59 protein-coding genes and 2 tRNA genes (1 of these 61 running past the window's edge) are annotated in these 54,260 nt (G+C 72.1%); 28 read left to right on the top strand and 33 right to left on the bottom strand.

The window, feature by feature from the left end; all coding sequences use genetic code 11:
- Positions 1 to 201, top strand: the end of a protein-coding gene (locus tag ACYVP9_RS00305; protein WP_460602690.1) for a DeoR/GlpR family DNA-binding transcription regulator. It extends 552 nt beyond the left edge of the window; only the last 201 of its 753 coding nucleotides appear in the window; its start codon lies beyond the left edge, outside the window; the stop codon is at positions 199 to 201.
- Here the strand turns inward: ACYVP9_RS00305 and ACYVP9_RS00300 are convergent.
- The 4 genes from ACYVP9_RS00300 to metG form a co-directional block, all read right to left on the bottom strand.
- Complete coding sequence (locus ACYVP9_RS00300; RefSeq protein WP_460602689.1) at positions 198 to 1,340, bottom strand: aggregation-promoting factor C-terminal-like domain-containing protein; 1,143 nt, start codon at positions 1,338 to 1,340, stop codon at positions 198 to 200. The two genes, ACYVP9_RS00305 and ACYVP9_RS00300, sit on opposite strands and share 4 nt — an antisense overlap.
- Positions 1,341 to 1,456: 116 nt before the next feature.
- Complete coding sequence (locus ACYVP9_RS00295) at positions 1,457 to 2,599, bottom strand: ubiquitin-like domain-containing protein (RefSeq protein ID WP_460602688.1); 1,143 nt, start codon at positions 2,597 to 2,599, stop codon at positions 1,457 to 1,459.
- 337 nt (positions 2,600 to 2,936) lie between these two features.
- Positions 2,937 to 3,791: a TatD family hydrolase gene (locus ACYVP9_RS00290; protein ID WP_460602687.1), complete on the bottom strand. Its 855-nt coding sequence runs from the start codon at positions 3,789 to 3,791 to the stop codon at positions 2,937 to 2,939.
- Positions 3,775 to 5,610, bottom strand: coding sequence for a methionine--tRNA ligase (metG, locus tag ACYVP9_RS00285; RefSeq protein ID WP_460602686.1), 1,836 nt, complete (start codon positions 5,608 to 5,610; stop codon positions 3,775 to 3,777). Before metG ends, ACYVP9_RS00290 begins: the two co-directional genes overlap by 17 nt.
- 75 nt (positions 5,611 to 5,685) lie before the next feature.
- Here metG and ACYVP9_RS00280 point away from each other — a divergent pair, with 75 nt between their 5' ends.
- Genes ACYVP9_RS00280 through ACYVP9_RS00270 form a run of 3 tightly spaced genes read left to right on the top strand, consistent with a single transcriptional unit; the run spans position 5,686 to position 7,663 of the window.
- On the top strand, positions 5,686 to 6,282 hold the full coding sequence (locus tag ACYVP9_RS00280) for a hypothetical protein (RefSeq protein ID WP_460602685.1): 597 nt from the start codon (positions 5,686 to 5,688) through the stop codon (positions 6,280 to 6,282).
- Complete coding sequence (locus ACYVP9_RS00275) at positions 6,279 to 7,034, top strand: DUF2510 domain-containing protein (RefSeq protein ID WP_460602684.1); 756 nt, start codon at positions 6,279 to 6,281, stop codon at positions 7,032 to 7,034. Before ACYVP9_RS00280 ends, ACYVP9_RS00275 begins: the two co-directional genes overlap by 4 nt.
- Complete coding sequence (locus ACYVP9_RS00270; RefSeq protein WP_460602683.1) at positions 7,031 to 7,663, top strand: hypothetical protein; 633 nt, start codon at positions 7,031 to 7,033, stop codon at positions 7,661 to 7,663. Before ACYVP9_RS00275 ends, ACYVP9_RS00270 begins: the two co-directional genes overlap by 4 nt.
- A gap of 18 nt (positions 7,664 to 7,681) precedes the next feature.
- Here the strand turns inward: ACYVP9_RS00270 and rsmI are convergent, their stop codons facing one another.
- Positions 7,682 to 8,542 (bottom strand): 16S rRNA (cytidine(1402)-2'-O)-methyltransferase, encoded by an 861-nt coding sequence (gene rsmI, locus ACYVP9_RS00265; protein WP_460602682.1) that lies wholly within the window; start codon positions 8,540 to 8,542, stop codon positions 7,682 to 7,684.
- Between the two features lie 31 nt (positions 8,543 to 8,573).
- Between rsmI and ACYVP9_RS00260 the strand changes: the two genes are divergently transcribed.
- From ACYVP9_RS00260 to ACYVP9_RS00250, 3 genes are all read left to right on the top strand, one after another.
- Complete coding sequence (locus tag ACYVP9_RS00260) at positions 8,574 to 10,205, top strand: dolichyl-phosphate-mannose--protein mannosyltransferase (protein WP_460602681.1); 1,632 nt, start codon at positions 8,574 to 8,576, stop codon at positions 10,203 to 10,205.
- Positions 10,206 to 10,275: 70 nt separating this feature from the next.
- Entirely contained in the window at positions 10,276 to 11,484 is a 1,209-nt protein-coding gene (locus tag ACYVP9_RS00255) for a hypothetical protein (RefSeq protein ID WP_460602680.1), read from the top strand.
- A gap of 107 nt (positions 11,485 to 11,591) precedes the next feature.
- Positions 11,592 to 13,118: an acyl-CoA synthetase family protein gene (locus tag ACYVP9_RS00250; RefSeq protein ID WP_460602679.1), complete on the top strand. Its 1,527-nt coding sequence runs from the start codon at positions 11,592 to 11,594 to the stop codon at positions 13,116 to 13,118.
- Here the strand turns inward: ACYVP9_RS00250 and ACYVP9_RS00245 are convergent.
- On the bottom strand, positions 13,069 to 13,797 hold the full coding sequence (locus ACYVP9_RS00245) for a phosphatase PAP2 family protein (protein ID WP_460602678.1): 729 nt from the start codon (positions 13,795 to 13,797) through the stop codon (positions 13,069 to 13,071). The genes ACYVP9_RS00250 and ACYVP9_RS00245 overlap by 50 nt on opposite strands.
- A gap of 120 nt (positions 13,798 to 13,917) precedes the next feature.
- On the opposite strand from ACYVP9_RS00245, the gene ACYVP9_RS00240 reads away from it, so the two are divergent.
- The 4 genes from ACYVP9_RS00240 to ACYVP9_RS00225 are packed head-to-tail and all read left to right on the top strand — an operon-like array spanning position 13,918 to position 17,493.
- Positions 13,918 to 14,832 (top strand): ABC transporter substrate-binding protein, encoded by a 915-nt coding sequence (locus ACYVP9_RS00240; RefSeq protein ID WP_460602677.1) that lies wholly within the window; start codon positions 13,918 to 13,920, stop codon positions 14,830 to 14,832.
- Between the two features lie 7 nt (positions 14,833 to 14,839).
- Positions 14,840 to 15,727 (top strand): amino acid ABC transporter permease, encoded by an 888-nt coding sequence (locus ACYVP9_RS00235; RefSeq protein ID WP_460602676.1) that lies wholly within the window; start codon positions 14,840 to 14,842, stop codon positions 15,725 to 15,727.
- Positions 15,724 to 16,512 (top strand): amino acid ABC transporter ATP-binding protein, encoded by a 789-nt coding sequence (locus ACYVP9_RS00230; protein ID WP_460602675.1) that lies wholly within the window; start codon positions 15,724 to 15,726, stop codon positions 16,510 to 16,512. The genes ACYVP9_RS00235 and ACYVP9_RS00230 overlap by 4 nt, the downstream gene beginning before the upstream one ends.
- Before the next feature lie 18 nt (positions 16,513 to 16,530).
- A complete protein-coding gene (locus ACYVP9_RS00225; protein WP_460602673.1) occupies positions 16,531 to 17,493 on the top strand; it encodes a pirin family protein in 963 nt (320 codons plus the stop codon).
- Between the two features lie 95 nt (positions 17,494 to 17,588).
- On the opposite strand, the gene ACYVP9_RS00220 is transcribed toward ACYVP9_RS00225, so the two are convergent.
- The 5 genes from ACYVP9_RS00220 to ACYVP9_RS00200 all read right to left on the bottom strand — a co-directional run bounded on the left by ACYVP9_RS00220 (position 17,589) and on the right by ACYVP9_RS00200 (position 21,417).
- A tRNA-Ala gene (locus tag ACYVP9_RS00220) sits at positions 17,589 to 17,665 on the bottom strand.
- A 48-nt stretch (positions 17,666 to 17,713) separates the two neighbouring features.
- A complete protein-coding gene (gene sepX, locus ACYVP9_RS00215) occupies positions 17,714 to 18,397 on the bottom strand; it encodes a divisome protein SepX/GlpR (protein ID WP_460602671.1) in 684 nt (227 codons plus the stop codon).
- A 156-nt stretch (positions 18,398 to 18,553) separates the two neighbouring features.
- Complete coding sequence (locus tag ACYVP9_RS00210) at positions 18,554 to 19,186, bottom strand: GNAT family N-acetyltransferase (RefSeq protein WP_460602669.1); 633 nt, start codon at positions 19,184 to 19,186, stop codon at positions 18,554 to 18,556.
- 52 nt (positions 19,187 to 19,238) lie between these two features.
- Complete coding sequence (gene glp, locus ACYVP9_RS00205) at positions 19,239 to 20,498, bottom strand: molybdotransferase-like divisome protein Glp (RefSeq protein WP_460602667.1); 1,260 nt, start codon at positions 20,496 to 20,498, stop codon at positions 19,239 to 19,241.
- A gap of 22 nt (positions 20,499 to 20,520) precedes the next feature.
- The gene (locus ACYVP9_RS00200; RefSeq protein ID WP_460602666.1) at positions 20,521 to 21,417 is read right to left on the bottom strand and encodes a UTP--glucose-1-phosphate uridylyltransferase; all 897 of its coding nucleotides are present in this window, start codon (positions 21,415 to 21,417) and stop codon (positions 20,521 to 20,523) included.
- A gap of 31 nt (positions 21,418 to 21,448) precedes the next feature.
- On the opposite strand from ACYVP9_RS00200, the gene ACYVP9_RS00195 reads away from it, so the two are divergent.
- On the top strand, positions 21,449 to 22,030 hold the full coding sequence (locus ACYVP9_RS00195; protein ID WP_460602665.1) for a 5-formyltetrahydrofolate cyclo-ligase: 582 nt from the start codon (positions 21,449 to 21,451) through the stop codon (positions 22,028 to 22,030).
- 71 nt (positions 22,031 to 22,101) lie between these two features.
- On the top strand, positions 22,102 to 22,479 hold the full coding sequence (locus ACYVP9_RS00190; RefSeq protein ID WP_460602664.1) for an FmdB family zinc ribbon protein: 378 nt from the start codon (positions 22,102 to 22,104) through the stop codon (positions 22,477 to 22,479).
- A 6-nt stretch (positions 22,480 to 22,485) separates the two neighbouring features.
- Here ACYVP9_RS00190 and ACYVP9_RS00185 read toward each other — a convergent pair whose 3' ends face one another.
- Positions 22,486 to 23,169, bottom strand: coding sequence for an FMN-binding negative transcriptional regulator (locus ACYVP9_RS00185; RefSeq protein WP_460602663.1), 684 nt, complete (start codon positions 23,167 to 23,169; stop codon positions 22,486 to 22,488).
- A 115-nt stretch (positions 23,170 to 23,284) separates the two neighbouring features.
- Between ACYVP9_RS00185 and ACYVP9_RS00180 the strand changes: the two genes are divergently transcribed.
- Entirely contained in the window at positions 23,285 to 23,956 is a 672-nt protein-coding gene (locus ACYVP9_RS00180; protein WP_460602662.1) for a CpaB family protein, read from the top strand.
- Between the two features lie 56 nt (positions 23,957 to 24,012).
- Positions 24,013 to 24,447, top strand: coding sequence for an MscL family protein (gene mscL, locus ACYVP9_RS00175; RefSeq protein WP_460602661.1), 435 nt, complete (start codon positions 24,013 to 24,015; stop codon positions 24,445 to 24,447).
- Positions 24,448 to 24,453: 6 nt separating this feature from the next.
- Here the strand turns inward: mscL and ACYVP9_RS00170 are convergent, their stop codons facing one another.
- Genes ACYVP9_RS00170 through moaC form a run of 4 tightly spaced genes read right to left on the bottom strand, consistent with a single transcriptional unit; the run spans position 24,454 to position 25,997 of the window.
- Positions 24,454 to 24,630, bottom strand: a complete 177-nt coding sequence (locus tag ACYVP9_RS00170) for a hypothetical protein (protein WP_460602660.1) — start codon at positions 24,628 to 24,630, stop codon at positions 24,454 to 24,456.
- Complete coding sequence (locus tag ACYVP9_RS00165) at positions 24,627 to 25,070, bottom strand: molybdenum cofactor biosynthesis protein MoaE (RefSeq protein WP_460602659.1); 444 nt, start codon at positions 25,068 to 25,070, stop codon at positions 24,627 to 24,629. Before ACYVP9_RS00165 ends, ACYVP9_RS00170 begins: the two co-directional genes overlap by 4 nt.
- 4 nt (positions 25,071 to 25,074) lie before the next feature.
- Positions 25,075 to 25,563 (bottom strand): MogA/MoaB family molybdenum cofactor biosynthesis protein, encoded by a 489-nt coding sequence (locus tag ACYVP9_RS00160; protein ID WP_460602658.1) that lies wholly within the window; start codon positions 25,561 to 25,563, stop codon positions 25,075 to 25,077.
- Positions 25,560 to 25,997 (bottom strand): cyclic pyranopterin monophosphate synthase MoaC, encoded by a 438-nt coding sequence (gene moaC / locus ACYVP9_RS00155; RefSeq protein WP_460604253.1) that lies wholly within the window; start codon positions 25,995 to 25,997, stop codon positions 25,560 to 25,562. The genes ACYVP9_RS00160 and moaC overlap by 4 nt, the downstream gene beginning before the upstream one ends.
- Positions 25,998 to 26,110: 113 nt before the next feature.
- Between moaC and ACYVP9_RS00150 the strand changes: the two genes are divergently transcribed.
- On the top strand, positions 26,111 to 27,736 hold the full coding sequence (locus ACYVP9_RS00150; RefSeq protein ID WP_460602657.1) for a CocE/NonD family hydrolase: 1,626 nt from the start codon (positions 26,111 to 26,113) through the stop codon (positions 27,734 to 27,736).
- Between the two features lie 28 nt (positions 27,737 to 27,764).
- Positions 27,765 to 27,837: transfer RNA gene (locus ACYVP9_RS00145), tRNA-Arg, on the top strand.
- 165 nt (positions 27,838 to 28,002) lie between these two features.
- Here the strand turns inward: ACYVP9_RS00145 and ACYVP9_RS00140 are convergent.
- Complete coding sequence (locus ACYVP9_RS00140; protein ID WP_460602656.1) at positions 28,003 to 28,665, bottom strand: histidine phosphatase family protein; 663 nt, start codon at positions 28,663 to 28,665, stop codon at positions 28,003 to 28,005.
- Between the two features lie 292 nt (positions 28,666 to 28,957).
- Here ACYVP9_RS00140 and ACYVP9_RS00135 point away from each other — a divergent pair, with 292 nt between their 5' ends.
- The 6 genes from ACYVP9_RS00135 to ACYVP9_RS00110 all read left to right on the top strand — a co-directional run bounded on the left by ACYVP9_RS00135 (position 28,958) and on the right by ACYVP9_RS00110 (position 35,076).
- Entirely contained in the window at positions 28,958 to 30,028 is a 1,071-nt protein-coding gene (locus ACYVP9_RS00135; protein ID WP_460602655.1) for a TauD/TfdA family dioxygenase, read from the top strand.
- Between the two features lie 4 nt (positions 30,029 to 30,032).
- On the top strand, positions 30,033 to 30,950 hold the full coding sequence (locus ACYVP9_RS00130) for a ribokinase (RefSeq protein WP_460602654.1): 918 nt from the start codon (positions 30,033 to 30,035) through the stop codon (positions 30,948 to 30,950).
- Between the two features lie 195 nt (positions 30,951 to 31,145).
- A complete protein-coding gene (locus tag ACYVP9_RS00125; RefSeq protein ID WP_460602653.1) occupies positions 31,146 to 32,177 on the top strand; it encodes a zinc-binding dehydrogenase in 1,032 nt (343 codons plus the stop codon).
- Complete coding sequence (locus ACYVP9_RS00120; RefSeq protein WP_460602652.1) at positions 32,174 to 33,199, top strand: methyltransferase family protein; 1,026 nt, start codon at positions 32,174 to 32,176, stop codon at positions 33,197 to 33,199. Before ACYVP9_RS00125 ends, ACYVP9_RS00120 begins: the two co-directional genes overlap by 4 nt.
- Complete coding sequence (locus tag ACYVP9_RS00115; RefSeq protein WP_460602651.1) at positions 33,196 to 34,584, top strand: amidohydrolase family protein; 1,389 nt, start codon at positions 33,196 to 33,198, stop codon at positions 34,582 to 34,584. The genes ACYVP9_RS00120 and ACYVP9_RS00115 overlap by 4 nt, the downstream gene beginning before the upstream one ends.
- Positions 34,585 to 34,608: 24 nt before the next feature.
- Positions 34,609 to 35,076 (top strand): VOC family protein, encoded by a 468-nt coding sequence (locus tag ACYVP9_RS00110; protein ID WP_460602650.1) that lies wholly within the window; start codon positions 34,609 to 34,611, stop codon positions 35,074 to 35,076.
- A 39-nt stretch (positions 35,077 to 35,115) separates the two neighbouring features.
- On the opposite strand, the gene ACYVP9_RS00105 is transcribed toward ACYVP9_RS00110, so the two are convergent.
- The 5 genes from ACYVP9_RS00105 to ACYVP9_RS00085 are packed head-to-tail and all read right to left on the bottom strand — an operon-like array spanning position 35,116 to position 40,398.
- Positions 35,116 to 36,099 carry a TauD/TfdA family dioxygenase gene (locus tag ACYVP9_RS00105; protein ID WP_460602649.1) on the bottom strand — a complete coding sequence of 328 codons (984 nt, stop codon included), beginning with the start codon at positions 36,097 to 36,099 and terminating at the stop codon, positions 35,116 to 35,118.
- Positions 36,096 to 37,334, bottom strand: coding sequence for a hypothetical protein (locus ACYVP9_RS00100; RefSeq protein WP_460602648.1), 1,239 nt, complete (start codon positions 37,332 to 37,334; stop codon positions 36,096 to 36,098). The genes ACYVP9_RS00105 and ACYVP9_RS00100 overlap by 4 nt, the downstream gene beginning before the upstream one ends.
- Complete coding sequence (locus ACYVP9_RS00095; RefSeq protein WP_460602647.1) at positions 37,298 to 38,512, bottom strand: Dabb family protein; 1,215 nt, start codon at positions 38,510 to 38,512, stop codon at positions 37,298 to 37,300. Before ACYVP9_RS00095 ends, ACYVP9_RS00100 begins: the two co-directional genes overlap by 37 nt.
- Before the next feature lie 12 nt (positions 38,513 to 38,524).
- Positions 38,525 to 39,055 carry an aromatic-ring-hydroxylating dioxygenase subunit beta gene (locus ACYVP9_RS00090; protein ID WP_460602646.1) on the bottom strand — a complete coding sequence of 177 codons (531 nt, stop codon included), beginning with the start codon at positions 39,053 to 39,055 and terminating at the stop codon, positions 38,525 to 38,527.
- Positions 39,052 to 40,398, bottom strand: a complete 1,347-nt coding sequence (locus tag ACYVP9_RS00085) for an aromatic ring-hydroxylating oxygenase subunit alpha (protein WP_460602645.1) — start codon at positions 40,396 to 40,398, stop codon at positions 39,052 to 39,054. Before ACYVP9_RS00085 ends, ACYVP9_RS00090 begins: the two co-directional genes overlap by 4 nt.
- Positions 40,399 to 40,673: 275 nt before the next feature.
- On the opposite strand from ACYVP9_RS00085, the gene ACYVP9_RS00080 reads away from it, so the two are divergent.
- The 4 genes from ACYVP9_RS00080 (at position 40,674) to ACYVP9_RS00065 (ending at position 43,686) form a co-directional block, all read left to right on the top strand.
- Positions 40,674 to 41,462: an IclR family transcriptional regulator gene (locus ACYVP9_RS00080; RefSeq protein WP_460602644.1), complete on the top strand. Its 789-nt coding sequence runs from the start codon at positions 40,674 to 40,676 to the stop codon at positions 41,460 to 41,462.
- 174 nt (positions 41,463 to 41,636) lie between these two features.
- Entirely contained in the window at positions 41,637 to 42,074 is a 438-nt protein-coding gene (locus tag ACYVP9_RS00075) for a VOC family protein (protein WP_460602643.1), read from the top strand.
- A gap of 75 nt (positions 42,075 to 42,149) precedes the next feature.
- On the top strand, positions 42,150 to 42,917 hold the full coding sequence (locus ACYVP9_RS00070; protein ID WP_460602642.1) for a DinB family protein: 768 nt from the start codon (positions 42,150 to 42,152) through the stop codon (positions 42,915 to 42,917).
- A 10-nt stretch (positions 42,918 to 42,927) separates the two neighbouring features.
- Positions 42,928 to 43,686 (top strand): vWA domain-containing protein, encoded by a 759-nt coding sequence (locus ACYVP9_RS00065; RefSeq protein WP_460602641.1) that lies wholly within the window; start codon positions 42,928 to 42,930, stop codon positions 43,684 to 43,686.
- Positions 43,687 to 43,849: 163 nt separating this feature from the next.
- On the opposite strand, the gene ACYVP9_RS00060 is transcribed toward ACYVP9_RS00065, so the two are convergent.
- The 6 genes from ACYVP9_RS00060 to ACYVP9_RS00035 form a co-directional block, all read right to left on the bottom strand.
- Positions 43,850 to 44,212, bottom strand: coding sequence for a cupin domain-containing protein (locus ACYVP9_RS00060; protein WP_460602640.1), 363 nt, complete (start codon positions 44,210 to 44,212; stop codon positions 43,850 to 43,852).
- The gene (locus ACYVP9_RS00055) at positions 44,209 to 44,958 is read right to left on the bottom strand and encodes an HpcH/HpaI aldolase family protein (protein WP_460602639.1); all 750 of its coding nucleotides are present in this window, start codon (positions 44,956 to 44,958) and stop codon (positions 44,209 to 44,211) included. The genes ACYVP9_RS00060 and ACYVP9_RS00055 overlap by 4 nt, the downstream gene beginning before the upstream one ends.
- Positions 44,959 to 44,967: 9 nt before the next feature.
- Entirely contained in the window at positions 44,968 to 46,122 is a 1,155-nt protein-coding gene (locus ACYVP9_RS00050; protein WP_460602638.1) for an amidohydrolase family protein, read from the bottom strand.
- A 49-nt stretch (positions 46,123 to 46,171) separates the two neighbouring features.
- Complete coding sequence (locus ACYVP9_RS00045; protein WP_460602637.1) at positions 46,172 to 47,041, bottom strand: fumarylacetoacetate hydrolase family protein; 870 nt, start codon at positions 47,039 to 47,041, stop codon at positions 46,172 to 46,174.
- 79 nt (positions 47,042 to 47,120) lie between these two features.
- Positions 47,121 to 47,501 carry a nuclear transport factor 2 family protein gene (locus ACYVP9_RS00040; protein ID WP_460604252.1) on the bottom strand — a complete coding sequence of 127 codons (381 nt, stop codon included), beginning with the start codon at positions 47,499 to 47,501 and terminating at the stop codon, positions 47,121 to 47,123.
- Positions 47,498 to 47,929, bottom strand: coding sequence for a VOC family protein (locus ACYVP9_RS00035; protein WP_460604251.1), 432 nt, complete (start codon positions 47,927 to 47,929; stop codon positions 47,498 to 47,500). Before ACYVP9_RS00035 ends, ACYVP9_RS00040 begins: the two co-directional genes overlap by 4 nt.
- 136 nt (positions 47,930 to 48,065) lie before the next feature.
- Between ACYVP9_RS00035 and ACYVP9_RS00030 the strand changes: the two genes are divergently transcribed.
- Positions 48,066 to 49,100, top strand: a complete 1,035-nt coding sequence (locus ACYVP9_RS00030; protein ID WP_460602636.1) for an aldo-keto reductase family protein — start codon at positions 48,066 to 48,068, stop codon at positions 49,098 to 49,100.
- Here ACYVP9_RS00030 and ACYVP9_RS00025 read toward each other — a convergent pair.
- The 5 genes from ACYVP9_RS00025 to ACYVP9_RS00005 are packed head-to-tail and all read right to left on the bottom strand — an operon-like array spanning position 49,036 to position 54,236.
- Complete coding sequence (locus tag ACYVP9_RS00025) at positions 49,036 to 50,409, bottom strand: amidase (RefSeq protein ID WP_460602635.1); 1,374 nt, start codon at positions 50,407 to 50,409, stop codon at positions 49,036 to 49,038. The two genes, ACYVP9_RS00030 and ACYVP9_RS00025, sit on opposite strands and share 65 nt — an antisense overlap.
- On the bottom strand, positions 50,406 to 50,564 hold the full coding sequence (locus ACYVP9_RS00020; RefSeq protein WP_460602634.1) for a hypothetical protein: 159 nt from the start codon (positions 50,562 to 50,564) through the stop codon (positions 50,406 to 50,408). The genes ACYVP9_RS00025 and ACYVP9_RS00020 overlap by 4 nt, the downstream gene beginning before the upstream one ends.
- Complete coding sequence (locus ACYVP9_RS00015) at positions 50,561 to 51,475, bottom strand: ABC transporter permease (RefSeq protein WP_460602633.1); 915 nt, start codon at positions 51,473 to 51,475, stop codon at positions 50,561 to 50,563. The genes ACYVP9_RS00020 and ACYVP9_RS00015 overlap by 4 nt, the downstream gene beginning before the upstream one ends.
- Positions 51,472 to 52,686, bottom strand: coding sequence for an ABC transporter permease (locus tag ACYVP9_RS00010; RefSeq protein ID WP_460602632.1), 1,215 nt, complete (start codon positions 52,684 to 52,686; stop codon positions 51,472 to 51,474). The genes ACYVP9_RS00015 and ACYVP9_RS00010 overlap by 4 nt, the downstream gene beginning before the upstream one ends.
- On the bottom strand, positions 52,683 to 54,236 hold the full coding sequence (locus ACYVP9_RS00005) for an ABC transporter ATP-binding protein (RefSeq protein WP_460602631.1): 1,554 nt from the start codon (positions 54,234 to 54,236) through the stop codon (positions 52,683 to 52,685). The genes ACYVP9_RS00010 and ACYVP9_RS00005 overlap by 4 nt, the downstream gene beginning before the upstream one ends.
- Between the last annotated feature and the right edge of the window lie 24 nt (positions 54,237 to 54,260).

Raw genomic sequence — 54,260 nt, 5'->3', positions numbered from 1 at the left:
GCGGACGAGGCCGCCATGAAGCGGCTGCTCGCGTCACGGGCCGCCGACACCTACGTGCTGGCCAGCGTCGAGAAGGTCGGCGCCGTCTCGCGGCACCGGGTGCTGCCGCTCGACGCCGTCACGGGCATCGTCACCGACGCACCCGAGGCGGCGACGGCGTCCCTGACCGACGCCGGAGCGAAAGTGCTCAATGCGACCTAGTAGTAATTGTGGGCCTGCCAGAAGGACCAGGCGCCGCACGGGGTGCTGTAGCGGTCCTTGATGTAGCCGAGGCCCCACATGATCTGGGTGCGGGCGTCGCTCTGCCACGCCGGGCCCGCGCTGGCCATCTTGTTGCCGGGCAGCGACTGCGGGATGCCGTAGGCGCCGCTGCTCGGGTTGGTGGCGCTGGTGTTCCAGCCGCTCTCGCGGTTCCACATCTGCACGAGGCAGCCGAACTCGCTGTCGTCGAAGCCGAAGCGCGGCAGCAGCTGACGGGCGATCGCCTGTGCCCCGGCGGGGCCGGTGGGTTCCTTGGTGCCGATCAGCACGACGCGATCGCGAGCGGGGACGACGATCTTCACGCCGGTGCGGGTCCGTCCGACCGGTTTGCCGTCGACGTAGACGACGGAGTAGGTGACCTGGGCGCGGCCCTTGCGGCCGGGCTTGAGCACCTGCGTGGTGCCCTGGTAGACGGCGCCGCTGCGGCGCTTGGTCGTGTCGTAGCCGACGGTCTCGGTGCGGACGGCGGTGCGGGTCGAGACCCGCTTGAGCACGACGGTGAGCCCGTCCTCGGTCTCCTCGGCCGCCGGCACCGACAGCCGGTCGTTCGCGTCGTAGGAGACGCCGAGCTGCTGCAGCATGTCGCCGACGGTCGGCTCGGTCGTGCTGACCTTCTCGCGCTCGCCGTCGTGCACGACGGTGACGGTGCGCGGCGTGCGCACGTCGATCGAGGTCGGCGTGCCGACGGGCAGGCGCTTGGACCGTGACACGGAGACGAAGTCCGACTGCGAGTAGCCGAGTTGGGCGAGCGCGTCGCTGACCGTGGGGGCGGTGGTCCACACCTTGACGGTGCGGCCGTCGACGCGCAGCACGAGCTGCTTGCCGCGGTTGAGCACGACCTTCATGCCGTCCTTGACGGCGGTGTCGGCGGTGGGCGCCACGATGTCGTGCGAGCCGGTCTCGAAGCCCTCGTCCGAGAGCAGGTCGCCGACGTCGGACGCGCTGGTGCTGACCTGCCGCGCCTTGCCGTCGACCAGCAGCGTGACGTCCTTGCCGGTGGCGTTCCAGATGACGACGGGCGCGGCCACGAGGCCGGACAGGACAGCGCCGTAGAGGCCGTACTTGAGACTGCGGAGCACTGGGTGGATCTCCTCGGATCAACTGTGGAACAGGCGTGCGGCGGGCGCGTCGAGGTAGGACGCGCGCAGCACACGGACGGCGCCGGTCGGTGGACCGGCGCCGCCAGGTGGTCGTACTAGAGCTGCGCGCCGCAGACGGGCCAGGGGCTGGAGCCGCGGGCGTTGTAGAGGCGGGTGCCGATCGCGATCTGCTGCTCGCGGGTGGCGAGGTCGGCGCGCTCGGCGTACTGCCCGCCACCGTTGGACAGCCAGGTGCTGTAGTCGAACTGCAGGCCGCCGTAGAAGCCGTTGCCGGTGTTGATGTGCCAGTTGCCGCCGGCCTCGCACTGCGCCAGGGCGTCCCAGTTCAGACCGCTGCTGTCGGCGGGCGGGGTGGCGCCGCTGTTGCCGCCGCCCGATGCCGGCTGCGGCTTCGGCTGCGGACGGGCCTTGGTGCCGACCTTGACGACCTGCGTGCGCGGGTCGCGCGTGACGTCACGTCCGACGACCTTCTTGCTGACGAGCTTGCCGTCGATCCAGACGAAGGCGTAGGTGACCTTGCGGGCACCCTCCTGGCCCGGGCGCACGACCTTGCTGTTGCCCCGGTACATCTTCGGGTCGTTCACCTGGCGGGTCGCGTAGTCGATCGTCTTCGTACGGACGATCGTCTTGGTGGTCACCCGCATGACCTTGACCTTCATCCCGTCGCTCAGAACGGTGCCCAGGGCGGGGGTGACGCGGTCGTTGCCGTCGAGCGTGATGCCCATCGAGTCGAGCAGGTCGCCCACGGTGCGGGCGGTGGACGTGGCGTCCGAGGTCTTCTTGTCGTGGGCGACGACGACGTCCTTCGGCCCGCGCAGCGCGATGCTGGTCGCGGCGCCGGCCGGCAGGCGCTTCGAGCGCGACACCGAGACGAACGACGACGGCGCGTAGCCGAGCTCGTTGAGGGCCTGCGCGACGGTCGGCGCGGTCGTCCAGACGTCGACCTTGCGGCCGTCGACGTTCAGGTGCAGCAGGCGGCCCTGCTTGAGCACGATCGTCTGGTTGTCCTTGACCTCGGTGCCGAGGCTCGGCGCGACGATGTCGTGCTTGTCGACCTTGTAGCCGGCGTCGGCCAGGACACCGCGGACGTCGTCGGCGGACGTGTCCATCGCGGTCGCCTTGCCGTCGACCACCAGGGTGATCGGCGTGGCGCTGGCTGAGGTGGCGAATGCGGCGGTACCGCCGACCATGCCGGCCAGAACTGCTCCGTACAGGCCGTACTTCACGCTGCGTCGCACGCACACACTCCTTCGCGTCGGGTGGCACCTCGGCCGACCCGGCTTGTCCGGTCACGACAAGGTAACGAGCGGGAACGCAACTTCCCAAACCCCGAACACGCGAAACGCCGGGTATGTCCGGTACGCCGGCGGGTCACGGCCGGTTCACGCCGAGAGCGCTTACGGTCACGGAACGTGTCCACGCCGGGTCAAGCACTACTTGAGACATCGCGCGCGAGGCGTGCGCCTGCGGGGTTCGCGGCGCTCGGCCGTCGTCACCACTGCGGACGCGAACTGACCCCGACCTGACCTCAGGGATCACCCTGACGTTGCGTCGAACCAATTTTTGTGACTCACGTCACAGGACTGTGATCTTTGGGTCGATCGTGATCCCGAACACGCGCCCCGCGTTCTGCCGGACCTCCGCGCACACCGCGTCGAGGTCTCGGCCGACGGCCTCGGACAGACCTCGGACGGTCACGGGGAGCAGGCGCGGGGCGTTCGGGCGGCCGCGCAGCGGGTGCGGGGTCAGGAACGGGGCGTCGGTCTCGACCAGCACGAGCTCGAGCGGCGCCACCGCGGCCGCCTCCCGCAGCGCCGGGGCGTTGCGGAACGTGACGACCCCCGGGAACGACATCACGTAACCCGCATCGGCGCAGGCGCGCGCCATGCCCGCGTCGCCCGAGAAGGCGTGGAACACCACCTGCTCGGGCGCGCCCTCCTCGCGCAGGATCCGCAGCACGTCGTCGTGGGCGTCCCGGTCGTGGATCATCAACGGCAACCCGACCCGCTTGGCGAGGTCGATGTGCCGCCGGAAGTGCTCCTGCTGCGCCGCGGGGGTCGTGCGGTCCCAGTAGTAGTCCAGGCCCGTCTCGCCGATCGCGACGACCTTGGGGTGCGCGGCCAGCCGCTCCAGTTCCGCGTACCCCTCGTCGTCGAGCCCGTCGACCTCGGTCGGGTGCACGGCGACCGCCGCGTAGACGTCCGGGTGCACGGTCGCCGCGGTGCACCACCGCGAGGACGCGACCGTGTCGCCCACGGTGATCGCGGCCGCGACCCCCACCGAGGCCGCCCGCCGCATCTCGGACGCGACGAACGCCGCGTCGGGCGCGACGCCGGCGCGCGCGGCCATGGCGTCGAGGTGGGTGTGCGCGTCGAGGACGGTGGAGGGCAGCGGCGGCGGCGACGGGGGCGGTTCAGTCGGACGGGGCAAGCCGGGCCAGCTCCTCGTCGACCACCGACGGGTCGAGCTTCGTGAACACCGGCGTCGGCGGGGCGAGCGGCCGTCCGGCCTCGATCGGGCGCGACTCCCAGCGCGCGCCGGTGTCGTAGTCGCCGGTGAGCACGGAGTAGGACGGCGAGCCCACGGCCGTCTGCTCGTCGAGCTCGACGAGGTCGGGCATGGCCGCCCAGCGCTCCTCGCCGTGCAGCATCGCGTGCACCTTGCCCGAGGACGACGGCAGGAACGGCGTGAGCAGCGTCTTGGCGTCGTCGACGACCTGCAGCGCCACGTGCAGCACGGTGGCCATGCGCTCGGGGTCGTCGTTCTTCAGCTTCCACGGCGCCGTGTCGGACAGGTACTTGTTGGCCGCCGCCACGACCCCCATGGCCTCGCCGATGGCCGCCTTCTGCCGGGAGCGGGACAGCAGGTCGCCGACGGTGGCGAAGGCCCCCCGCGACGTCTCCAGCATCGTCCGGTCGGCGTCGGTCAGGTCGCCGGCGGCGGGTATCGCGCCCAGGTTCTTGGCCGTCATCGACACGGTGCGGTTGACGAGGTTGCCCCAGCCGGCGACGAGCTCGTCGTTGTTGCGGCGCACGAACTCCGACCAGGTGAAGTCGGTGTCCTGGTTCTCCGGGCCGGCGACCGAGAGGAAGTAGCGCAGCGCGTCGGCGTCGTAGCGGCTCAGCACGTCGCCCACGTAGATGACGACGCCGCGGGACGAGCTGAACTTCTTGCCCTCCATGGTGAGGAACTCGCTCGAGACGACCTCGTACGGACGGTTCAGCGCGCCCAGCGAACCGGGCTCGCCGCCCTTCGCGCCGATGCCCGAGTAGCCCATGAGCATCGCCGGCCAGATCTCGGCGTGGAAGACGATGTTGTCCTTGCCCATGAAGTAGTAGGCCCGGGCGTCGTCCGACTGCCACCAGGCCCGCCACGCCTCGGGCTCGCCGCGCAGCTGCGCCCACTGGATCGAGGCCGACAGGTAGCCGACGACGGCGTCGAACCACACGTAGATCGACTTCTCCGGGCGGTCGCGCCAGCCGTCGAGGGGCACCGGGATGCCCCACTCGAGGTCACGCGTGTAGGAGCGCGGCTTGAGGTCGTCGAGCAGGTTGAGGCTGAACCGCTGCACGTTCGGACGCCAGTGGTCCTGCTTCTTCAGCCACTCGGCGAGCACCTCGCCGAAGGCCGGCAGGTCGAGCATGAGCTGCTCGATCTCGACGAACTTCGGCGTCTCGCCGTTGATGCGGCTGCGCGGGTTGATCAGATCGGCGGGATCGAGCTGGTTGCCGCAGTTGTCGCACTGGTCGCCTCGCGCGGACGGGTAGTGGCAGATCGGGCACTCGCCCTCGATGTAGCGGTCGGGCAGCGTCCGCCCGGTCGACGGGCTGATCGCCCCGAGCTGCGTCTGCGGGAACACGTAGCCGTTCTTGAGCAGGCCCAGGAAGATCTCCTGCGCGACCGCGTAGTGGTTCGCCGTGGTGGTGCGGGTGAAGAGGTCGTAGCTCAACCCGAGCTGCTGCAGGTCCTTCGCGATGACCAGGGCGTTGCGGTCGGCGAGCTCGCGGGCGCTGACCCCCTCGTTGTCGGCCTGCACCTGGATGGGCGTGCCGTGCTCGTCCGTGCCGCTGACCATGAGCACCTGGTTGCCGGCCATCCGCTGGTAGCGGCTGAAGATGTCGGACGGGACGCCGAAGCCGGCGACGTGCCCGATGTGGCGCGGTCCGTTGGCGTAGGGCCACGCGACGGCGGTCAGGATGTGCTCTCCGGAACTCACACGCTCCAGCGTAGTGAGGGCAGCCGTGCCCATTGCCGCACCGCTTGCGGACGACCACGGTCGTGGAATGGTGATCACCAGTCAGGCACATCACGTGGGAGGGACACGATGACGCACCCGGCCGCAGTACGCCCGCGCGCCGCGACGACCCCGCTCGTGTGCGCCCTCGTCGGCGCCCTCGCGCTCGTGATCTCGCTGGTGGTCGCCCTGACCGCCGACGACAGCGGGTCGGCGGGCGGCCCGGTCGGTGCGGGCGGCCCGGGCGGCCCGGCCGGTGGCGCCCCCGGTGTCCAAGGCGTCCCCGGCGCGGCCGGGGCCGGGACCGCCGTGACGTCCCGTCCCCCTGCCTCGGACGTGGTCGCGACCCGGCGCTACATCGGGCAGCACCTGCCGGTGCCACCCGGTGCCCGGCGCGTCGTGGTGCCCGCGAACGCCCCCGGCTTCTCGACGGGCAACGTCTACTACCGCTCCACGCAGTCGCTGGGCAGCGTGCGTGCCTACCTGATCTCGGCGGTTGCGCGGCTCGGCTACACGTGGCCGGCCACGGTGGGCGGATCCACGAACGGGCGCGTCAACGCGTACAGCGGCTATCTCGTCCCGCGCGAGGGCGGCCAGACGACCGTCCTCCTGCGGATCAGCGAGGCGTCGTCGACCGACGCGCCCTATATCCCCCGCGGGTCGATCAGGATCGAGTGGTTCGTATGAGCGATGCAGGGTGGTTCGACGACCCCAGCGGACGCTTCGGCAGGCGCTGGTACGACGGGAGCGCGTGGTCCGAGCACGTCGTGGGCGCGAACGGCACCGCCACCACGGACGCCCTGCCCGACCGCGGCACGCCGTACCCGCCGCCGTCCGCCGGCGTCAGGGCACAGCCGACACCGCCTCCCGCGCAGGCGTGGGCGGGTCCTCCGCCGGCGTACGGGTACGGCCCGCCACCCGGCGGGGCACCGATCGCGCCGTTCGGGCCGCCGCCCCGGTTCGGGCCCGGTCCCGGCCTGGTCGTCGGGCTGGTCGGCGTCGTGTGCGCCGCGCTCAGCCTGCTCGGCCTGAAGTGGGTCGACGTCGACAGGGGATCGTTCCTCGACCTCAGCTCCGGGCTGCGCGACCGCGACCTGCCCGACGGCGCGGACGCCGGCGACACGATCGCCTACTACTACGGCGCCTGGGCGGGCTTCGTCCTGCTCGTCCTCGTGCTGATCGCGGTGCTCGCGGCGGGCGTCCCCGTGCCGAGCACCTCGGCGAGCGCGCAGCGCGTCATCGGGTCCCTGCTGGCCGGGCTGGCCGCCGTGCTGCACACGGTGACGACCAGCCGGTTCTCCGATCTCGAGTTCGGGGCCTATCTCGGCGCTGTCGGCTACTTCGTGTGCATCGTCGGGTTCGTGATCGGGGTGCGGGCGAAGCAGCTGCCGGTGCCGCCCGGCTTCGGCGCCCCGCCGTTCACCGGTGTGCCGCGGTGAGTCACCCGTCCGCGCCACGCCGCGACTCCGCGCGCCTCGTGTCCGCGGCGATCGGCGTCGTCGCCTTGGTGATCGCGCTGATCGTGGCGGGCACGGCGGACGACACGGGCTCGCCCGCCGCCACGCCGAACGGGGCGCCCGTCCCCGGCGGCACCGCGCTGCCGGGCGCAGGAGGTGCGGCCGGCGACGGCAGCGGCAGCAGCGGCAGAGGCAGCGGCGGCAGCGGGCGGTGCGACGGGCGGGACGTCCCCGAGGTCCTGGGTGCGGTCAACAGCGGCAGCGCGCTCGTGGCCCGATTCCCGCTGCCGAACGGCGCGGTGAAGCGGGTGGACGGTCCGGGCACGCTGAGCGGCTCGCGCGGCCTCACCTGGACCGCGCCCGGGACGCTCACATCCGTGGACAGGTTCTACGCAGCGACGCTGCCGACGCTGGGCGTCGTCTGCTTCCGCAGCGGGCTCTCCGTCACGAACCCGCGCTTCGCGCAGTGGCTCTACTCCATCGAGAGGGCCGGCACCCGCACACAACTGGGGAATCTGTCGGTCACGAGCGGACAGTCGCTGTTCTGGAAGCGCCCGACGCCGGCCGGTGAGATCGTCATCGATCTCACCGTTCCCGAGTCGAGCGGATGACGCGCCGGCCGGCGCCCCTCACCCGTCCTTCGCCGCGACGACGGCGGCGTAGACGTCGCGCTTGCGCAGCCCGAGGTCGCGGGCGACCTCGGCGATCGCCTCCTTGCGGGAGGTGCCCGCCCGCTCGCGGGCCGCGACCGCCGCCACCATGTCCGCGGGCGCGGCGTCGCCGGCGGCCTCGGGTGCCCCCGCGACCACGAGGGTGATCTCGCCGCGCACCTCGTGCCCGTCCGCCCATTCGCGCAGTTCCGCGAGCGGGCCGCGCCGCACCTCCTCGTGCGTCTTGGTCAGTTCCCGGCACACCGCGGCCGGACGGTCGGCCCCGAACGCGGCCGCGAGTTCGGCCAGCGAGACGGCGAGCCGCCGCGGTGACTCGAAGAACACGAGCGTCCGCCGCTCGTCCGCGAGCCCGGCGAGCGTGCGCTGCCGCTCCCCCGGCCGGCGCGGCAGGAAGCCCTCGAAGCAGAACCGGTCGACGGGCAGGCCCGACACCGCGAGCGCGGTCGTGACGGCGGACGGGCCCGGCAGGCAGGTGACGTCCACGCCGGCCTCGACCGCCGCGGCGACCAGGCGGTAGCCGGGATCGGAGACGGACGGCATGCCGGCGTCGGTCACGACGAGGACGTCCTGGCCGTCGCGCAGCGCGTCGAGCAGCTGCGGCACCCGTCCGGCCTCGTTCGCGTCGTAGAAGGAGACGATGCGCCCCGCGGGGGTGACGTCGAGGTCGCGGCACAGCCGGTGGAGGCGGCGGGTGTCCTCCGCGGCGATGATCGCGACGGACGCGATCGCGTCGCGAAGCCGGGCGGACGCGTCCTCGGGCCGGCCGAGCGGTGTCGCCGCGAGCACGACCCGGCCGATCACCCGGCCCGCGTCGTCCATCCCGGCACCGTAGCCCCCTACTATCGAGCCCGTGACGGCGACGCTCGAGGCACCTGCCGAGCCCGCCGAGCCACCGGCGGCGTCACGGGAGCCCGAGGTCCCGTCGCAGCTCGCCCGCTGGCGCGAGGCCAACGCGCTGTCCGGCTGGGTGATGACCGCGTTCGTCGCCCTGCTCGCGGGATTCACCCGCTTCTGGGCACTCGGTTCGCCCCCCGGCGTCAACAGCGTCCCCAAGGGCGGGATGCAGTTCGACGAGGTCTACTACGCCGTCGAGGCGCAGGAGATGCTGCGGTACGGCTACGAGGACAACCGCGGCTACATGTTCATCGTCCACCCGCCGCTGGGGAAGTGGCTGATCGCCGCGTCCGAGTGGTTGGTGGGCGGACGGGACTCCACCCAGAACCTCACCAACTCGCTGGGCTGGCGCATCGCCCCGGCGCTCTTCGGCACGCTGGGCGTGATCATCGTGGCGCGCCTGGCGCGGCGGATGTTCCGCTCCACCCTGTTCGGGGCGGTCGCGGGCGTGCTCATGGCCCTCGAGGGCATGTCGCTGGTACTCGGCCGCACCGCGATCCTGGACATCTTCCTGCAGTTCTTCGTGCTCGCCGGGTTCGCCGCCCTCGTCGTCGACCGCGACCACATGCGCGGCCGGCTGGCCGATCTGATCGCCGACGGCGTCGACCTCACCCGCGGCGTGCCCTCGCTCGGCCCGCGGCCGTGGCGGCTGCTCGGCGGCGTCATGCTCGGGCTCGCCTGCGCGATCAAGTGGTCGGGCCTGTCGTTCTTCGGGCTGTTCGTGCTGCTGTCGCTGGCCTGGGACCGCGGCGCCTACAAGTCCGCCGGCGTGCGCTTTCCCGGTGCCGCCTGGGCTCACCGCTCGCTGCCGGGCGCGGTCGGCTCGCTCGTCGTCGCCCCGGTCGCGGCGTACCTGCTCACCTGGCTGGGCTGGTTCACCGGTGAGAACTCGTGGAACCGGCACTGGGCGGACTCGCACGGGACGTCCGCGAAGTTCTTCGGCCTCGTCCCCTACGACTGGGGCTGGCTGCCGGGCCCGATCCGTTCGCTCGGCGACTACCACCTGAACGCCTACCGCTTCCACGAAGGCCTCGTCTCACCCCACGCCTACGGCTCGAAGCCGTGGAGCTGGTTGGTGCTCGGCCGTCCGGTGAGCTTCTACTACGACGGCAGCGATACCACCTGCGGCGCGAGCGCCTGCTCGCGGGCGACGCTGCTGATCGGAACGCCGCTCATGTGGTGGGCCATCCCGCTGATGCTCGTGTGGCTCGGCTGGTACTGGTTCACCACCCGCGACTGGCGCGCGTCGGTCGTGTGGGTCGCCTTCGCGGCCGGCTGGCTCGTCTGGTTCGGCAACCTCGACCGGACGATGTTCCTGTTCTACATGGCGCCGCTCGTGCCGTTCCTCGTGCTCGGGCTCACCCTCGCAGTGGGGGTCATGGTGGGCCCGGGGCTGCCCGACGCCGGGGCGGCGCCGCCCGGGCGGCTGGTCGCGGCCCGCCGCCGGCGCACCTGGGGCATCGCCGGCGCCACGGCGTGGCTGGCACTGGTGATCGCCGACTTCGCCTGGATGTGGCCGCTGTTCACAGGCGGTTTGATGACCTACGACCTGTGGCACGCGCATATGTGGCTGCCCTCGTGGGTATGAGGTCGGAAACGGCGGTTTCCCACCGTCACCCCGTCGTGCCCGCACGACCGATCCGCAGGAGGAACCCTTCATGAGCTTTGCCGCCAAGGTGCGCCGCGCCCCTTTGCGTGCCGTCACCGGCGCGTTCGTGCTCAATTCCGGCATCACCAAGCTCAGCGCGGACGAGGACACGGCGAAGCAGCTGCACGGCATGGCGTCGGGCACGTACGGGTTCCTCGGCAAGCTCGATCCGAAGCTGTTCGTCAAGGGCCTCGCCGTCGGTGAGATCGCGATCGGCGGTGCCGTGTTGCTGCCGGTGGTCTCGCCGGTCGTCGCGGGCGCGGCGCTGGCCGGGTTCTCCGGCGCGATGCTGAACATGTACTGGAACACCCCCGGCCTGCACGAGCCCGGCGACCCGCGGCCGACCCCGCAGGGTGTGCCGATCGCCAAGGACGTGTGGATGGCGGGCATCGGTGTCGGGCTCATGGCCGACGGCCTGCTCTCGCCGGCACACGACAAGAAGGTCGCCGCCGTCGCCACCGTGCACGAGAAGCTCAGCCGGCGGCAGCGGCGCAAGGCCCGCAAGCACGCCAAGAAGGTCGGGGCCGCCGCGCTCGCCTCCCAGGCCGAGTTCGGCAAGAAGGCCGGCAAGAAGCTGAAGAAGGCACAGAAGAAGGCCGCCAAGAAGGCCGGCAAGTCCGACGCGAAGCAGATCGCGAAGAGCGCGGCCGACACCGCGTCGAAGCGCATCGCCGGCGCCCGTGACGAACTCGCCCCGGTCGTCGCCTCGAAGGCGGCCGACGCCCGCAAGAAGACCGGCGAGCTCTACGACCAGTACGCCCCGGTCGTGGCCTCGAAGGTGTCGGCCACCGCCAAGGACGCCCGCAACGCCGCGTCCGACCTGGTCGACGAGTACGGCCCCGTCGTCGCCGCCCGCACCGCCGCGGCCCGTGAGGCCGTGGGCAAGCGTGCCGCCGACCTCGTCGACGAGTACGGCCCCGTCGTCGCCGAGCGCACCAAGACCGCCCGCCAGACCGCGAGCGACCTCTACGGCGAGTACGCCCCGGTCGTCGCCGACAAGGCCGGCACCGCCGCCAAGCAGGCCCGGTCGACGGCCGCGGACCTCTACGACGACTACGCGCCGATCGTGGCCGAGAAGGCCAAGGCCGCCCGCGGGGCGGCGGCAGACCTGACCGCCAAGGCCGAGAAGCGCACCCGCAAGGCTCGCCGCGAGGCGCGCAAGACGCTCGAGCAGAAGACCAAGCAGGCCCGCAAGGCTGCCCGCAAGGTCGCCGCCTGACCGAAACGCACCTTCCCGCGCCCGTGGAGCCCACCCGTCCGGTGGGTTCCGCGGGCGCGCCGCTTTTGGTGTGATCGACCTACCGTCCGAGACCACCGGAGGCCCGCGTGTTCTACCCGCTCACCGTCCGAGACTTCCTCGACCGCGCCGTCACCGTCTATCCCGACCGGGTCGCGATCGTCGACGAGCCCGACCAGCCGGCGCCGTCGCTCGGTGAGGTCACCTACCGGCAGATGGACGCCCTCGCGAAGGCCCAGGCGGCCAAGCTCGACAGCCTCGGCGTGCCGACGGGCGGACGGGTGGCGTTCGTGTCCGAGAACTCGGCCCGGCTGCTGACCTCCTTCTACGGCGTCTCCGGGTACGGGCGGGTGCTCGTCCCGATCAACTTCCGGCTCAGCCACTCCGAGATCCGCTACATCGTCGGCCACAGCGGCGCCGACGTCGTCTACGCCGATCCCGCGCACAAGGACGTCCTCGAGTCGCTGGACGTGACCCACAAGTTCGTCCTCGGCGAGGACGACGACCTCTACCTGCACGACACCGAGCCGAGGCCGTGGGACGAACCCGACGAGGGCGCGACCGCAACGATCAACTACACGTCCGGCACGACCGCCCGTCCGAAGGGCGTGCAGCTGACGCACCGCAACAACTGGCTCAACGCCACCGTCTTCGGGCTGCACACGACGATCAGCGACCGCGACGTGTACCTGCACACGCTGCCGCAGTTCCACGCCAACGGGTGGGGCATGCCGTTCGCGATGACCGGCGTCGGCGCGCGGCACGTCATCCTGCGCAAGGTCGACGGCACCGAGATCCTGCGCCGCGTCGAGCGGCACGGGGTCACCGTCATGTGCGCGGCGCCCGCGGTCATCGCCGCCGCCCTCGACGCCGCCCCCGGCTGGCAGGGCGAGATCCCCGGCCGCGACCGCGTCCGCATCATCGCCGCCGGCGCACCGCCGCCCACGCGCACCATCGAGCGCGTGCTCGACGAGCTGGGCTGGGAGTTCATCCAGATCTACGGCCTCACCGAGACCTCGCCGCTCGTCACCATCAACCGCCAGCGTGAGGAGTGGGACGGCCTCGACACGCACGAGCGGGCGAAGAACCTGGGTCGCGCGGGTGCGCCCGCCCTCGGCGTCCGCGTGACGATCGACCCCGCGGGCGAGGTGCTCACGCAGTCGAACCACAACCTGGACGCCTACTGGGAACAGCCCGAGGAGACCGCGAAGGTCCAGGAGGGCAACTGGTTCCACACCGGCGACGGCGGCTACCTGGAGGACGGCTACCTCACGATCTCCGACCGCAAGAAGGACGTCATCATCAGCGGCGGCGAGAACGTGTCGTCGATCGAGGTCGAGGACGTCCTGATGTCGCACGAACACGTCAAGGAGGTCGCGGTCATCGGGATCCCCGACGAGAAGTGGGGTGAGCTGGTTACCGGACTGGTGGTCACCGACGGCGCCGAGGTGACGTCCGAGGAGCTCATCGCCCACTGCCGCAAGGACCTCGCCGGCTACAAGTGCCCCAAGCGCATCGACTTCGTCGACGAGTTGCCGCGCACGGCCACGGGCAAGCTGCAGAAGTTCAAGCTGCGCCAGGAGTTCTGGGCCGGACGCGATCGCCAGGTGAACTGACCCGCTGCGTCACCGCGTCGATCACCAGCGCGGGCACGACGATCACCAGCACACCGAGGATCACGCCGCCCCACGTGTCGGTGAAGTAGTGGTAGCCGGCGCCGACCAGCCCGAGGGCGGCGAGGGCCGCCCACACGGACGCAATCGCCACGGCGCCGACCGCGACGGCCCGCGGGGCCGAGGTACGCAGCACGAGCAGCACCAGCAGCGCGAGCAACGACGTGATGCCGGTCTGGTGGCCGCTGGGGAAGGCCCAGCCGGCCTTCACGGCCCCGTCGCTCAATTGCTCGACGATGCCGAACTGGCGGCCGATCAACGGTTTGAGCACGTACGACTCGAGCACGAGTCCGAGCGCGGGACCGACCGCGACCAGGGCCACCACCGGCCACGCCCGCAGCACGAGCGCGACGACGCCCACGACCAGGATGGTCGTCACCGTGAGGACGGGCTCGCTGAGCCAGCGCAGGAACGTCGACACCGGCCCGGGGTGCTGCGGGTCGCCGAAGTGGCGCCACAGCCAGTCGGCGACCGGACGGTCGACCGCGTTCGGACGGTACGTGTCGTGCACCCAGACGGCCATCGCCACGAACGCCACCACTCCCGCGGCGACCCCCGCGACGGCGGCCCGCGGCCGTCCGACGAGCGGGACCCGGACGGCCGGGCGCGCGGTCAGGGTCACGCGGACGATGATCCCAGGCGCAACTGGGTGAGGGCTCACCTACAGTGGGCAGCTCACAGCCGGTTGTCCGGTTTCCCTACAGGCACGGATATCCGTACAGGCACGAGGACAGGGGGCGCCATGCGCCGGGTACTGACAATGGCCGCCGTCGCGGCGGGCACCGCGGCGCTGCTGGCCACCGCGGCCTGCTCGGCCGAGTCGGACGGATCGGGGGGCGGGCCGTCCGGGTCCGGGACCGGATCGGGTGCCGCCCCGGCAGGGACCACCGCCGCGAACGGCCTGCCGTCCGGCTGCGACGCGCAGTCGCTGAAGACCTACGCGTCCGGGAAGCTGACCGTCGCCACCGACTCGCCCGCATACTCGCCGTGGTTCCAGGACGACAAGCCGTCCAACGGCAAGGGCTTCGAGTCGGCCGTCTCCTACGCGGTGGCCGCGAAGCTCGGCTACCAGCGCGACGCCGTCAGCTGGACGGTCGCGCCGTTCGACAGCGTCATCGCCCCGACGCCGAAGCGGTGGGACTTCGACGCCAACCAGTTCTCGATCACCGCGCAGCGGGCGAAGGCCGTCGACTTCTCCTCGCCGTACTACGACGTGACGCAGGCGGTCGTCACGCTGAAGAACTCGAAGTACGCGAACGCCACGTCGGTGGCGCAGCTCGAGGGCGCCAAGATCGGCGCCCAGCGCAACACGACGAGCTACGACGCGATCACCGGCCAGATCAAGCCCGGCCCGTCGCCGGCGCCGTACCCGCGCAACGACCTCGCCGTCCAGGCACTGAAGAACGGGACCATCGACGCGCTCGTCGTCGACCTGCCGACCGCGTTCTACGTGACGTCCGCCCAGCTCGACAACGCGAAGATCGTCGGCCAGCTGCCCTCGACCGGCAAGCCCGAGCAGTTCGGTTTCGTGCTGTCGAAGGGCAGTGCCCTGACGACGTGCGTCTCGGCCGCCGTCGACGCGCTGCGCAAGGCCGGCACGCTCGCCGAGCTGGAGAAGAAGTGGCTCACCGGCGCGGGCGCGCCGAAGCTGTCCTGAGCCCGTCGTGGCGCTCGACATGACGAAGGGCGGCGCCCCGTCCGCGGACGGCTGGACACCGTCGCCGCGGCAGCAGGAGCGCGACCGGTACCGGCGGCGACGCACGCGCCGGTCGGGTCTGATCGGGGCCGCCGTCGCCCTGGTCGTCCTCGCGGTCGTCGTGGTCGCGGTGCGCAACAGCACCGGCTGGCCGTTGCTGCGTGACAGCTTCTTCGACTTCTCGGTCGGCTTCCGCGACCTGCCCGCGCTGCTGCGGGCGCTGTGGGTCAACGTGCAGATCATGCTCATCGCCGAGGTGGCGGTGCTGCTGTTCGCCGGGCTGATCGCGATCCTGCGGACGCTGCAGGGGCCGGTGTTCTTCCCGCTGCGGTTCGTCGCCACCGCCTACGTCGACCTGTTCCGCGGGCTGCCGATCCTGATCGTGCTGTACCTCGTCGGGTTCGGCCTGCCGTCGCTGCGCATCGCCGAGATCCCCGACAGTCCGTTCGTGCTGTGCATCGTCGCGCTGGTGCTGACGTACTCCGCCTACGTCGCCGAGGTGTTCCGCGCCGGCATCGAGTCCGTGCACCCGTCGCAGCGCGCGGCGGCGCGGTCGCTCGGGTTGACGACGACGCAGACGATGCGGTTCGTCGTGCTGCCGCAGGCGGTGCGGCGGGTGCTGCCGCCGCTGCTGAACGACTTCGTCAGCCTGCAGAAGGACACCTCGCTGGTGTCGACGCTCGCGGTGTCGGAGATGGTGCTCGTCGCGCAGGGGCAGGTGTCACGCGACTTCAAGTTCGTGCACTACATCATGGCCGGCCTGATCTTCGTCCTGCTGGCGATCCCGTTGACCCGGCTGACCGACTGGCTGGCCCGCCGCCAGGGCTGGACCTCCGCCGGGGCGACGATCCGATGACCGTGCCTCCCGTGCCTCCCGTGCCTCCCGTGCCTCCCGTGCGTCCCGTCCTCGCCGTCCGCGGCGTGCGCAAGGCGTTCGGGACGTCCGTGGTGCTGTCGGACCTCGACCTGACGGTGCCCGAGCACTCGTGCACCGTGCTGATCGGCGCGTCCGGGTCGGGCAAGTCGACACTGCTGCGCTGCGTCGACCTGCTCGAGGTCGTCGACGACGGCGTCATCGAGCTCGACGGCCGCGACATCACCGACCCGCGGGTCGACGCCGACGAGGTGCGCACCTCCATCGGCATCGTGTTCCAGGCCTTCAACCTGTTCCCGCACCTGCGCGTGCTCGACAACGTGACTCTTGCGCTGCGCCGGGTGCACAAGGTCGACCGCGACGAGGCCGAGTCGCGCGCGCTCGACATGCTCGCCCGCGTCGGGCTGCGCGAGCGGGCGAACGCCCGTCCGGACGATCTGTCCGGCGGCCAGCAGCAACGCGTCGCGATCGCGCGGTCGCTGGTCACGCGGCCGCGGTTGATGCTCTTCGACGAGGTGACCAGCGCGCTCGACCCCGAACTGGTCGGCGAGGTGCTCGCCCTGATCACCGAGCTCAAGCAGGACGGCATGACCATGCTGCTCGCGACCCACGAGATGGGTTTCGCGCGGCAGGCCGCCGATCAGGTGTGCTTCCTCGACGGCGGACGGGTGCACGAGCAGGGCCCGCCCGAGCAGGTGCTCGGCGACCCGGCCGAGGCGCGGACACGCCAGTTCCTGCGCCGGATCATCGAGGCCGGTCGGCTGTAGTTACGATCCGCGGCAACGATGAGCAACACCGAGGTCGCGCCCAGCGAGATCACCTGCTCCCCCGACACCGACGAGGGACGGGTCGAGCTCGTCGCTGCCCGCGAGGTGCCGTTGGGCGGTCCACGCGCGATCACGGTGCGTCGCACCCTGCCGACGCGTGCGCGCACGCTGATCGGGGCGTGGTGCTTCGCCGACCACTACGGGCCGGTCACCGACGGTCCCGGCATGGACGTTCCGCCCCACCCGCACACCGGGCTGCAGACGGTCAGCTGGCTGTTCTCCGGCGAGGTCGAGCACCGCGACAGCCTCGGGACGCACGCGACGGTGCGGCCGGGCGAGCTCAACCTCATGACCAGTGGTGCCGGCATCTGCCACTCCGAGGTCTCCCGCGACCTGCCCGGGCCGCTGCACGGCGTGCAGCTGTGGGTCGCGTTGCCAAACGCCGACCGCCACGGCCCACGCCGCTTCGAGCACCACGCCCCGCCGTGCGTCGACCTCGGGGGCGCGAGGGCGCGCGTGTTCCTGGGTGAGCTGGCCGGTGAACGCTCGCCGGTACCGACCTTCTCGCCCCTGCTGGGGGCCGAGCTGGTGCTCGATCCCGGCGCCGTTCTCGACCTGCCGGTGGATCCGGCCTTCGAACACGGCGTGCTGGTCGACACCGGTGAGGTGACGCAGCACGGCACGCCCGTCGGACGCGGCGTGCTGGGCTACGTCGCGCGTGGCTCCCGGACGCTGCCGCTCGCGAACCCGTCCGCCGTGCCGGCCCGTGTCGTGCTGCTCGGCGGCGAACCGTTCGGCGAGGACCTGCTCATGTGGTGGAACTTCGTGGGCCGCGACCACGACGAGATCGTCGCGTTCCGCGAGGCGTGGGAGCGGGGGTCGCAGCAGTTCGGCGAGGTCGTGGGGTACGAGGGCCGGACGGCACGGTTGCCCGCTCCTCCCCTGCCCGGCGTCCGCATCAGGCCGCGGCACCAGGCCTAGTCGACAGGCCTAGACGACAGGCCTAGCCGACAGGCCTGGACGACGGGCCGGTACGACGAACGGCCCGAACCGTGTGGTTCGGGCCGTCTGCCGACTGGTGGAGCTGAGGGGAGTTGAACCCCTGACCCCCTCGATGCGAACGAGGTGCGCTACCGGACTGCGCCACAGCCCCAGTGTCGGGCCTGCCGCAGCAAGCCGTCGACGAGTTTAGCAGCCGGGCTCAGCTCGCCCGCCGCTGCATCGCGGCCGCGGCGGCCTCCTCGTTGTAGAGGCCGGTGAGATCGATCGTGTCCATGCTGTGCAGCTGGATGTCGTCGTCGTCGATGCGCACGACCGACTGCGGAGCCTGCTCGAAGCGCTCGACGTCCTCGGTGGCGTCGTAGCCCGTGGCGCGCCGCGCGGTCGCGCGCAGCTGCCGGCTCTCGCGGCGGTCGCGGTCGCGCAGCGCCTGGTTGCGCAGGAACAGGACGTAGCCCGCCAGGCCGGCGAGGAACGGCACCGCGAGCAGCCACAGCAGGCCGCCGACCAGCATCGCCAGCACCGTGAACAGGAGGCTGCCGCCCGCGAGGATCGTCAGCGACCGCCGGCGGCGCGCCATCATCGCCACGCGCGCGTCGGACAACTCGCCACGGTCGGGTGGGTACATCAACGCCTCCTGGGCGGCGGGGATCGGACGGCGGGCGGGTGCGGCGAGCGGTGCGGCGGGTTCGCTGCGGCGGGGCACGAAGACGTCGGCGGCGCGGCCGTCGGCGTCGGCCCGACGGCCGAGCGCGCGCATACCGCGTCCCCAGTCGGCGACGGTGCGCTCGCGGCGCTTCTCGTCGCTGCGGCGGAAGATCATCGGTACGACCACGATGAGCCAGAGCACGACGAGGATGACGACGGTCATGGCCGGTGACGGCATGCGACGTCTCCCCTCTCCTGCGCCGGTGTGACCACTTCAGTCACACCAGTAACACGCTGTCCTTGAAGTTAGTGATCGCGCGCCGCGCATCGCCGGACGTCCGACGGCGTGTCGAGGGAAACCTCGACCTGAGGTTGAGAACGTCCGGCGCCGGGGTCAGGCCGGACGCCACTGCGGCACCGGTGGCAGCCGCTCGAGCCGCGACAGCATGGTCGCGCCGCGCAGCTCCTCGATCGTCAGCGCGAACGCGGCGTGGTCACGCCACGCCCCGTCGATGTCGAGGAACCGCTCGTAGTAGCCCTCGCGGCGCAGCCCCAGCTTCTCGACCACGCGCAGGCTCGCCTTGTTCTCCGGACGGATGTCGATCTCGATGCGGTGCATGCCCACCCGCGCGAAGCAGTGGTCCATGACGAGCGCGACCGCGGTCGGGGTGATGTTGCGCCCGGCGACCGCCGAGTCGATCCAGTAGCCGATCGTGCACGAGCGCAGCACGCCGTGCACGACGTTGGACACGTTCACCTGGCCGACGAGACGTCCGCCGTACTCGACCATGAACGGCAGCATCATGCCGCGTCGCGCGGCCTGCTTGAGCGACGAGTGCAGGGCGGGCCAGGCGCCGACGGCGTTGCGCTCGGACCACGGGTGCGGGGACGACGGCTCCCAGGGCACGAGCCAGCGCTCGTTGCGCAGCCGGATCTCCGACCAGGGGCGTCCGTCGCGCAACCGCGGCGGGCGGAGCGTCACGGCGCCGACCGACGGGTGCGCCGGCCAGCCCGGAGTCCTGACCATGCCTCGATCCTGCCCCGTCCCCGACCCGTCCTGACCCGCGTTCGCGCCCGGATCAGCGGTTGGACAGCAGCAGCGGCACGACGGTGACCTGCTGTCCGGCCATCACGTCGGTGACGTCCTCGTCGATGACGACCAGGCAGTTGGACAGCGCGAGCGAGGCCAGCAGGTGCGAGCCGGGACCACCGATGAACGAGACGCTGTAACTGCCCGAGGACTCGCGGTGCAGCACGCCGCGGCGGTACTGCCTCACGCCGTGCGGGCTCTTCGCCCCCTCGAGCGCCGTGGCCTCGACGGTCGCGCGGTGCAGGCTGCGCTTGCCGAGCAGTTTGCGGATCGCCGGACGGACGAACGCCTCGAACGACACCAGGCTGCTCACCGGGTTGCCGGGCAGGCAGAAGATCGGCACCTTGTCGCCGAGGTGGCCGAAGCCCTGCGGTTTGCCCGGCTGCATGGCGACGGTGGTGAACTCGACGGTGCCCAGCTCGCCGAGCGCCTCCTTGACCACGTCGTAGGCGCCCATGCTGACGCCGCCGGTGGTGACGAGGATGTCGGCGCGCAGCAGCTGGTTCTCGAGTGCGTCCAGCAGCGCCGAGTGGTCGTCGGCGACGATGCCGATGCGGCGGGCGTCGGCGCCGGCGTCGCGGGCGGCGGCCGCGATCATGTACGAGTTCGAGTCGATGACCTCGCCGAACGAGGGCTTGCGGCCGACCTCGACGAGCTCGCTGCCCGTCGACAGGATGATCACCCGCGGTCGCGGCCGGACGGTGACCCGGTCGCGCCCGATCGCGGCGAGCAGCGCCAGCTGCTGCGGGCCCAGCGCCGCGCCGGCACCGAGGGCGGGCGCGTTCGCGGGGAGGTCCTCGCCGGTGCGGCGCACGCACGCCCCGGTGTGCACCGGACGGCTGATGGTGACCCGGGCCAGCCCGCGGTCGGTGTCCTCGAGCGGGATGACGGCATCGGCGCCGGCGGGGATGGGCGCGCCGGTCATGATGCGCATCGCCAGGCCCGCTCCCATGCCCGAGCGCGACTTGGCGCCCGCGGCGATGTCGCCGACGACCTGGAGCACCACGGGGTCGGACTCGCTGGCGTCCCGGGTGTCGATGGCCCGCACGGCGTAGCCGTCCATCGAGGAGTTGTCGAAGCTGGGCAGCGGGAAGTCGGTGCTGACGTTCTCGGCCAGCAGCAGGCCCTGCGCGTCGAGCAGGGTCAGCTCGATCGGATCGAGCGTGCCCACGCCGTCGAGCACCGTGGCCAGGTGTTCGTCGACCGACCGTGGCCGGCCGGCCTTCGGGCCTGTTGTGCCACCTGCCACCGAGCGTCTCCCCGTCGTGCGATCAGCCGGTCGGGTCCTCCGGCCGGTAATCGCTCAACCATGCACGAAAGTCGGCCCCGATGTCGGGATGCCGGGCCGCGAGCTGGACTGTGGCTTTCATGTAGTCGAGCCCGTTGCCGGTGTCGTAGCGGCGGCCGCGGAAGACCACGCCGTGCACCGGCACGCCCTCGTGGGCGAGCTTCTGCATGGCGTCGGTGAGCTGGATCTCGCCCTTCGCGCCCGGCTGGGTCTCGCGCAGCGCGGCGAAGATCTCGGGCGGCAGCACGTAGCGTCCGATGATCGCCAGGGTGCTGGGGGCCTCGTCCGCCGGGGCCTTCTCGACGAGTTCGGCGATGCCGACGACGTCGTCGTCCTGCGACGAGCCGGGTGTGAGCGCGACGCTGCCGTACATGCTGATGTCCTTGCGGGGTACGTCGAGCAGGCCGAGCACGACCCCGCCGTGCTCGGCGTACGCGTCGAGCATCGGCTGCAGCAACGCGTCGCGGTCGTCGATCAGGTCGTCGGGCAGCATGACCGCGATCGGCCCGCCGTCGGCGAACTCCTCGCCGCAGCCGACCGCGTGGCCGAGGCCCTTGGGATCGTCCTGGTTCGTGTAGTGGAGGGCGGCGAGCCCGGCCCCGCGCCGCACCGTCGCGAGCGTCTCGGAGTCGCCCTTGGCCTCGAGCGCGGCCTCGAGGTCGTCGTTCGCGCCGAAGTAGTCCTTGATCGCCCCCTTGAACGGGCTGGTCACGACGAGCACGTCGGTGATGCCGGTGGCCGCCGCCTCGGCGACGACGAGTTCGAGGGCCGGCGTCGTGACGATCGGCGCGAGCTCCTTCGGAACCGCCTTGGTGAACGGCAGGAACCGGGTGCCGCGACCCGCGGCGGGGATGAGTGCCTTGGTCACGGTGGAGGCCATGCCCGGAGGGTATCCGGGCCAGAATCGGGGCATGGACGCGACCGACGCGCACCAGGGGCCCGGCCCCGGGGCGGACAAGGCGGCCTGGCGGGCCTGGGTCGCCGCCCGGCGGCGGGCGAGGACGGACGACTCGCGGGCGGACGCGCGCGTGGCGATCGTCCGCCACGTACTGGCACGCCACGACGGGCTGCGGTGGTCGTGCGTGGCCGCGTACGAGCCGCTGCGCACCGAGCCGGGCTCCGTCGAGCTGCTCGCGGCGTTGGCCGGACGCGGTGTGCGGGTGCTCGTGCCGGTGACGCTGCCCGACCGCGACCTCGACTGGACGCCGTGGGGCTCGGCGGACGGCGGCGTGCTCGGCCCGGACGCGATCGCGGACGCCGACGCGGTGCTGGTCCCGGCGTCCGCGGTGGCGCTCGACGGGGTGCGGCTCGGCCGGGGCGGCGGCTCGTACGACCGCGCGCTGCGGCGGGCGCGGCGGCAGGCGCCGCGGGTGGCGCTGCTGTTCGACGACGAGCTGGTCGCGGCCCTGCCGGCCGACCCGTGGGACGTACCGGTGGACGCGGTGGTGCGCCCGTCCGGCTGGCGCGACCTGCGGGTCGCCGCCGCCGATTAGCAGTCGTAGACTGCGAGTGCCAGGTGATCGTCACAAGGACCTGGCCCTGCGCCCGCGGAGGAACCCTCGACATGCCCACCTACCAGTACGCCTGCACCAACCCCGAGTGCGGCAACCGTTTCGAACTGGTCCAGTCGTTCACCGACCCCGCCGCCACCGAGTGCCCGGTCTGCGGGCAGCCGGTGCGCAAGGTCTACGGCTCGGTCGGCGTGGTCTTCAAGGGCTCGGGCTTCTACCGCACCGACAGCCGCTCCGACGCGAAGTCGTCGTCGACGGTCGCGGCGAGCGACTCGAAGAAGAGCGAGTCGAAGAGCGACTCCTCGAGCTCCTCGAGTTCCACGTCCTCGTCGGCGTCCTCGACCTCCACGTCCGCCCCGGCGTCCTCCTCGTCGTCGGGGTCCTCGGGCTCGTCCGGCTCGGGATCGAGCAAGGCCGCCGCGTCGGCCTGACGTGCGTCAGCCGTCGGTCACTCCGGCGGACATCGCGCCGTCGGTCACTCCGGCGGACATCGCGCCGTCGGTCACTCCGGCGGACATCGCGCGGGCGACGCCGTCCGCGCCGCGCGCCGGTTCGGTCCGCAGGCCCTCGATGACGCCGCGCCGGTCGGCGGCCGAGCGGTTCTGGCTCAGCTTGGCCTTGCCCTCGACGCCGGTGACGGTGACCTCGACGCCGACGATGCCGCGCAGCTGCCCGCTCACGTAGGCCTCGGGCGCGTCGGTGACCTGCCAGGGTCGATCGCGGGACGACTCGTGCGCCTCGGTCAGCTCGGTCACGGCCGCCCGCAGCCAGCGCTCGTCCCGGTGCACCCGCGCGGTGCCGGTGAGCTGCACGGCACTGTAGTTCCACGTCGGCACGACCCGGCCGTGCTCGACCTTGCTCGCGTACCACGACGGCGACACGTACGTCTCGTCCCCGCCGACGATCAGCAGGGCGGGCCGGCCGTCGCCGATCGCCCGCCAGTGGTCGTTGGCAACGGCGAGGTGGGCGACGACGGTGTCGCCGCGCCACACGATCGGCAGCAGCGTCGCCTGCGGCAGCCCGTTGCCGTCCGCCGTCACGAGCCACGCCGACCCGACCTGCCGGACGAAGTCGCGCAGCGCGTCCTCGTCGTCGACGCGGTTGAAGGCGGGCGTGTACACACCGGCCACGCTAGCGGCGGACGGCCTGTGGTTTGTCACCCCATCGTCCGAGCGTCGTCCACAACCGCCGCCGGGGACGGGCGGACGGCCCGGCGCGCGGCCTAGCGTCGCTGCCATGTCCCTGCGCCTGCACCTGGCCGGCATCGGCCGCGTGCCCCGGCTGCTCGCCGCCGCCGCGTGCCTGTTGCTGGCCGCGGTGTCGGCTCTCGACGGCGCCGGCTCGGGCGCGGCGGCGCCGGCACACGGCGTGCCGGTCGTCGTCGCCGCCCGGCCGCTCGCCGCCGGCCACCACCTCACGTCCCGCGACCTCACCGTGGCCCGGTGGGCGCGGGCGCAGGCACCGCCGGGGGCGGCGGCGCGGGCCGGGCCGCTGCTCGGCCGGGTGGTCGCGGGGCCGATCGCGGTGCGCGAGGCGGTCCTGCCGCTCCGCCTCGTCGACACCGCCCTCACCGCCGGCCTGCCCGCCGGGTCGGTCGCGCTGCCGCTCGAGCTGACCGGCGACGTGCGCGGGCTCGTGGCGCCCGGCGGACGCATCGACCTGATCGCCGTACCGCTCGACCCGTCCGGCGGGTCGGTCGGCGGCCCACCCGCGCACGGGCGGGAGGCGGGTGCGACCCGGGCGGCGTCCGGTGTCCGGGTGCTCGCCGTGCTGCCGCCCGCGGGGTCCGGCGGTGTGGCCGACCCGGCGGGGTGCCGGGTGATCGTCGCCGTGACACCGGAGGTCGCCGCGAGATTGGCCGGTATGGGCGGGTCGTGGCGGTTCACGGCCGTTGCCCAGCAGCCCTAGGCTCTGCTTCGACCGGCGGCCGTGGGCGCCGCCTACCGACAGTGGAGGCAGACACGATGATCAAGGGCTTCAGGGACTTCATCATGCGCGGCAACGTCGTCGAGCTGGCGATCGCCGTCGTCATCGGCACGGCGTTCCAGGCGGTCGTGAGCGGAGTCGTCGACGCCATCATCAAGCCGCTGGTGAACTCGGCCGGAGGCACCAACGTCAACGGCCTCGGCTTCTCGATCCGCGACGACAACGCCGAGCTGGCCAAGAACACGTTCGTCAACTTCTCGTCCGTGATCAACGCGATCATCGCGTTCCTCGTCACCGCGGCCGTCGTCTATTTCCTGATCGTGGTGCCCATGAACAAGATCCAGGAGCGCCGCGCGGCGAAGACGGCCAAGGGCGAGCCCGACCCGACCCCGAAGTCCGAGGACATCCTGCTGCTCGAGCAGATCCGCGACCTGCTGCAGGCGCAGCAGGGTGGTCCCACCAAGCAGATCTAGGCGCGCCTACTCGTGGTGGGGCGGCCGCTGGCGCCGGTACCACTCGGCGTCGCGGTCGCCGCCGTCACCGCCACGGTGCAGGTCGTCGCCCCATCCGCGGTCGCGTTCGTCCTCGGTGACGTCCGGCAGCACCGGGTCGTCGTCGCGGGTGTCCCGACGCGGACGGGCGGGCGGCTCGCTCACGGGCAGTCGACCCACTCGTCGGTGCCGTCGGTGAACACCTGCCGCTTCCAGATCGGCAGCCGCGCCTTCGCCTCGTCGACCAGGCGCTGACACGCCGCGAAGGCCGCGCCCCGGTGGGCGGTCGACACCACGGCGACCAGGGCCACGTCACCGATCGCGAGCATCCCGACCCGGTGGCTCACCGCCACGGCGAGCACGTCGGCATCGGCCGCGATCTCGTCCGCGACCTCGCGCAGCACCTGCTCGGCGCTCGGATGTCCCTCGTACTCCAGCTCGACCACCCGGCGTCCGTGGTCGTGGTCGCGCACCACGCCGGCGAACGTCACCTGGGCACCCGCCCGGTCGTCGTCCGCGGCCCGCTCGTGCGCGGCGACGTCGAGCGGACGGTCGGACACCGACAGCAGGCGCACGACCTCACGGGTGGTCACGGTCTCGCTCATCGGTTCAGACTCCTCCGCCCGGGCGGTGGTCGCCACCGGCCAACTGGTCGACGGCGTGGTCGAGCAGCGGCTCGAGCACGGCGAGACCGTCCCTCACCCCGCCCGGCGAGCCGGGCAGCGTGACCACCAGCGTCGCACCGATCGCGCCGGCGACCCCGCGCGAGAGCACCGTGGTCGGCAGGCGGTCGCGCGACACCGCGCGCAACGTCTCGGCGATGCCGGGGATATCCCGGTCGAGCAGCGGCGCGACCGCTTCGGGCGTGACGTCGGTGGGGGTCAGCCCGGTGCCCCCGGTCGTGACGATCACCTGCGCCGCGGCCGCCAGCGCCTCGCGGACGGCGGCCCTGATCGCCTCGACGTCGTCGGGCACGATGCGCCGCAGCACCACCTCGTGCCCGAGCGCGGCCAGGCCGTCGGCCAGCAGTTGTCCGCTGTCGTCGGCCCGCTCACCCGATGCCGATCGGTTCGAGCAGGTGATGACGGCGGCGATCACGACGCGCCCTCCGCCCGCCAGCTGCCCGTCCGCCCGCCGTCCTTCGCGAGCAGCCGGACGTCGGTCAGCCGGGCCGCGCGGTCGACCGCCTTGGTCATGTCGTAGAGCGCGAGCCCGGCGGTGACCACGGACGTCAGTGCCTCCATCTCGACGCCGGTGCGGTCGGCCGTCCGCGTCGTGGCGGTGATGTCGACCCAGCTGTCGCCGAGCTCGAGCTCGACGCTGACCCCGTGCAGCGCGACGGGGTGGCACAGCGGCACGAGATCGGGCGTGCGTTTCGCCGCGGCGATGCCGGCGATACGGGCGACCGCCAGCGCGTCGCCCTTGGGCAGCCCGTCACGGCGCAGCAGGCCGATCACCTCGGCCGTGGTCTCGAACCGGCCCGCCGCGGACGCGGTGCGCACGGTGACGTCCTTGGCCGACACGTCGACCATGCGGGCGGCTCCGCGCTCGTCGACATGGGTCAGGGCAGGCGTGGCATCGGGCACGGCACCCGAGGGTAGTCGCGGCGGGCGGCACGGAGCCGCGGCAGCGATGATGGGACGCGATGTCGCCGACACCGCCTCCCGCCCCGCGGCCCTCGCCCGCCTCGGGGACCCGGCGGCTGAACGTGCCGCTGCTGGTCGTCGGCGCGGTCGCGGTGCTCGTCGCCGCGCTCGCGGTGGGCCTGGTCGTCACCCGTGACGGCGGCGGGCAGAAGCCCGTCGACTCCGTACGCGGCGCGGTGCCGATCACCATGAGCGACGGCGTCGAACTCGGCGCCCAGGTCACGCGGCCGTCCGGCGGCGGACGACATCCCCTGGTGGTCATGCCCTCGAGCTACGGCTCGACGTCCGAGCAGTACGCGGCGATCGCGAAACAGCTCACCGCGTCCGGGTTCGCGACGGTGTCCTACACGCAGCGCGGGTTCGAGAACTCCGGCGGACGCATCGACCTGGCCGGCCCCCGCACCCAGCGCGACGCGCGAACGGTCATCGACTGGGCGGTGCGCAACACCGCCGCCGACCCGGCGCACATCGGCATGCTCGGTGTCTCCTACGGCGCGGTCGTCTCGCTGCTCACCGCCGCCCAGGATCCCCGGGTGCGGGCGGTCGTCGCGTTCAGCGGATGGTCCGACCTGGCGGCCGTGTTCCACCCCCACGACACGACGAGCGTGCTCGGACTCGGCGGGCTGCTGTCGAACGCCCGCGTCGACAGCGAGCTGACGAGGCTCGGCGCCGACCTGAAGGCCGACCCGTTCGGCAACGCCGGTGAGCTGGTGTCGTTCGCGAGACCCCGCTCGCCGGTCACCCACCTCGACGGGTTGAACCGCAGCCGGCCCGCGATCATGCTCGCCAGCGGCTGGCAGGACTCGCTGCTCGCCCCCGCCCCGCTCGTCCCCTTCTTCGACCGGCTCGCGGGCCCGAAGCGGTTGCAGCTGTCGATCGGCGACCACGGCGGACCCGAGAGCGACATGCTCGCGGGCCGCTCGAGCCGCACCGGCGACGCCGCGTACGCCTGGCTCGCGCACCACCTGCAGGGCGACCCGAACGGCATCGACGCGCAGCCGCGGGTGCAGCTGCAGGACGTCACCACCCGAGAGGTGCACACGTACGCGGCCTGGCCGCGGGCGAAGCGCGTCGCGCTGGCGCTGGGCGCCCCCGCGCCCACCGGCGTGTCCGCGGGCGGCACGGCCACCGCCTGGCGGGCCTCGCTGACGACGGGCACCGATTCCGCCGCGACCGCGGGCGCGAGCCAGTTCGTGCCGTCCGCCCAGTACCGCGTGCCCGCGGTGCGCCCCGCGCGACTCTCGCCGGACGCGGCCTTCGTCTGGAACGCGGGGGCGGTGCCGTCGGCCACCCGCTTACTGGGTTCGCCGCGGCTGACCCTCGACGTCGCGTCGTCGTCGCCGCAGGCCACCGTGTTCGCGTATTTGTACGACACCGGCAGCGACGGCACCGGGTACCTGATGAGCACGACGCCGTTCACCGCCACCGGCTTGTCGCAGAACCGCGCAAAGTCGGTCGCCTTCGACCTCGAACCCATCGACTGGACCCTCGCCCCGGGACGCTTCCTCACCGTCGTCGTCGACACCGTCGAGCCGCGCTGGTACCAGGCCGCCGCTGCCGGCTCGACGCTCACGTTGTCGTCGAGCGCCGCCCGTCCCGCCGCCCTGAGCGTGCCGGTCGGCTAGCGGCGCCCGTTAGGGTTGACCCGTCCCCGCCCTCGTAGCTCAGGGGATAGAGCACAGCTCTCCTAAAGCTGGTGTCGCAGGTTCGAATCCTGCCGGGGGCACCCGATCGTCCGTCGCGCGAACGCACCCGTGACCGTCCGAACGGCCGGTTGCATCGCGGTGTGACCGGGCGCACGCTGGACGCGGCCCTGCCGGCTCGCGAGCGCCGTCCCGTCTCGCGATGCACCTGCATTCCCCCCGCGCGAGGCGGGCACGGCCCCGGACCGCTAGAGCGGGCCCGGGTCGGGGTGCTCGGCATTGTTGATCGTGCGCACCGAACTCGTGCCGTCGTCGTAGTAGTCGACGATCGACAGCGACGCGGTGTCGAGGTGGAAGCGGAACATCGTCTCCTGCGGCGAGCCCAGCGCGAGCCGCAGCAGCGTCTTGATCGGCGTCACGTGCGAGACGAGCACGATCGTCTGCCCGCGCCGGGCGTCGACGATCTCGCGCAGCCCACGCAGCGTGCGGGACTCGACCTGGGCGAACGACTCGCCCTTCGGCGGGGCGACGTCGGCACCGTCGAGCCAGGTCGCGAGCAGCTCGGGCCAGGCGACATGCACCTCGTCGATCGAGAGGCCCTCCCACTCGCCGAACTCGGACTCGATGAGGTCGTCGTGCACGTCGACGACGGCGCCCGTGCGCGCCGCGATGGCGGCGGCCGTCTCGCGGGCGCGCCGCAGCGGTGAGGAGACGATGGCGTCGATGCCGCCGAGCCCCGCGATGTGGTGGGCGATCGCCCGGGCCTGGCCTCGGCCGCGTTCGTCCAGCGGAAGATCGTTGCGCCCGGAGAACCGTCCGCTCAGCGAGTGCTCGGTCGAGCCGTGCCGCACCATGAAGACCCGTGTCGCCTGCTCGTTCGGCGGGAACCACCGCGGCGGGCCGGAGCTCATGGCACCGCAGACTACCCGCCACGGGTAGATCACAGGACGAAACGGCGTCTCGCCCGTTGACGAGCTTTCGGAACCACAACTAGCCTGGGCGGACACGCGTCGGGAAGGAATCGTCATGCGGGCAGGCGTCACGGCCACGGGCTATGCAGAGCCCTTGCGCCACACGCCGCCGCGTGAGGGGATGCGACCGGGCACTGCCGCCGGCGATCCCCAGACGCCCTTCTAGTCCGGGACGACAGCTCAGCACCACCGGTCCGTCCCGAGCACGTCCCTACGCGAAGAGAGCACCGACATGACCACGATCGACCTGCAGCCCATCTCCGGACCGTCCGCCTGGCGCGGTGACGAGCTGTCGCAGCGCACCGACTGGATCTACGAGCTGTCCGAGGCCGAGCTCGCCGAGCTCGAGGCCCTCGGCCGCCGGTTCGTCGAGGACGACCCCGACCTGCGCACCGTCACCGCCGCCGACTACCCGTTCGACGCCTGCACCGCCCTGAACGACGAGTGCGCCCGGCAGATGGACTCCGGCCGCGGCTTCATCCTCGTCCGCGGCCTGAAGACGCAGGAGTACGGCGACGTCCTCGCCGCCGCCATCTTCTTCGTCATGGGCCTGCACCTGGGCCGGCCCATCGGCCAGAACCAGATGGGCGACCTGCTCGACCACGTCGTCGCGACGTCGAACAAGACGATGGACGACCCGGGCGCGCTGCCCTCGCGCATCCGCGATCGCCTGCCGTTCCACTCCGACAGCTCCGACGTCGTGGCGCTGATGTGCCTGCGGGGGGCGAAGGAGGGCGGCGCGTCCAGCCTCGTCAGCGGCACCACGATCTACAACGAGATCCTCAAGCGCCGGCCCGAGCTGGCGCCGCTGCTGTTCGAGCCGTTCCACTGGGACTGGCGCCGGCAGGACCCCGACTCCCCCGAGCTGACCTACAGCTCGCCGGTCATCAGCTACGTCGACGGCACGTTCAGCACCTACGCCGGCATGTCGATGATCTTCAGCGCGCAGGACTACCCGGGCGTGCCGAAGCTGACGCCCGAGCAGGTCGAGGTGCTGCACCTGTTCGACGAGATCTCGCAGGAGCCCGGCCTGCCCATCGACATGAACTTCCAGCCCGGCGACGTGCAGTGGCTGCTCAACTACGCGGCGCTGCACTCGCGCACGAGCTACACCGACTTCCCCGAGCCCGAGCGTCGCCGGCACCTGCTGCGGCTGTGGCTCAAGCGCGACGTCGGACGTCCGCTGGTCGACAAGTTCGGCAAGCACGTCGTGGTCATGGGCGAGCCGAGCACGCCGCTGAAGGAGGGCGGCCGGTTCCGCATCGCCGACGCCGTCCGCATCAACGACGAGTTCGGCAACTGACCTCGTGGCTGCGCACGCGCGGCCGCCCGCGGTCGCCGTGGTCGGCAGCCTGAACCTCGACATCGTCGTCGGCGTCGCGTCCCTGCCGGGGCGCGGCGAGACGGTGATCGCGACGTCGACGGCCACCGGTCCCGGCGGCAAGGGTGCCAACCAGGCCGCCGCCGCGGCGGCGCTGAGCCCGCACGTCGCCATGATCGGCCGGGTCGGGGCGGACGAGGCGGGCGCCTCGCTCGTGCGCGACCTGGCCGGTCGCGGTGTCGACGTCGCCGGTGTCGTCGCGACCGAGGGCGTGCCCAGCGGCACCGCCACCGTGGCGGTCGAGGACGGCACCGGCGAGAACCTCATCCTCGTCGCGCCCGGCGCGAACGCGAGCCTGACCACCGACGACGTCCGCGTGCCGGCCGTGCGCTCGGCCGCCGTCGTGCTGCTGCAGCTCGAGGTGCCGATGCGGACGGCCATCGCGGCCGCCGCGGCGGCGTCCGGCACGGTCGTGCTCAACCCGGCCCCGATGCAGGAGCTGCCCGGCCCGCTGCTCGAGCGGGTCGACGTGCTCGTCCCCAACGAGGGCGAGCTGGCGCGGCTGGCCGGGCGGGACGGGTTCGCGTCCGACGACGAGATCGCCGACGCCGCCCGCGCGGTGGGGGTCCGCGGGGTGGTGGTCACCCTCGGTGCCCGCGGCGCGCTCGTCGTGCCCGAGGACGGTCCGCACCGGCTCGTGCCGCCGCCGTCGGTGACGGCCGTCGACACCACCGGTGCCGGTGACTGCTTCTGCGGCGCCCTGTCGGTGTCGCTCGCGCAGGGTGCGTCGCTCGCGGACGCCGCGGCCTACGCCGTCGTCGCGGCGGCGCTGTCCACGACCGCCGCGGGCGCGCGCGGGTTCCTGCCGGACGACGCCGCTGTGCGCGAGGCCTTCGTCGCGTAAGAGTTCGACACGCCGCGGGACGTCGTCTCGCAGGGTGTTGACGGTGGTCGGCGATCCGGCCTAGCCTCGGCGGCGACGGAGGCAGGCAACAGGCCACCGTCTGCCCGGCGGCAGCGTCCGCCGATGCATCGCCCGTTGCATGCCGGCACCGGTGTGCGACCGCCCGGCACGGGATCCGAGCGGACGGAGCGGTACATGCGAGCGGTCAGACACCACGTGCACGGCGGACTCGACACCCTGGTGGTCGACGACGTGCCCGTCCCCGAGCCCGGTCCCGGCGAGGCGTTGGTGCGCGTCGAGGCCTGTTCGCTCAACCACCTCGACGTGCTGCAGCGGCGCGGTCCCGCGCTCATCCCCGGTTTCGCGCTGCCGCACACCGCCGGAATGGACGTGGCCGGCGTGGTCGAGGCGGTCGGCAGTGCGGACGGGCCGTTCGAAGTCGGGGCACGGGTCGTGGTCAACCCCGCCGTGCCGTGCGACAGCTGCCCGACGTGCGCGTCCGGACGGGACGGGCAGTGCGCGGCCACCGCGGTCATCGGCGCGACGCGGCCCGGCGGCTACGCCGACTACGTGCTCGCCCCCGTCGCGAACCTGATGCGGGTGCCGGACGACCGCTCGCTGACCGAGGCAGCCGTGCTGCCGACCATCTGGCTGACCGCGCACCACGCCCTGCACGTCACCGGTCGGGCCGCCGCCGGCGAGTCGGTGCTCATCCACGCCGGTGCCAGCGGAGTGAGCACCGCCGCCGTGCAGCTGGCCAAGGCCGCCGGCATGCGGGTCATCTCGACCGTCGGGCGTCCCGAGAAGGCCGAGTACGTCAGCAGGCTCGGCGCCGACGTCGTCATCGACACCTCGAGCGAGGACATCGTCGGACGCGTCCGCGCCGAGACCGACGGCCGCGGCGTCGACCTCGTGCTCGACCACGTCGGGCCCGCCACCTGGGACGCCGGCGTCTACAGCCTGGCGCCGCGGGGGCGTCTGGTGTTCTTCGGCAACACGACCGGGGACACCGTGTCCACCAACATCGTCTACGCCTACCACTTCGGCCTGCAGCTGCTCGGGTCCGACCCGTACGACCGCGCCGAGTTCGCGCCCGTGCTCGAGCAGTACTGGGCGGGCGACTTCGTGACCCCGATCGACAGCGAATTCCCGCTCGTCGAGGCTCGGGCGGCGCAGGAGCACCTCGAGTCGCGGCGCGCCGCCGGCAAGATCGTGCTGCGCCCGTGACGTCCGGCCCGCCCACGAGTCCCGCCCCGGTCTGGGACGTCGTCAACGGCCTCGCCGGCTACTGGGCGCTGAGCGCGGCCGTCGAACTCGGGGTGTTCGACGCGCTCGACCGCGCGCCGGCCGACGCGGCGACGCTCGCCGGCTCGCTCGGCGTGCAGGACGCCGAGGACCTCACGCTGCTCGCGCAGCTGCTCGCCGCGAAGGGCTTCCTCGACACCGACGGCGAGCGGTGGGAGCTGACCCCGGTGGCGCGCCGCTTCCTCGTGTCGTCGTCGCCGGCCTCGATGGCCACGCTCGTGCACCGCTCCCCCGGCCCGCACCACGCCTGGCCCGCGTTGGCGGCCACGCTGCGCACGGGTGTCCCCGAGGGCACGGTGCGCGACGACCTCGAGGCGATGTACCCCGACCTGGTGTCGGCCACGGCGGCGACGCAGTCGGCCGTCGCGGCCGGCGTGGCCCGCGAGCTGCGCGAACGCGGTCTCTGGGACGGCACGGGCACCGTCGTCGACCTCGGCTGCGGTTCCGGCGCGTGGCTCGAGGCGCTGACGGCGTCCGCCCGCGGGGTGGGCGTCGACCTGCCGCACGTGCTGCACATCGCCCGTCCGCGGCTGCGCGGGCGCGACGTGACGCTCGTCGGCGGCGACTACCTCAGCGTGGCGCTGCCGGTCGACACCGCGGACGTCGTCGTGCTCGCCCACGTACTGCGCGCCGAGGACACCCGCCGGGCCCGGGCGCTGGTCGACCGTGCCCTCGGCCTGCTGCGGCCCGGTGGGGTGCTGCTCGTGGCCGACTACTTCCGCCCCGACGACGGCGGGACGGGGGACGAGTACCGCGCCGCCGGGCACGAGCTCACGCTCGCGCTCACCATGCGCGCCTCGACGCGGGGACGCGGCGTCACCGAGGCCGCCCTGGACGGCTGGTGCGCCGCGCACGGCGCACGCACCGCCACGGTCGTCGAGCCCGTCCCCCGCCAGCGCGTGCACGTGCTCGTCCGCGAATCCGAGACCGGAGGAACCGCATGACCCGACCCGCAGACACCGTCATCACGAACACGCTCGTGGTGACCATGGACGACGGCCGCCGCGTGATCAGCGACGGCGCCGTCGCGATCGTCGACGGCGCGATCGCCGCCGTCGGCAAGACGGCCGACGTCACCGCCGAGTGGCACAGCGACGACGTGATCGACGGACGCCGCTTCGTCGTCACGCCCGGACTGATCAACACCCACGTGCACGCCACCGGCGAACCGCTCACCCGCGGCTTCGTGCCGGACGACACCCCGTTCATCGAGAACGTCTTCGAGTGGCTGACGCCGATCCACACGCACTACAGCGAGGAGGACGAGAAGATCTCGGCCCAGCTCGCCGCGCTGGAGATGCTGAAGTCGGGGACGACGACGTTCCTCGAGGCGGGCACCGTCCGCTTCATCGACCCGGTCGTCGAGGGTCTCGGCGAGATCGGCATCCGCGCCCGCGTCGGCCCGTGGGCGTGGGACCAGGTGCAGGACTACGAGGCCCTGCGCATGGACACCGACACCGCCATCGCGACCCTCGAGGACGCGATGAACCGGTACGGGTCCGCCCACGACGGACGGGTCCAGGCGTGGCCGATCATCATCGGCCACACCTGCTGCAGCGACGAGCTGTGGAAGGCGGCCAAGCAGCTGTCGGTGCAGCACGGCACCGGGTTGAGCTTTCACATGTCCCCCGCGGCGATGGACCCCGAGGGCTTCCTCGCCGCGTTCGGGCAGCGTCCGATGGTGCACCTGAACGAGCTGGGGGTGCTGGGCGACAACGTGATCCTGACCCACGCCGTGCACGTCGACGACGAGGAGATCCGGCTGCTCGCCGAGACCGGCACGAGCGTCTCGCACTGCCCGACGACCGCGCTCAAGGTCAGCTACGGCGTCACGCAGATCGGCAAGTTCCCCGAGATGGTCGAGGCCGGCGTGAACGTCGCGATCGGCACCGACGGCAACAACGCGTCCAACTACCACGACCTCATGCGCGCGACGTACCTCGTCGCCGGCCTGTTCAAGGACGCCCGCCGCGACGCGACGATCTTCCCCGCCGAGGACGCGTTCGCCATGGCCACCCGCAACGGGGCCAAGGGCGTGCAGGAGGCGGACACGCTCGGCTCGATCGAGGTCGGCAAGCACGCCGACCTCGTGCTGCACGACACCGACCGTCCGGAGTGGCGGCCGCTGCACAACGTCGCCAACCAGCTCGTCTGGTCGGCGGACGGCCGCGGGGTGCACACCGTCTTCGTCGGTGGCCGTCGCGTCGTCGAGGACTACCGCTGCACCACGCTGGACGAGTTCGACCTGCTCGAACGCGCCCAGCGCGCCGGCGAGGGCATCCGCCGTCGCTCCGGCCTGCCCGACCGGGCCAAGTGGCCCACCGTCTGAATCCCTTATCCGAGAGGAAATCCCATGGCTCAGCTGACCGAACCGCGCTGGACGCACGTGGCCCTGCCCGTCACCGACCTCGACGCCTCGATCGAGTTCTACACCTCCGTCACGCCGCTGGTGCTCGTCACCAAGAACGTCGACGACAACGGCCGCGGCGCGTGGCTGTCGAACAAGGGTCAGGTCGAGACCCCCTTCGTGCTCGTGCTCGCCGAGTTCGAGCCCGAGATCGGCAAGCGCTTCGGCATCGAGCCGGGCAAGAAGGCCACGACGCTCGCGCCGTTCGCGCACCTCGGCATCGAGCTGCCGAACCGCGAGGACGTCGACGCCGTCGCCGACAAGGCCCGCGCCCTCGGCGCGCTCGAGTGGGAGCCGATGGACATGGCCGCCCACATCGGTTACATCTGCGCGGTCAAGGACCCGGACGGCAACACCGTCGAGTTCTCGCACAACCAGAAGGTCTTCGCGACCATCACCGAGCTCTGGGGCTGAGGCCGCCTGCCGACGGCGGGTGGCCGCAGCCGCCCGCCGTCAGGCGAGCGCGACGTCGCGCGGCACGATGCCGGCCGCGGCGAAGTCGTCCGGCAGGCCGAGGTCGCGGTCGACCACGAGCCACAGCCGGACGAGGTCGCGCTTGCGTTCGGGTTCGGGGAAGTCGACGTAGCTCGTCCGCGCGTGCATGACCGTGTAGTTGTTCAGCAACTGGATGTCACCCGGACGGAAGTGCATGTCGAGCACGAACTCCGGCGAGTTGGTGAGCGCGTCCAGGGCGTCGAGCGCGGCGAGCCGCTCGGGCGCGAGCGCGGGGATGTCGGGGTGCCGGCTCGTCGACTCCATGTAGGCGCGGCCGTAGTGGGCGAACAGCCTGCCGCCGCGCTCGGCGAACACGCTGCACTCGAAGAAGCTGCTCATGTCGTCGCCGCTCTTGCGGTCGTGCCACCACTGCTCGTGCAGCAGCGCGGCGGCGGCCGGGTCGCGGCGGACCAGCTCGTCGTGCACGGCCACCGAGCTGACGATGGTGCTGACACCGCCCTCCTTCGCCGGACGGACGCACAGCAGGCCGACGACGTCGGACGAGTCGCAGTGGTAGTCGAGGTGGGTCGCGGTCTGGAACCCGCGCACGAGCGGGTCGCCCGGGTCGACGCCCTGGTTCGTGATGTGCACGAGCAGGTCGTCCTCGGTCTTCTGGTGGATCGGGATGCCGAGGTGCCGGCCGATGCCCCAGTACAGCGTCTCGACGTCGGCCATGGGGAGATCCTCGACGGGCACACCGCGCAGCAGCACGAAGCCGCGGCCGTCGACCACGTCGTCCATCGCGGACCGCAGCACCGGCGCGAGCGTCGGCAGCGGCACGTCGTCCGCGGTGATCTCCCGCAGGGGCCGGCCGCGCACGGCGTCGAGGGCGTGCAACAGCTCGGCGCGGTGGGCGTCGGTGAGTTCGACCTTCCAGTCGTCCCGTCCGGCGATCTCCGGGCCGCGCCAGGCGGCCGGGCCGCCGATGATCGAGGGGGTCATGCCGTACCTCCGGTGTCGAGCAGGGATCGGTAGACGCGGACGAAGCCGGTGAGCTGGTCGAGCGAGAGCACGTCGCGGCGCGCATCGTCCGGGTGTGCGCGACCGCGGGGTCCGAGGCGGACGGTGGGCACGCCCGCGCCGCGCAGCACCACGCCGTCGGTGGTACCGGCCCAGTCGGCGATGCGCCCCGGGGCGCCGAACTCGTCGGTCCAGGCCCTGACCGCGGCGCGCACGACCGGCGCGTCGGCGGGGGTGCCCGCGGCGGCGTGGACGATCTCGTGGTCGACGTCGACGCGGCTGCCGGCCAGCGGCCCGTCGGCGCACGCCGTCGCGAGCGCATATCGGAGGTCGCGGGCGAGTGCGGGCACGTCCGCGCCCGGGACGGTCGCGAGGTACACCCCGACCTCGAGCGCGCCCGGCAGCAGGTCGGGCTTGTCGTGCCACCCGCCGGTGATCGCACCGACGCCGCACGCGGGCCCGACCTGGCCCAGCGGCTCCTCCGTCCGCAAGTAGTTCGCGCGCCAGCGCGCAATACCGTCGAGCACGACGCCGGCGTGCGCCACGAGCCCGCCGACGGGCACCGCGGAGTCGGGGAAGAGAGCGGCGCCGAACGTCCCCGTGACCCTCACGGTCAGGTACGCCGCGCCCGGTTCCTCCCACAGCACACCCGCGGGCCCGCTCTTGGCGACGACCGCGGACGACGGCCGGCCGTGCGTCGCGAGGTGGTACTCGAGCCCGGTGGGTCCGCTGCCGCGGCGGTGCGTGCCCGCGGACGCCAGCAGCAACGACCCGGACCGCGCGCCGGCGAAGGCGACCAGCGCGGCCGCCGCGGGCGCCCGGGCGACGGTGAGCCCGAAGCCGCTGACGTCGTCACCCTCGACACGCAGGGGGCCGACGGCATCGTCTCGCCCACTGACCCACGCGTCGCGGGGCGATCCGTCCAGCGAGGTGTCGAGGTGCGAGTACAGCAACGGCCCGGGACCGTGGCTCGCCACCAGGTTCGCCCCGTGCTCACCGACGGGCTCGATCCGCACGGTGAGATGCGGCCACCGCGCTGCGGCCCAGTCGTGCAGCCGGCGCGCGGTGGCCGCCTCCCGGCCGCGCGGGGAGGGTTCGCGGGCCAGGACCTGCAGCGCGTCGAGGACGTCGGACCTGGTGTCGGCGACGTCCCCGAGGCCGCGGGCGTTCGAGAGGTCGTTCAGAACCGACCCCAGTCGTCCGACGCCGGACGCCACACGTCGATGTTGCGCGGGTCGGCGGGCATGCGACGCGCCCGGTGCGTCTCGTGCTCCTCGGGCGTGAACACGCGGTGCGCGTCGCACAGTTCGAAGCGCGGGCCGAACTTCGTGTCGTGCAGGTAGAACGCGATCGACGTCGACGCCGAGTGGTTGACGATGTCGGACGCGATCGGGGCGCCCTTGTACAGCGCTCGGGCCCGCATGCGCATGACGTGGTCCAGCGACTTCATCGCGAAGCACAGGTGCGCGACGAAGAAGTCGTCCGAACCGCGGTTGAGCGAGATCGCAAGGCTGTGGTGGTAGCGGTCCTCGCAGCGCATGAAGGTGGTCGAGCCGACGACGTGGTCGGACGGCAGGAACTTCAGCACGTCGCGGTAGAAGGCGACCGTCTCCTCGTACTTCGGGGTGACGAGGAACGGGTGCACGAGATCGACCGGGCGGATCTCGACGTGCGGCGCCTCGGCGTACTCCTGGAACTCGGTGAACAGCTCGACGGTCAGCCCGTTCGGGTCCTTGACCGCGAAGCCGTTCTCGCAGAAGCCCTGTTGCCGCTCCTGCAACTCGAGCACCTCGAGGCCGGCGTCGACGACGTACTTCTGCAGCTGCCCGAGCACGTCCTCGCTCTCGACGCTGAAGCCGATCGCGGTGGTGACACCGTCGGTCAACGACGGGTTGTGGATCAGCTCGATCGCGTGGTGCTCGATGTCGGCACGCAGGTAGGCGTAGCTGTCGGTGCGCTGCTCGAGCTGCAGACCCACGTGGTACTGCAGGAACTCGATGGTGGCGTCGAGGTCCGGGACCTCGATGCGCGCGTACTCCATGCCGAACGGGCCGTGCGGACGGGTGCTCACGACTGCTCCCCCTGCTGGGTTGTTCCTCGGTGTGTACTCGTAGGCGGTGATCGCCTGCTGCTCGATCACCGGGCGCCAGACCTCGCGCACGAAGCGTTCGTGCGAGTCGCTGGTCAGGTACGACTGCAGGTCGGCCTCGTCGTCGAAGTCGATCGCCATCGTGTGGGCGAACGTGCGGTCGCGGGTGCTCATGTTGTCGCCGAGCGACCAGTTGCGCATGACCGGGTAGACGTCGGGGAACGTGCGCAGCTGCGCGAGCACGTCCTCGCGGGTGGCGGCGTCGACGTCGTCCTTGAACCGCCACGACAGGGTGTGTCGGATCATTCGATGAACCCCCTAGAGGATGAAGCTCAGCCGGGCGCCGGCGACCAGCGCCTCGTGGCCCAGGACCGAACGGCGCAGGCGGAACCGCAGGCCGTCCCCGGTCACCGCGAGGCGGTGGTCGTAGCGGCCGACGTAGGTGTCGAAGTGGCCGTCACGCGCGCGGTGGACGACGAAGGACGCGCTGACGCGCACCTCGTCCGGCTCGTCGGTCTGGAAGACGCGGACGTTCGACACCAGCCGGTGCGTGCGCGAGTGCGGGTTCTCGGCGTGCGCCTTGCGCGACTTCAGCCGCTTCACGCGGGCCTTGAGCAGGTCCCAGTCGTCGTCGACGAACGAGCCGGTCTCGTGCGGTGACCAGCCCGGCACGTAGTCGGTGGTGGGGATCTCGTAGCGCGCGCCCTCGGCGAACAGCGCGAACCAGCCGTCGTAGTCCCAGGCGTCGAGGACGTCGGCCTCGGCGTAGAGGAAGTCCTCGACCTCGCCGCGGGTGACCGTCCGCCCGGCCACGTCGACGCCGCCGCGCTCGGAGCTCACCGCGGTCATCGGACGTCCCGCCCCTCGAGGAACTTCTCCGGACGGTCGCCGGTCACCGCGAGCGCGTCCTCGTGCCCGACGGCCTTGATCCAGTGCCGCCAGAAGCCGCGCATCGCGCCCTCGTCGATCGAGCGGCCCTGCACGCCTTTGACCTCGTCGACCATGCCACGGGACATGTCGCTGAAGTCCAGCTCCGGCGGCTGCGCGCCGGCAGTGGCCATGATGCCGCGCTGGACGGCCTCGTACGCCTCGATGTCGTCCGGGGTCGCGAGCCCGCCCGGGCCGACGAAGCTGACGACCGTCTTCATGCGCAGCGCGCGGGCGGCCGGTTCCTCGTGGCGCGGCACGAGCTGCCAGGCCCGCACCGACGTCTCGTCCGCGGCGACGGGCTCGAGCTGCCTGATGGACAGCCCCTCGATGTCGAACAGCAGCAGGTTCGGGAAGACGAACAGGATGTGGCTCTCGTCGGCCACGTGGTGCGCGCGCTGCTCGCCGAGCCGCTCGGCCATCTCGGCGCGGTGCGCCTCGGTGCGGACGCGCTCGTCCTCGCCGAAGCGGGGTTCCCAGATCATGCTGATGCGGCCGCCGTGGCCGGTGAGCACGAGCAGGCCGTGGCCGTTGCCGAGGTTGTAGGCGTACTGGTCGTCGTCGGTGACGGCGAACCCGCTCTCGCGCAGATAGCCGACGAACGTGTTGTGCGTGGGCGAGAAGTGGTAGCCGTCCATCGCGTTCTCGACGGCGAGCTTCCAGTTGCCGCGCACGCTGTACAGCTGCGCGCCGGGCAGCGTGGTCATGCCGCCGACGTGCTGCTGCTCGATCATCGTCATGTAGTCGGCGGCGTCGCCCAGGTGCTCGAGCAGCGGGGGCACGTCCGGGTCGAAGCTGACGAAGACGTAACCCTCGTGCACGTCGAGCCGCGCGACGCTGCGCAGCGCCATCAGCGCGCGGAACTGCTCGCTGGACTCGTACGCGTCGGCGTCGGGGATGGACGAGACCGAACCGTCGGTGCGGAACGTCCAGGCGTGGTAGAAGCACTGGAAGTTCTTCGTGTTGCCGCGGGTGTCGCGGCACAGCACGGTGCCGCGGTGCGGACACGAGTTGAGGAACGCGTGCAGCTCGCCCTCGGCGTCGCGCGTGAAGATCAGCGGACGGCCGGCGATCGTGCGCACCAGGTAGTCGTTCGGCTGCGGGATCTCGGTCTCGTGGCCGAGGTAGAGCCAGGTGTGCAGCCAGATCTCGTCCTGCTCCTGGCGGAACAGGTCCGGACTGCGGTACGCCTCCCGGTTGACCCGGAAGGTGTGCTGCTCCCAGTCCTCGACGATCAGTGGTCCCGACGGCGTGCGCTCCGCCATGACGGACATCTGCCCTCTCACAAGTTCCGACGCGTCCGGCGCCACGCCTGGCGTGACGCCATCTCGCATGTCGGTACAGGTTCCCCCAGGGCGGACAGGGGTGTCAAGGGTGCCACGGCGGGACGTCCCGCGGCGTGTCGGGTGCGGGCGGACGGGACGTCCGGCCGGATTTTTGGTTGCCTCGGCACGTATTCGCGCGGCGTCCGGTCACCTATCGTTACGTCGTCGCGCAGGAGGGATGCGCGGCGTCTCCCGAGATTGAGCTGTGAGGTTCGATGGCACCCAGCACCGCGTCCGCCGAAGGGCCGGACACGACGGCACCGACGATCCAGACCGTGCAGCGCGCCGCGCTGATCCTGGGCTCGTTCACGGTCGGCAAGCCGCAGTTGAGCCTCAACGAGATCACCGCCCGGCTCGGCGCCAGCAAGGCGACCGCGCACCGCTACACGAAGGCGCTGCGCGCGGCCAACCTGCTGCGCTACGACGAGCGGACGGCGCTGTACTCGCTCGGGCCGCAGGTACTGACGCTGGCCGCGACCGCGCGCGCCGGCCTGCCCATCGTGGCCGCCGCCGAGCCCTACATGGAGGAGCTCGCGCAGCAGATCAACGAGACGATCGTGCTCAGCGTGTGGGACGGCGAGACGGCCACCGTCGTCCGCTCGGTCGACAACACCGACCACATCATCCGCATCTCGGTGCGCCCGGGTTCGCGCCTGGACCTCACCGCGTCGGCGCAGGGGCGGGTCTTCTGCGCCTACCTGCCCGAGGAGGACGTGCCCTCGCTGCGCAAGGTCACGCGCCGCTCGCCCGAGCTCGTCAAGGAGCTCGAGGAGATCCGCACCCACGGGCTGTCGGTCAACTCCCCCGACGTCAACGGGGTGCGCACGATCGCCGCACCCGTGTTCGAGGGCGAGAAGATCAGCGGTGCCATGGCGGTCGTCGGCACCGCCGTGTCCATCCCGGACGACGTGAACTCGCCGATGGCGAAGGCGCTGTGGGAGTGCGCGAACGCGCTGTCGCAGCGGCTGGGCAACGCCGGCGGGGCCGGGGCCGCGACCGGTTGACCGGGGACCCGGTTGTCGCGAGCCTCGGGGCGCTCAGGAGACAGCAGCGTTTCGTTCGCCGATAGCCCGTCGCACACTCCAGTGCGACGATGACCGTTCCTGCAGTCGTCGTGCGCATGTGCCGGCGCGCGACCATGCCGGGGGCGAAGCCCTCTGTCTCGAGAGCGAGGAACCATGCCGATCAAGCTCGAGAACGTCGCCATCGCCGTCCGCGACCTGGACGAGACCATCGCGTTCTTCACCGACCTCGGCCTCACGGTCCTCGGCCGCGACGAGGTCAGCGGTGAGTGGGCCGACACCGCGGTCGGCCTCGACGGCAACCACGCCAAGATCGCCGTACTTCAGACTCCCGACGGTCAGGGCCAAGTAGAGCTGTTCGAGTACATCCATCCCGACGCCATCGAGACAGAACCGACACGGCCCAACGAGATCGGGATGCACCGCATCGCGTTCTCCGTCGACGACATCGACGAGTCCCTCGCGATCGCGGCCAGGCACGGCTGCTACCCGCTCCGAGGTGTGGCGACCTACGGCGACGTCTACAAGCTCACCTATCTTCGTGGCCCCAGCGACATCCTCATCATGCTCGCCGAATCGCTGCGCAGCGGCTGACGGAGCAGCCGAACGCTGGAAACCGTTGCGTTTCTCGCAACTTTCGATGTCGCACCGTTCGTCGATACTCGGGCGATGGCGACCTACGAGCGCACGAGCGAATTCGAGACAGCGACCTTCTACCGGGCGAGGTTCGGCGGCGCGACGTTCCGGTCGTGCGACCTCAGCGACGTGACGATGCGCGGCGTCGACGTCAGTGGTCTCGACATCGACAGCCACGACCTGTTCTTCGGCAGCCTGTTCGTCAACGGAGTCGACGTGGTGCCGCTCGTCGACGCCGAGCTCGACCGGCGCTTCCCGGGGCGGGAGCTGCAGAGGTCGCAGACGCCGGACGGCCTGCGCGCCGGATGGGCCGCCGTGCAGGAGGCCTGGGCGATGACCGTGGCGAGCACGCCGCCGCAGCTGCGCGACGCCCACGTCGAGGACGAGTGGTCGCTCACCCAGACACTGCGGCACCTCGTCCTCGCGACGGATGCCTGGCTGGGTCGGGGCATCCACCGCATGCCCCAGCCGTTCCACGGCATCGGCCTCATCTTCACGGGCGCCGCGGAGATGGGTTTCGACGTGTCGATGTTCCGGACGGACACGCCGACGTGGGACGAGGTCCTCGCCGTCCGCGCCGAGCGGCAGCAGCAGGTCACCGACTTCCTGGCGTCGGTCACGCCGGAACTGCTCGCCGAGGAGCGCGACAACCCGTGGGGCGGCGGCGAGTGGCATCCCAGCGTGGGTGACTGCGTCCGCGTGATCCTCGAGGAGGAGTGGGCGCACCTGCGCTACGTGCGACGCGACCTGGAGATCCTGTCGGCGGCGGGAGCGTCGAGCACGAGACCACGGCCCGCGTAGGTTCGCGGTCATGATCTCGCTCGAGAAGCGCACCGAGGACGCCCACGGCTCGCTCGTCAACCTGCTCAAGACGCAGCAGAGCAAGGGCATCGACCTGGGCGAACTCACCGCCCAGGTCGAGCTGGTCGTCGACTACTCCGGCAGCATGAAGAAGCGGTTGCGGCCGCAGGGCGGCGAGCCCAGCGAGGTGCAGGTCGTCGTCGAACGCGCACTGGCGCTCGCGCTGTCGGGGCTCGACGACGACGGCGTGGTGCCCGTCCGCTTCTTCCAGGACTTCGTCTTCGACCCCGTGATGATCACGCGCGACAACTACCGCGGCTTCGTCGACGAGTGGACGAAGAAGAACAAGACCGGCGGGACGAACTTCGTGCCCGCGATGCGGGCGGTGCTCGACGCACCGCCGCGCAAGCGCTCGCTGCGCGACCGGTTGTTCGGCCGCAAGCAGGAGCAGCCGGCCGAGGCCGACCTGCCGCCGAAGCTCGTCCTGTTCGTCACCGACGGCGCGCCGAACGACCGCAAGCAGACGGTGCAGCTCATCAAGGAGTGTGCGGACCGTCCGGTGTTCTGGCAGTTCATCGCCCTCGGCCACAAGGCCGACTACGTGCGCAACCTCGACACCATGGAAGGTCGCGTCCTCGACAACGTCGGCGTCGTCGAGTGGGAGCAGACCCAGGACCTCTCCGACAGCGCGTTCTTCGACGCCGTCATCACCGAGTTCTTCACCCAGTGGCTGCCCGAGGCACGCGCGAAGGGCATCACGCGCGTCTGAGCGGGAGATGCGCCGGACGCCGATGCCGAGTCGTGAGGGCTCCGCGTCCCCATACCGACGCCGAGGCATCAAGATCCACGTGCGCAGGGCCAGGTGCGCCGCTTCGTCATGGCCTTGAGGCGCTATACAGACGCCGGGCCATGAAGATCGCGCCCGGGACGGGTTACGGCAGCGGCGGCATCAGATCCGCGCGCGGCGGCACGAAGTAGTCGATGTTCACGCACGGACCCTCGGTGGGCTCGACGTAGTGCTCGTGGCCGCGAGGAACCAGCATGAACGACCCCGCCCGCATGTCGTGGGGCACGCCGTCGACGTAGTAGTTCGCGCGGCCTTGCGCAATGTGCACGAGCTGGTCGAAGTCGTCGTGGCTGTGCGGGTTCAGCGTCATGCCCACCTCGAGCTCGTGGTAGGCGATCATCACCTCGTCGGTGGAGTAGACGCGGCGCTTCACGCCGGGTCGCACCTGGGTGACGGGCAGCTCGTCCCAGTTGACGACCTGGGCGAACAGGCTCTCGTTGCGGGTCATGACTCCCCCTCGGGACGGGCGGCGCCGCGCAGGCCGGCGGCGAGCAGTTGCAGATCCGAACCGACGATCAGGTACCGGGCGTCGGCGAGCCCGAGCGACGGGGCAGCGGCGCGCGTCGGTGCCCAGCCGCCGAAGACGACCCCGGCCTCGGCGGCACCCACGGCGACGTCCGCCACCGCGGCGGCGACGTCCGCGCCCGGGCCCAGATCGACGGTGAGGTCGGTGGTGCCGACGAAGCAGACGTCGAACGCGGCGACGAGGGCGGGCAGCGGGTCGGTGGCCGCCGACTCGATCTGCCCGACGAGAAGCGGCGGAGCGTCCGCCTCGGCGTCGAGGAACGACGCGAGCGTCACCGAGCCGTAGCCCGCGGCCCGGTTGGCCAGGCTGATCGACCGGCGCCCGGCGGGGGCGAAGCGGGCCGCCGCCACCAGCGCGTCGGCCTGCCCCTGACGGGCGAGCATCGACAGCTGCACGCCCACCGCCCCGGCCTCGAGCAGCCGGTTGACCAGTGGCGCGTCGACGTCCGGCACGCGCACGAGCGCGGGCAGGCCGATCGCCTGCGCGTGCCCGACGAGACGTACGGCGTCCGTCGGCGACAGGGTCGAGTGCTCGAGGTCGACGACCGCGAAGTCGAACCCGGCGGCCGCGACCAGGTCGATCACGTCCGGCTCGGACAGCTTCACGAACGTGCCGACGACCCGCCCCTCGGCGAGACGGGACCGGAACCGGCGTCGCAGTTCGTGCACGGGCAGAGCCTAGAGACCGCGCCAGGGCGTGGTCTCGACCTCGACGCCGCCGTGCAGCACGAAGTCGGGCTCGAGACGCGGCGCCTGGATGGTGTTGCCGGCCGCGTCGGGAAGCGTGACCTCGTCGGTCCACGAGACGACGGTGACGTCGGCCCGTCCGCCGACCTCGAGCTTGCCGTAACCCTCGGCGTCGAGGCCGAGCAGCGCGGCGGGCATGACGGTCGCGCGGCGCACGCACTCGTCCAGCGGGGCGCCGAGGGCGACCAGCTTCGAGATGCTGGTCAGCAGGTCGAAGACCGGACCGCGCCAGTTGCGGGCGCTGGTGTCGGACCCGAGGATGTCCGGCAGGAAGCCGTCGGCGATGGCGCGCTTCGCGACCTCGAAGCTGAGGTTGCTCTTGCCGTGGGCCGAGTCGAACAGCACGCCCCGCTCGCGGGCGGCGGTGACGGCGGGCTGCACGAGGTCGCCGTCGAGGATGCCGTGCGGCTTGCCGGTGTAGCAGTGGGCGACGATGTCGCCGGGGCGCAGGTAGTCGAGCACGATCGGCAGCGGCTCGGCCGTCTCGCCGATGTGCAGCATCAGCGGCAGCCGCGCCTGCTCGGCGAGGGCGATCGACTTCTTCAGCAGCGACTCCCACTGCTCGCCGACGACGTCCTCGGAGAGGCGGATTTTGAAACCGCGGACGACGTCCGGGTTCTCGGCCGCGGTCTGCAGCGCGTCGTCGACGACGAGGGTGTCGGGGTTGAGCAGCTCTCCGAAGCGGAAGTCGATCAGGCCGAGCACCGACACGTTGAGGAAGTTCGTCACGCGCAGGTCGTTGCCCTCGACGACGAGCTTGCGGAAGGCGGCGAACGTCGAGGCGCCCGCGGTGCCGGCGTCGTTGGCCGCGACGACGCCGCGGCGCAGGTGCGCCTCGTCCGCCGGGGCACCGACCTTCGAGACGTACTGGAAGATGTGGGTGTGGCCCTCGACGAGGCCCGGCAGCACGGTCTTGCCGGTCGCGTCGACGGTGCGGACGGCGTGGGTGCCGAGGCCGGCGCCGATTGCCGCGATGCGGCCCTTCTCGACGGCGACGTCGAGGACGGCGTTCGTGCCGGAGGCCGGGTCGAGCACGGTGCCGCCGGTGATGACGAGGTCGTAGCTCGTGGGGGTGGGCTCGGACATCGAGTCTCCTCGTTCTGCGACGGCGACGTACGCGTCGGGGTGGGGTCGGTCAGCGGGCGGGGCCGGCGACGGCGCCGGCCACGGGAACAGCGGAAGCGACGGCGGAGGGACGCGCGACGCGGGTGACGAGCGGCAGCACGCCCTCGATCTCGACGCACACCTCGTCGCCGTCGGCGAGGAAGCGGCCGAGGTCCTGACCGGTGCCGGTGGGCGTCCCGGTGAGCACGACGTCGCCCGGCTCGAGGGTGGCGTAGTACGACAGCCGGCTCAGCAGCTCGTCGACGGGGAAGATCATTCCGGCGCTCGTGTCGTCCTGCCGCAGCTCGCCGTTGACGCTGGCGCGCACCCGGATGTCGGCGCGATCGCGCAGCGCGTCCGGGGTGCACAGTGACGGTCCGAGCGGGGTGAACCCGGCGAAGCTCTTCGCGAGGGCGGGGGTGCCCGTGGCCCGCATGACGTCGCGGGCCGTCATGTCGTTGGCGGACGTGATCGCGGCGACCGACGGCCACACCTCGGCGGGCGTCGCCCGGCACAGGTGACGTCCGACGACGATCGCGATCTCGGCCTCGTAGTCGGGTTCGGCCACCAGCTCGGGGATCTCGACGACCGCGCCGGGCGCGCCGACCGACGTGGCGGCGGCGAGGAAGAGGATGGGCTGTTCGGGCAGCGCCCGTCCGGTGCCGGCGGCCTTGGACCGGTAGTTGAGACCGACACCCCACACCGCGCGGGGCCGGCGCAGCGGCGGCAGCAGGTGGGTGCCGGCGAGGGGTCGGCGCGAGACGACCCGGCAACCCTCGAGCACCTTCAGCGAGCCGTGCTCGGCGATCAGGTCACCGAGGTCGTCGCAGGCGGTGTCCAGCAGGACGAACTCGTCCCCCTCGACGCATCCGAGACCACGCTCGGACAGGGCCACCTGCACGCCGAGCATCTTTCAATGCGAGACGACGTCGTGTCAAGCAATACGTTTCAGCATGCGTGACAGCATCACGCGATCAATCTCACGCCAGCTGGCGCTGGACCTCGCCGCTGTCCCAGTAGTCGGTCCGGTGCGCGATCAGACCGTCCGCGACGCGGAACACGAAGACACCGCGGACGGACACCGGACGGTCGCCGGCCGAGCGCAGCACGAAGCTCATCCGGTAGGGCACGGCGGCGCGGTCGCCGTCGACGAGCACCTGCTCGGGCTCGTAGCGCAGCTCGCCGAACTCGGCGAGGAAACCGTCGAGCGCGGTGCGGTACTCGTCGCGGCCGTGCCGGCTGCGCGCGCCCACCGACGTGTGCTCGTTGACGAAGTCGACGGCGACGCTCGCCGCGACCGCGTCGGCGTCGTGTGCGTTGAGGGCGGCCAGGTAGCGCTCGACCGCCGCGCGGGTGGTCAGTCGGAGCCCCAGAGCTTCCGGACGGTCGAGAAGACGCGCTGATCGTGCGAGATCTCGACGACGTTGCCGTCCGGGTCGGTGAGGGCGCAGACGTAGCCGACGACCTCGTTCACGTACTGCGGCTCCCAGTGCAGGCAGCCCAGCTCCTTCGCGGTGGCGGCGATGTCGTCGACGTCCTTGCGCTCCGGGACCTCGACGCCCAGGTGCGCGAACGGCTTGAGCAGGCCCAGCTGCCCGCCCTTGTCCTTGTTGAACGACACGAGCACGAGCACGAACGGCGTCTCGATCTGCTTGTCGTTCGACAGCCACGCGCTCTCGCCGTCGGCGTCCTGGAAGCGCTCGACCACGACGAGCGGTGTCAGCTTCGTGTAGAACTCGATCGACTTGTCGAGGTCGCCGACGGGCAGCGCGATGTGGGTCCAGCGCATCGAGGTCAGGCCGGTCACGGGGTCCTCCAGGACGGACGGGTGCAGTGTGGCCCGAAGGGTATGCGCCGGCGCGCGCGCCCGTCGATGTGCCGCGGGCACATGCCGTCGCGCGCGCGTCCGTGCCAGGCTCGGCGCCATGCGATACCGGAAGCTGGGCCGTACGGGCATCGAGGTCAGCGAGCTGTGCCTCGGGGCGATGATGTTCGGCGCGTGGGGCAACACCGACGAGTCCGAGTGCCACCGCATGGTGCACACCGCCCTCGACGCGGGCGTGAACTTCGTCGACGTGGCGGACATCTACGCGTTCGGCGAGTCGGAGGAGATCCTCGGCCGCGCCCTGAAGGGCCGCCGCGACGACGTGGTGCTCGTGTCTAAATTCCACAACCCGATGCCGGGCGAGGAACTCGACCGCAACCGCCGCGGCAACAGCCGGCTGTGGATCACCCGCGCCGTCGAGGACAGCCTGCGCCGCCTCGGCACCGACCACCTCGACGTGTACCTCGTCCACCGCCCGGACGCAGACACCGACATCGACGAGACCCTCGGCGCGCTCACCGACCTCGTCCGCTCCGGCAAGGTCCGCGCGATCGGCACGTCCAGCTTCCCGGCCGAGCAGATCGTCGAGGCGCAGTGGACCGCGCGCGAGCGCGGCCGCGAACGCTTCACCGTCGAGCAGCTGTCGTACTCGGCGCTGGCTCGCCACGCGGAGGCTGCCGTGCTGCCGACCGCGCAGCGTCACGGGCTCGGGGTCATGGTGTGGAGCCCGCTCAACGGCGGCTGGCTGAGCGGCAAGTACCGCAAGGGCAGCGACCCGGCCGGCGACTCGCGCGCCTCGACGAACCCCGACCACTTCGACTTCGCCGACGCGGCCGTCCGCGAACGCAAGCTCGACGCCGTCGAGTCCCTGACCGAGGTCGCGCACGACGAGGGCTGCACGCTCATCGAGCTCGCGCTGCGCTTCGTGCTCGCCCACCCGGCGGTGACGTCCGCGATCATGGGCCCGCGCACGCCGGCGCAGCTGGAGGGTCAGCTCGGCGCCACGGACGCCCCGCTCTCGTCCGAGGCGCTCGACCGCATCGACGCGATCGTGCGGCCCGGGTCGGTGCTCAACCCGCGGGACGTCGGCTGGGACCCGCCGGAGCTGCTGGACGCCTCGCTGCGACGCCGCTGAGCTCGAACGCCGCCTCGACGGCGGACGCTGCCGCCAGCAACCGCTGGTCCTCCCCGCGGCGGCCGACGAGCTGCAGCGCGAGCGGCAGCCCGTCCGCCGTCGTGCCGATCGGCACGGACACCGCCGGGTGGCCGGTGAGGTTCCAGTACGTCGCGTGGACGGCGAAGAACTCGCCGCTGGGGAAGAAGTCGTCGAGGCGGTCGTAGGACGGCGCGGCGATCGACGCCGTCGGCGTGACGAGCACGTCGACCGTGGCGAGCAGGTCGTCGACGGCGTCGCGTGCCGCGCGCCGCAGCCGCTGCGCCTGCACGTAGTCGGCGGCGCCGACGAAGGCGCCCAGCGTGAACGTGCCGCGGCTCGCCGGCAGGTAGTCGTGCCACCTTCGGACGAGGCCGTCGCGGTGGTACGCGAAGGCCTCGGACAGCGTCGTGACGATCGACGCCGCCTGCATCTCGGCGTACCACGGCAGCGTCGTCCGCCGCACCCGCGCGCCGGCCGCCCCGAGGGCTCCGACCGCGCGGGCGAACGCCCCGGGCTGGTCCGGGTGGCGCGGTGCGGCGGGCCCGTCCGCCAGCGGGTCCACCGCGATCTGCAGGCCGTCGAGCGGGACGGACGTCCGGTCGTCGCGCCCGGTCAGCGCGGCCAGTAGCAGCGCGCAGTCGGCGGCCGTGGCCGCGAGCGGGCCGACGTGGTCGGTGCTCCACCCCATCGGGACCACGCCGTCGACCGGCACGAGCCCGTACGTCGGTTTCAGCCCCACCACGCCGCAGAACGCCGCAGGCATGCGGATGCTGCCGCCCGAGTCGGTGCCCAGGGTTGCCGCGACGACGCCCGCGGCGACCGCGCCGGCGGAGCCGCCGCTGGAACCGCCCGTCCACCGGCTCGGGTCGGCCGGGTTGCGCGGCGCCGGCAGGTCGGGGTCGCGGACGGGGTCGGCCGGACCCATGCCGTACTCGGACGTCGCCGTCTTGCCGAGCACGATCGCGCCGGCGGCCCGCAACCGGGCCACGGCACCGGCGTCGCCGCGGTGGGTCCAGGTGCAGGCGCGACTGCCCGCCGCGGTCGGTCCGTCCGCGGTCGCGATCAGGTCCTTGACGGCCAGCGGGACGCCGCCGAGCGGGCCGACCTCGTGACCCGCGCGCCGACGCGCGTCGAGCGCCGCGGCGGCGGCGAGCGCGGTGTCGTCGAAGCGCCGGGCGAACAGCTGCAGGTCGGCGACCGCGTCGGCCCGCTGCAGCGCGCGCCGGACCAGCTCGACCGAGGTGACACGGCCCGCCGCGAGCGCGGCGACCTGGTCCTCGAGGCTCACGCGGGCAGGGTCAGCGGCGGGACGTCGTCGAGCTCGAGCTCGAGCAGCGACTCGCACATCGCGCGCACCGTGTCGTGGGCGGCGAGCAGGGCGTCACGTTCATCGCTCGGAATGTCCAACCCGACGGACGCGAGCGCCTGCTCGCCCGGGGTCACACCGACCCGCGCTCGAACGGTTTGGCGAGGGCCGCGGGTTCTCGCTGGGAGGTCGTGAACAGCACCATGGCCAGCAGCGCGAGCAGGTAGGGCGCCGCGATGAGCAGCTGCGTGTTCAGCTGGTAGCCGATCGCCGGGAGCGCGAGCCGCAGCGCGTCGCTGAGCCCGAACACCAGGCAGCCGACCATCGCCCGGCCCAGGCGCCAGGAACCGAAGATGACGGCGGCGATGACGATGTAGCCGCGGCCGGCGGTCATGTTGGCGTTGAACGAGCCGACCTCGCCCACAGCGAGGTACGCGCCTCCCATGCCCGAGCACGCGCCGCACCACAGCAGCGCCTGCCGGCGGCGCTTGTTGACCTTGATGCCGGTGACGTCGGCGGCCTGCGGGTTCTCGCCCACCGCGCGCAGCTCGAGTCCCCAGCGACTGCGGGCGATGAGCCACCACGTCAGGGGTATCAACCCGAGCAGCAGGTAGGCGGGCCATCGTTCCTGGAACAACGCCTGGCCGACCACCGGGATGTCGCGCAACCCGGGGATCGACACCTGCGTCACCTGGTGCGACGTGAACGTGCTCGTCGTGATCAGGTAGCTGGTCAGGCCGAGCACGAGCGCGTTGAGCACGAGGCCCACGACGAACGTGTTGATCTGCGCGCGGTGCGACAGGTTGCCGTGCACGAAGCCGATGACCAGGCCGGTGACCACGCCGGCCACGAGGCCGAACGTCGCGCTGCCCGAGGCGCTCGCCGTCGCGACGGACGTGAACGCGGCGCTGAGCATCATCGCCTCGATCGAGATGTTGAGCGTGCCCGCCCGCTCGGCGAGGTACTCGCCGCACGCCGCGAAGGCGAGCGGGATGGTCAGGCGCATGCCGCTCGCGAGGATGGTCGAGCTGTCGTCGACGAGGCTCATGCGGCCACCTCCTTGCTGGTGGGGACGCCGGCGGTCGCGACGGCGGGCACGCGTCCGGCGCGCCGGGCCAGCCACGAGCCGACCAGCACGGGTGGGGCGACGAACGCGAGCACGAGCAGCGACTTGATGACGTCGACGAGGAAGTACGGCAGGCCGTTGGACGAGAGGAAGTCGCCGCCCGCTCGCAGCACGCCGAACACGACGGCGACCGGTATCGCCACCACCGGGCGGTTGCGGGCGACGAGGGCGACGAGCAGGCCGTCCCAGCCGACGTTGTCGGACAGGCCCGCCTGCATGCGGTTCGTGCCGATCGGGCTCGTGAGCAGCACGCCGCCGGCGAGGCCGGCGAACGCGCCGGAGATGGCGAGCGCGAGCCCCGACAGCGCGGCCACCCGCACGCCCGCATGCCTGGCCGTGAGCGGGTTCAGGCCGGTCATGCGCAGGCGGAAACCCCAGCGGCTGCGGGTGAGGATCACGCCCGCACCGATCGCGCCGAGCAGGGCGATGAACAGGCCGGTGTTGAGCTGCAGGTCGGGGTACTGGCCGAACGTGGCGAGCTGACCAGCCTTGGGCAACGGATTGCTGACGTTGCTGGCGATGCCGGACGAACCCTGGGCGGTCTCCTGCAACAGCGACTGCTGGCTGACCGCGTAGTCGACCAGCTGGATGGCCACGAAGGTCATCAGCAGCGTGCTCACCGCGACGTTGACGTTGCGGAAGCGGTACGCCAGCGCGCTCAGGAACGCCCAGAGCGCGCCGCCCGCCGCGGCGAAGAGCAGCACGACGACGACGAGCCACGGTCCGGGCAGGGCGAGCCGCAGGCCCGCCCACGCACCGGCCAGGCCGCCGATGAGCACCTGCCCCTCCTGCCCGATGTTGAACGTGCCGGCGGTCGCGCACACGCACGTCCCCGCCGCGACGAGCAGCAGCGGCGCCGCGTTCAGCAACGTCGTCGACCAGCCGGCGGAGTTGGCGAGGCTGCCGTTCCAGATCGCGTCGAGCGCGTCGACGGGCGAGCCGCCGGTCGACGCGATCAGCACGGACGACAGCGCGGCGGCGATCACGAGCAGCACGGCCGTGAGCGCGAGCGTGAGCCAGCCGCTGCGCCCGACCTGCAGCCGGGCGAGCGCGCGCCGGCCGGGGTCCCGGTCGTGGCGGGCGGCCTGGTCGTCGAGCTTCGGCGGCGTGGTGACGTCCTGGGTGGCGGTCATGCCGCCTCACCTCCCACCAGCATGCCGAGGCGCTCGGGTGTCGCCTCGGCTGTGCTCGTCGTGCCCGCGAGCCGTCCGGACGAGATCACCGCGATCCACGACGCGAGGGCCATGACTTCCTCCAGCTCGGTGGAGATCAGCAGGACGCCGACCCCCTCGGCCGCCACCTTGCGCAACCGCGTGTACATGTCCTCGATGGCCCCGACGTCGAGGCCGTGCGTCGGTTGCGCCGCGACGAGCACCTTGGGCGAGCCCGACAGTTCCCGCGCGAGCACGAGCCGCTGCTGGTTGCCGCCGGACAGGCTGCGCACCGGCGTCTCCATCGACGGCGTGACGATGTTGAACTCCTTGGCGAGTTCGCGGGCGCGCTGGTACATCGCGCGCCGGCGGACGAACACGCGTCCGCTGAGGTCGGGCAGCGCCTTCATGGCCAGGTTCTCGGCGACGCTCATGTCCAGCACCACGCCGCTCTGGTGACGGTCCTCGGGCACGATGCCCAGACCGGCGGACGCGAGCGCGCCCGGACGGCTCGGGTCGACGGTCTCGCCGGCCACGGTCACCGAGCCCGACGTCGGCGCCACGAGCCCGGACAGCACGTCACCGAGCGTCGCCTGGCCGTTGCCCTCGACGCCGTACAGGGCGACGATCTCGCCCGCGCCGACGCGCAGGTTCAAGCCGTCCAGCAGCCGCACGCCGCCCTGGTCGACGACGATGTCGCGCAGCTCGAGCACCGGGGGCAGCGCCGCGTGCGTGTCGTCCGACTGCTTCGTCACGACGGTCGCCTCGACGGGCAGCAGGCCCAGCGCGGCGGCCTCGGAGCGCAGCGAGACGTCCCGGCCGACCATCTGCCGGGCGAGCTCCTGCGAGGTGGTGTCGGCCGTCCGGGCGTGGAAGGCGACCTTGCCCTGCCGCAGCACGGTCACCTTGTCGGTGGCGGCGGTGACCTCGGCGAGCTTGTGGCTGATCAGGATGACCGCGCGACCCTCCTGCTGCACCACCCGTCGCAGCACCGCGAACAGCTCCTCCGACTCCGCCGCGGTGAGCACCGAGGTGGGTTCGTCGAGGATGAGGATCTGCGGGTCGCGGCGCAGGCACTTGATGAGTTCGACGCGCTGGCGCTCGCCCGCCGACAACCGGTCGACCCGGGCATTCGGGTCGATGGGCAGGCCGTAGCGGGCGGCGACCTCGGACACGCCCTTGCACACCGCGGCCTTGTCGACCTTGCCGGTGTCGCCGAGCGCGACGTTCTCCCACACCGAGAGCGCGTCGATGAGGCTGAAGTGCTGGTGCACCATGCCGATGCCCAGCTCGGCCGCCTCCTGCGGGTCGGCGAGGTCGACCTCGCGGCCCCGGACGGCGATCGTGCCGGCGTCCCGTCCGACGAGGCCGAGCAGCACCTTCATGAGCGTGGACTTGCCGGCACCGTTCTCCCCGAGCAGGCCGTGGATCTCGCCGGCGTCGACGACGAGATCCACGGCCGAGCAGGCCGTGACCGGACCGTAGTGCTTGGTGATGCCACGCAGTTCGAGAACGCGTGCGGTGTCGGTCATGGCTGCGCTCATTTCCTTGCGGTG

Source organism: Jatrophihabitans fulvus (assembly GCF_054781375.1).
Note: the sequence above shows the minus strand (reverse complement) of the source record. Positions and strands in the feature narration are given on the sequence as shown.

Excerpts from the sequence above, each read along its gene's own strand:
- rsmI (WP_460602682.1), bottom strand. The coding sequence starts at position 8,542 with ATGGACGACGCGGGCCGGGTGATCGGCCGGGTCGTGCTCGCGGCGACA.
- ACYVP9_RS00140 (WP_460602656.1), bottom strand. The coding sequence starts at position 28,665 with ATGAGCTCCGGCCCGCCGCGGTGGTTCCCGCCGAACGAGCAGGCGACA.
- ACYVP9_RS00230 (WP_460602675.1), top strand. The coding sequence starts at position 15,724 with ATGACCGTGCCTCCCGTGCCTCCCGTGCCTCCCGTGCCTCCCGTGCGT.
- mscL (WP_460602661.1), top strand. The coding sequence starts at position 24,013 with ATGATCAAGGGCTTCAGGGACTTCATCATGCGCGGCAACGTCGTCGAG.
- ACYVP9_RS00210 (WP_460602669.1), bottom strand. The coding sequence starts at position 19,186 with ATGGTCAGGACTCCGGGCTGGCCGGCGCACCCGTCGGTCGGCGCCGTG.
- ACYVP9_RS00280 (WP_460602685.1), top strand. The coding sequence starts at position 5,686 with ATGACGCACCCGGCCGCAGTACGCCCGCGCGCCGCGACGACCCCGCTC.
- ACYVP9_RS00070 (WP_460602642.1), top strand. The coding sequence starts at position 42,150 with ATGGCGACCTACGAGCGCACGAGCGAATTCGAGACAGCGACCTTCTAC.
- ACYVP9_RS00115 (WP_460602651.1), top strand. The coding sequence starts at position 33,196 with ATGACCCGACCCGCAGACACCGTCATCACGAACACGCTCGTGGTGACC.
- ACYVP9_RS00125 (WP_460602653.1), top strand. The coding sequence starts at position 31,146 with ATGCGAGCGGTCAGACACCACGTGCACGGCGGACTCGACACCCTGGTG.
- ACYVP9_RS00195 (WP_460602665.1), top strand. The coding sequence starts at position 21,449 with ATGGACGCGACCGACGCGCACCAGGGGCCCGGCCCCGGGGCGGACAAG.
- ACYVP9_RS00015 (WP_460602633.1), bottom strand. The coding sequence starts at position 51,475 with ATGAGCCTCGTCGACGACAGCTCGACCATCCTCGCGAGCGGCATGCGC.
- ACYVP9_RS00255 (WP_460602680.1), top strand. The coding sequence starts at position 10,276 with ATGAGCTTTGCCGCCAAGGTGCGCCGCGCCCCTTTGCGTGCCGTCACC.
- ACYVP9_RS00150 (WP_460602657.1), top strand. The coding sequence starts at position 26,111 with ATGTCGCCGACACCGCCTCCCGCCCCGCGGCCCTCGCCCGCCTCGGGG.
- ACYVP9_RS00190 (WP_460602664.1), top strand. The coding sequence starts at position 22,102 with ATGCCCACCTACCAGTACGCCTGCACCAACCCCGAGTGCGGCAACCGT.
- sepX (WP_460602671.1), bottom strand. The coding sequence starts at position 18,397 with ATGCCGTCACCGGCCATGACCGTCGTCATCCTCGTCGTGCTCTGGCTC.
- ACYVP9_RS00095 (WP_460602647.1), bottom strand. The coding sequence starts at position 38,512 with ATGATCCGACACACCCTGTCGTGGCGGTTCAAGGACGACGTCGACGCC.
- ACYVP9_RS00010 (WP_460602632.1), bottom strand. The coding sequence starts at position 52,686 with ATGACCGCCACCCAGGACGTCACCACGCCGCCGAAGCTCGACGACCAG.
- ACYVP9_RS00240 (WP_460602677.1), top strand. The coding sequence starts at position 13,918 with ATGCGCCGGGTACTGACAATGGCCGCCGTCGCGGCGGGCACCGCGGCG.
- ACYVP9_RS00165 (WP_460602659.1), bottom strand. The coding sequence starts at position 25,070 with ATGAGCGAGACCGTGACCACCCGTGAGGTCGTGCGCCTGCTGTCGGTG.
- ACYVP9_RS00050 (WP_460602638.1), bottom strand. The coding sequence starts at position 46,122 with ATGTCCGAGCCCACCCCCACGAGCTACGACCTCGTCATCACCGGCGGC.
- ACYVP9_RS00090 (WP_460602646.1), bottom strand. The coding sequence starts at position 39,055 with ATGACCGCGGTGAGCTCCGAGCGCGGCGGCGTCGACGTGGCCGGGCGG.
- metG (WP_460602686.1), bottom strand. The coding sequence starts at position 5,610 with ATGGGCACGGCTGCCCTCACTACGCTGGAGCGTGTGAGTTCCGGAGAG.
- ACYVP9_RS00075 (WP_460602643.1), top strand. The coding sequence starts at position 41,637 with ATGCCGATCAAGCTCGAGAACGTCGCCATCGCCGTCCGCGACCTGGAC.
- moaC (WP_460604253.1), bottom strand. The coding sequence starts at position 25,997 with ATGGTCGACGTGTCGGCCAAGGACGTCACCGTGCGCACCGCGTCCGCG.
- ACYVP9_RS00135 (WP_460602655.1), top strand. The coding sequence starts at position 28,958 with ATGACCACGATCGACCTGCAGCCCATCTCCGGACCGTCCGCCTGGCGC.
- ACYVP9_RS00200 (WP_460602666.1), bottom strand. The coding sequence starts at position 21,417 with ATGGCCTCCACCGTGACCAAGGCACTCATCCCCGCCGCGGGTCGCGGC.
- ACYVP9_RS00065 (WP_460602641.1), top strand. The coding sequence starts at position 42,928 with ATGATCTCGCTCGAGAAGCGCACCGAGGACGCCCACGGCTCGCTCGTC.
- ACYVP9_RS00080 (WP_460602644.1), top strand. The coding sequence starts at position 40,674 with ATGGCACCCAGCACCGCGTCCGCCGAAGGGCCGGACACGACGGCACCG.
- ACYVP9_RS00105 (WP_460602649.1), bottom strand. The coding sequence starts at position 36,099 with ATGACCCCCTCGATCATCGGCGGCCCGGCCGCCTGGCGCGGCCCGGAG.
- ACYVP9_RS00030 (WP_460602636.1), top strand. The coding sequence starts at position 48,066 with ATGCGATACCGGAAGCTGGGCCGTACGGGCATCGAGGTCAGCGAGCTG.
- ACYVP9_RS00275 (WP_460602684.1), top strand. The coding sequence starts at position 6,279 with ATGAGCGATGCAGGGTGGTTCGACGACCCCAGCGGACGCTTCGGCAGG.
- ACYVP9_RS00110 (WP_460602650.1), top strand. The coding sequence starts at position 34,609 with ATGGCTCAGCTGACCGAACCGCGCTGGACGCACGTGGCCCTGCCCGTC.
- ACYVP9_RS00005 (WP_460602631.1), bottom strand. The coding sequence starts at position 54,236 with ATGACCGACACCGCACGCGTTCTCGAACTGCGTGGCATCACCAAGCAC.
- ACYVP9_RS00035 (WP_460604251.1), bottom strand. The coding sequence starts at position 47,929 with ATGCGCTGGACCCACATCGCGCTGCCCGTCGGCGACCTCGACAAGTCG.
- ACYVP9_RS00060 (WP_460602640.1), bottom strand. The coding sequence starts at position 44,212 with ATGACCCGCAACGAGAGCCTGTTCGCCCAGGTCGTCAACTGGGACGAG.
- ACYVP9_RS00180 (WP_460602662.1), top strand. The coding sequence starts at position 23,285 with ATGTCCCTGCGCCTGCACCTGGCCGGCATCGGCCGCGTGCCCCGGCTG.
- ACYVP9_RS00225 (WP_460602673.1), top strand. The coding sequence starts at position 16,531 with ATGAGCAACACCGAGGTCGCGCCCAGCGAGATCACCTGCTCCCCCGAC.
- ACYVP9_RS00085 (WP_460602645.1), bottom strand. The coding sequence starts at position 40,398 with ATGGCGGAGCGCACGCCGTCGGGACCACTGATCGTCGAGGACTGGGAG.